44 protein-coding genes and 1 pseudogene (1 of these 45 running past the window's edge) are annotated in these 57,671 nt (G+C 46.6%); 15 read left to right on the forward strand and 30 right to left on the reverse strand.

What is annotated here, in order from left to right:
- The first annotated feature begins 650 nt into the window (after positions 1–650).
- Genes IEY34_RS26940 through IEY34_RS26950 form a run of 3 tightly spaced genes read left to right on the forward strand, consistent with a single transcriptional unit; the run spans position 651 to position 4,653 of the window.
- The gene (locus IEY34_RS26940) at positions 651–1,097 is read left to right on the forward strand and encodes a MarR family winged helix-turn-helix transcriptional regulator (protein WP_189017689.1); all 447 of its coding nucleotides are present in this window, start codon (positions 651–653) and stop codon (positions 1,095–1,097) included.
- A 33-nt stretch (positions 1,098–1,130) separates the two neighbouring features.
- Positions 1,131–2,888 (forward strand): ABC transporter ATP-binding protein, encoded by a 1,758-nt coding sequence (locus IEY34_RS26945; protein WP_189017692.1) that lies wholly within the window; start codon positions 1,131–1,133, stop codon positions 2,886–2,888.
- Positions 2,881–4,653, forward strand: a complete 1,773-nt coding sequence (locus IEY34_RS26950; RefSeq protein WP_189017695.1) for an ABC transporter ATP-binding protein — start codon at positions 2,881–2,883, stop codon at positions 4,651–4,653. Before IEY34_RS26945 ends, IEY34_RS26950 begins: the two co-directional genes overlap by 8 nt.
- 218 nt (positions 4,654–4,871) lie before the next feature.
- On the opposite strand, the gene IEY34_RS26955 is transcribed toward IEY34_RS26950, so the two are convergent.
- From IEY34_RS26955 to IEY34_RS26965, 3 genes are read right to left on the reverse strand one after another with little or no spacing between them, the layout of a single operon-like run.
- Positions 4,872–8,030 (reverse strand): hybrid sensor histidine kinase/response regulator, encoded by a 3,159-nt coding sequence (locus IEY34_RS26955; protein ID WP_229757864.1) that lies wholly within the window; start codon positions 8,028–8,030, stop codon positions 4,872–4,874.
- 39 nt (positions 8,031–8,069) lie between these two features.
- On the reverse strand, positions 8,070–9,728 hold the full coding sequence (locus IEY34_RS26960) for an AraC family transcriptional regulator (RefSeq protein ID WP_189017698.1): 1,659 nt from the start codon (positions 9,726–9,728) through the stop codon (positions 8,070–8,072).
- Positions 9,729–9,736: 8 nt separating this feature from the next.
- On the reverse strand, positions 9,737–10,711 hold the full coding sequence (locus IEY34_RS26965; RefSeq protein ID WP_189017701.1) for an ABC transporter substrate-binding protein: 975 nt from the start codon (positions 10,709–10,711) through the stop codon (positions 9,737–9,739).
- Between the two features lie 332 nt (positions 10,712–11,043).
- Between IEY34_RS26965 and IEY34_RS37930 the strand changes: the two are divergent.
- Positions 11,044–11,273 (forward strand): annotated as a pseudogene (locus IEY34_RS37930) (winged helix-turn-helix transcriptional regulator).
- A 691-nt stretch (positions 11,274–11,964) separates the two neighbouring features.
- Here IEY34_RS37930 and IEY34_RS26975 read toward each other — a convergent pair.
- From IEY34_RS26975 to IEY34_RS26985, 3 genes are all read right to left on the reverse strand, one after another.
- Positions 11,965–12,642 (reverse strand): DUF7002 family protein, encoded by a 678-nt coding sequence (locus IEY34_RS26975; RefSeq protein WP_189017704.1) that lies wholly within the window; start codon positions 12,640–12,642, stop codon positions 11,965–11,967.
- A 29-nt stretch (positions 12,643–12,671) separates the two neighbouring features.
- Positions 12,672–12,800 (reverse strand): zinc-binding dehydrogenase, encoded by a 129-nt coding sequence (locus IEY34_RS37935; RefSeq protein ID WP_189017707.1) that lies wholly within the window; start codon positions 12,798–12,800, stop codon positions 12,672–12,674.
- An 80-nt stretch (positions 12,801–12,880) separates the two neighbouring features.
- Complete coding sequence (locus tag IEY34_RS26985) at positions 12,881–13,141, reverse strand: hypothetical protein (RefSeq protein ID WP_189017710.1); 261 nt, start codon at positions 13,139–13,141, stop codon at positions 12,881–12,883.
- 103 nt (positions 13,142–13,244) lie between these two features.
- Here IEY34_RS26985 and IEY34_RS26990 point away from each other — a divergent pair, with 103 nt between their 5' ends.
- Positions 13,245–13,670: a VOC family protein gene (locus tag IEY34_RS26990; protein WP_189017713.1), complete on the forward strand. Its 426-nt coding sequence runs from the start codon at positions 13,245–13,247 to the stop codon at positions 13,668–13,670.
- Positions 13,671–13,774: 104 nt separating this feature from the next.
- Here the strand turns inward: IEY34_RS26990 and cls are convergent, their stop codons facing one another.
- The 5 genes from cls to glgB form a co-directional block, all read right to left on the reverse strand.
- Positions 13,775–15,229 (reverse strand): cardiolipin synthase, encoded by a 1,455-nt coding sequence (cls, locus tag IEY34_RS26995; protein WP_189017716.1) that lies wholly within the window; start codon positions 15,227–15,229, stop codon positions 13,775–13,777.
- Positions 15,230–15,392: 163 nt separating this feature from the next.
- Positions 15,393–16,838 carry a glycogen synthase GlgA gene (gene glgA, locus IEY34_RS27000; protein ID WP_189017718.1) on the reverse strand — a complete coding sequence of 482 codons (1,446 nt, stop codon included), beginning with the start codon at positions 16,836–16,838 and terminating at the stop codon, positions 15,393–15,395.
- 151 nt (positions 16,839–16,989) lie between these two features.
- Positions 16,990–18,099 (reverse strand): glucose-1-phosphate adenylyltransferase subunit GlgD, encoded by a 1,110-nt coding sequence (gene glgD / locus IEY34_RS27005; protein ID WP_189017721.1) that lies wholly within the window; start codon positions 18,097–18,099, stop codon positions 16,990–16,992.
- A 6-nt stretch (positions 18,100–18,105) separates the two neighbouring features.
- Complete coding sequence (locus IEY34_RS27010; RefSeq protein WP_189017724.1) at positions 18,106–19,254, reverse strand: glucose-1-phosphate adenylyltransferase; 1,149 nt, start codon at positions 19,252–19,254, stop codon at positions 18,106–18,108.
- Positions 19,197–21,206 (reverse strand): 1,4-alpha-glucan branching protein GlgB, encoded by a 2,010-nt coding sequence (gene glgB / locus IEY34_RS27015; RefSeq protein WP_189017727.1) that lies wholly within the window; start codon positions 21,204–21,206, stop codon positions 19,197–19,199. Before glgB ends, IEY34_RS27010 begins: the two co-directional genes overlap by 58 nt.
- A 177-nt stretch (positions 21,207–21,383) precedes the next feature.
- Here glgB and IEY34_RS27020 point away from each other — a divergent pair, with 177 nt between their 5' ends.
- The 3 genes from IEY34_RS27020 to IEY34_RS27030 are packed head-to-tail and all read left to right on the forward strand — an operon-like array spanning position 21,384 to position 24,148.
- On the forward strand, positions 21,384–22,511 hold the full coding sequence (locus tag IEY34_RS27020) for a peptidylprolyl isomerase (protein WP_189017730.1): 1,128 nt from the start codon (positions 21,384–21,386) through the stop codon (positions 22,509–22,511).
- A 55-nt stretch (positions 22,512–22,566) separates the two neighbouring features.
- Positions 22,567–23,433 carry a class I SAM-dependent methyltransferase gene (locus tag IEY34_RS27025; RefSeq protein ID WP_189017733.1) on the forward strand — a complete coding sequence of 289 codons (867 nt, stop codon included), beginning with the start codon at positions 22,567–22,569 and terminating at the stop codon, positions 23,431–23,433.
- 1 nt (position 23,434) lies between these two features.
- Positions 23,435–24,148 carry an RluA family pseudouridine synthase gene (locus tag IEY34_RS27030; RefSeq protein WP_268240185.1) on the forward strand — a complete coding sequence of 238 codons (714 nt, stop codon included), beginning with the start codon at positions 23,435–23,437 and terminating at the stop codon, positions 24,146–24,148.
- A gap of 32 nt (positions 24,149–24,180) precedes the next feature.
- Here IEY34_RS27030 and IEY34_RS27035 read toward each other — a convergent pair whose 3' ends face one another.
- Positions 24,181–24,585, reverse strand: coding sequence for a MarR family winged helix-turn-helix transcriptional regulator (locus IEY34_RS27035; protein WP_189017847.1), 405 nt, complete (start codon positions 24,583–24,585; stop codon positions 24,181–24,183).
- 260 nt (positions 24,586–24,845) lie between these two features.
- On the opposite strand from IEY34_RS27035, the gene IEY34_RS27040 reads away from it, so the two are divergent.
- The gene (locus IEY34_RS27040; protein ID WP_189017738.1) at positions 24,846–25,013 is read left to right on the forward strand and encodes a hypothetical protein; all 168 of its coding nucleotides are present in this window, start codon (positions 24,846–24,848) and stop codon (positions 25,011–25,013) included.
- On the opposite strand, the gene gyrA is transcribed toward IEY34_RS27040, so the two are convergent.
- The 15 genes from gyrA to leuC form a co-directional block, all read right to left on the reverse strand.
- Positions 25,004–27,445: a DNA gyrase subunit A gene (gene gyrA / locus IEY34_RS27045; RefSeq protein WP_189017740.1), complete on the reverse strand. Its 2,442-nt coding sequence runs from the start codon at positions 27,443–27,445 to the stop codon at positions 25,004–25,006. The genes IEY34_RS27040 and gyrA overlap by 10 nt on opposite strands.
- A gap of 24 nt (positions 27,446–27,469) precedes the next feature.
- Entirely contained in the window at positions 27,470–29,437 is a 1,968-nt protein-coding gene (gene parE / locus IEY34_RS27050; protein ID WP_189017743.1) for a DNA topoisomerase IV subunit B, read from the reverse strand.
- A 65-nt stretch (positions 29,438–29,502) separates the two neighbouring features.
- Complete coding sequence (locus IEY34_RS27055; protein WP_189017746.1) at positions 29,503–30,495, reverse strand: ABC transporter permease; 993 nt, start codon at positions 30,493–30,495, stop codon at positions 29,503–29,505.
- A gap of 15 nt (positions 30,496–30,510) precedes the next feature.
- On the reverse strand, positions 30,511–31,476 hold the full coding sequence (locus IEY34_RS27060) for an ABC transporter ATP-binding protein (RefSeq protein WP_189017749.1): 966 nt from the start codon (positions 31,474–31,476) through the stop codon (positions 30,511–30,513).
- Positions 31,477–31,488: 12 nt separating this feature from the next.
- Complete coding sequence (locus IEY34_RS27065) at positions 31,489–32,304, reverse strand: GDSL-type esterase/lipase family protein (protein WP_189017752.1); 816 nt, start codon at positions 32,302–32,304, stop codon at positions 31,489–31,491.
- A 497-nt stretch (positions 32,305–32,801) separates the two neighbouring features.
- Positions 32,802–34,649 carry an ABC transporter ATP-binding protein gene (locus tag IEY34_RS27070; protein ID WP_229757862.1) on the reverse strand — a complete coding sequence of 616 codons (1,848 nt, stop codon included), beginning with the start codon at positions 34,647–34,649 and terminating at the stop codon, positions 32,802–32,804.
- Positions 34,646–36,487, reverse strand: coding sequence for an ABC transporter ATP-binding protein (locus tag IEY34_RS27075; protein ID WP_189017755.1), 1,842 nt, complete (start codon positions 36,485–36,487; stop codon positions 34,646–34,648). Before IEY34_RS27075 ends, IEY34_RS27070 begins: the two co-directional genes overlap by 4 nt.
- A gap of 266 nt (positions 36,488–36,753) precedes the next feature.
- Positions 36,754–40,455 (reverse strand): dynamin family protein, encoded by a 3,702-nt coding sequence (locus IEY34_RS27080; protein ID WP_189017758.1) that lies wholly within the window; start codon positions 40,453–40,455, stop codon positions 36,754–36,756.
- 87 nt (positions 40,456–40,542) lie between these two features.
- Positions 40,543–40,818: an NAD/NADP transhydrogenase alpha subunit gene (locus tag IEY34_RS27085; protein ID WP_189017760.1), complete on the reverse strand. Its 276-nt coding sequence runs from the start codon at positions 40,816–40,818 to the stop codon at positions 40,543–40,545.
- Positions 40,819–40,844: 26 nt separating this feature from the next.
- Positions 40,845–41,516, reverse strand: coding sequence for an endonuclease III (gene nth / locus IEY34_RS27090; RefSeq protein WP_189017763.1), 672 nt, complete (start codon positions 41,514–41,516; stop codon positions 40,845–40,847).
- 195 nt (positions 41,517–41,711) lie between these two features.
- Positions 41,712–44,432 carry an S-layer homology domain-containing protein gene (locus IEY34_RS27095; RefSeq protein WP_189017765.1) on the reverse strand — a complete coding sequence of 907 codons (2,721 nt, stop codon included), beginning with the start codon at positions 44,430–44,432 and terminating at the stop codon, positions 41,712–41,714.
- A 29-nt stretch (positions 44,433–44,461) separates the two neighbouring features.
- Positions 44,462–45,046, reverse strand: a complete 585-nt coding sequence (locus IEY34_RS27100) for a GerMN domain-containing protein (protein ID WP_189017768.1) — start codon at positions 45,044–45,046, stop codon at positions 44,462–44,464.
- Between the two features lie 67 nt (positions 45,047–45,113).
- Positions 45,114–46,571 carry an N-acetylmuramoyl-L-alanine amidase family protein gene (locus IEY34_RS27105; RefSeq protein WP_189017771.1) on the reverse strand — a complete coding sequence of 486 codons (1,458 nt, stop codon included), beginning with the start codon at positions 46,569–46,571 and terminating at the stop codon, positions 45,114–45,116.
- A gap of 298 nt (positions 46,572–46,869) precedes the next feature.
- On the reverse strand, positions 46,870–47,475 hold the full coding sequence (leuD, locus tag IEY34_RS27110) for a 3-isopropylmalate dehydratase small subunit (protein WP_189017774.1): 606 nt from the start codon (positions 47,473–47,475) through the stop codon (positions 46,870–46,872).
- A gap of 27 nt (positions 47,476–47,502) precedes the next feature.
- Positions 47,503–48,924, reverse strand: coding sequence for a 3-isopropylmalate dehydratase large subunit (gene leuC / locus IEY34_RS27115; protein ID WP_189017777.1), 1,422 nt, complete (start codon positions 48,922–48,924; stop codon positions 47,503–47,505).
- A 201-nt stretch (positions 48,925–49,125) separates the two neighbouring features.
- Here leuC and IEY34_RS27120 point away from each other — a divergent pair, with 201 nt between their 5' ends.
- The 5 genes from IEY34_RS27120 to IEY34_RS27140 all read left to right on the forward strand — a co-directional run bounded on the left by IEY34_RS27120 (position 49,126) and on the right by IEY34_RS27140 (position 53,228).
- Positions 49,126–49,272 carry a lmo0937 family membrane protein gene (locus tag IEY34_RS27120; RefSeq protein WP_189017780.1) on the forward strand — a complete coding sequence of 49 codons (147 nt, stop codon included), beginning with the start codon at positions 49,126–49,128 and terminating at the stop codon, positions 49,270–49,272.
- A gap of 203 nt (positions 49,273–49,475) precedes the next feature.
- Positions 49,476–50,369 (forward strand): LysR family transcriptional regulator, encoded by an 894-nt coding sequence (locus IEY34_RS27125; protein ID WP_189017798.1) that lies wholly within the window; start codon positions 49,476–49,478, stop codon positions 50,367–50,369.
- A 20-nt stretch (positions 50,370–50,389) separates the two neighbouring features.
- Positions 50,390–51,358, forward strand: coding sequence for a helix-turn-helix transcriptional regulator (locus IEY34_RS27130; RefSeq protein WP_189017801.1), 969 nt, complete (start codon positions 50,390–50,392; stop codon positions 51,356–51,358).
- 96 nt (positions 51,359–51,454) lie between these two features.
- A complete protein-coding gene (locus tag IEY34_RS27135; protein WP_189017803.1) occupies positions 51,455–52,330 on the forward strand; it encodes an SDR family NAD(P)-dependent oxidoreductase in 876 nt (291 codons plus the stop codon).
- Between the two features lie 406 nt (positions 52,331–52,736).
- Complete coding sequence (locus IEY34_RS27140; protein WP_189017806.1) at positions 52,737–53,228, forward strand: cysteine dioxygenase; 492 nt, start codon at positions 52,737–52,739, stop codon at positions 53,226–53,228.
- Positions 53,229–54,312: 1,084 nt separating this feature from the next.
- Here the strand turns inward: IEY34_RS27140 and IEY34_RS27145 are convergent.
- The 3 genes from IEY34_RS27145 to IEY34_RS27155 form a co-directional block, all read right to left on the reverse strand.
- The gene (locus IEY34_RS27145; protein WP_189017810.1) at positions 54,313–55,695 is read right to left on the reverse strand and encodes a glycine--tRNA ligase; all 1,383 of its coding nucleotides are present in this window, start codon (positions 55,693–55,695) and stop codon (positions 54,313–54,315) included.
- A 360-nt stretch (positions 55,696–56,055) separates the two neighbouring features.
- On the reverse strand, positions 56,056–56,856 hold the full coding sequence (locus IEY34_RS27150) for a carbon-nitrogen family hydrolase (RefSeq protein ID WP_229757863.1): 801 nt from the start codon (positions 56,854–56,856) through the stop codon (positions 56,056–56,058).
- Positions 56,857–56,937: 81 nt separating this feature from the next.
- Positions 56,938–57,462 carry a DUF1572 family protein gene (locus IEY34_RS27155; protein ID WP_189017813.1) on the reverse strand — a complete coding sequence of 175 codons (525 nt, stop codon included), beginning with the start codon at positions 57,460–57,462 and terminating at the stop codon, positions 56,938–56,940.
- Between the two features lie 171 nt (positions 57,463–57,633).
- On the opposite strand from IEY34_RS27155, the gene IEY34_RS27160 reads away from it, so the two are divergent.
- Positions 57,634–57,671, forward strand: the start of a protein-coding gene (locus IEY34_RS27160) for a pyridoxal phosphate-dependent aminotransferase (protein ID WP_189017816.1). 1,165 nt of this gene lie beyond the right edge of the window; 38 of the gene's 1,203 nt are visible here — the first part of the coding sequence; its start codon is at positions 57,634–57,636; the stop codon falls past the right edge of the window.

Below are 57,671 nucleotides of genomic sequence, written 5' to 3' on the forward strand. Positions count from 1 at the left end.
GTAGCCCCCGTCTCACCCGCTACTCCCGTCGCCCCCGTCACTCCCGCTACTCCCGTAGCTCCCGTCGCTCCCGTGGCACCCGTCGCTCCAGTTGCTCCCGTTACTCCCGTAGCTCCCGTCGCACCCGTCGCACCCGTCACTCCCGTTACTCCCGTCACTCCCGTAACTCCCGTTTCACCCGTCGCCCCAGTCGCCCCTGTCGCACCCATTGGCCCTGTTGGCCCAGTCACCCCTGTTTTTTTCGTTATACCATCACAACTTAAACCCCCTGAACAAGAACAATGACTAGTAGAGCAGCCGCACGATAACCTACTATATTTTGAAAAGCTCACAATGACTAGCCCCCCTCATCTAATCTGAATAGCTCCTATTCTCTTCTTGGATATCACTCCATACCTGCTTAAAGTAACTCTATTACTAGTAAATGAAAATTCCGTTCCCATTGCTTGTACGCTAGCCTTTTCTGAAAATTATATTTTTACAACGCTCTTCTCTTCCTCATCATTTCCATTACCATTTATCCAATCAGATTCCACAAAAACAATGCATGATTTCCATTGATACACCACACTTAAATCTTGTATTGACAGCACTCAACAAGCACTCTAATATATTATTTAGCCGACTAACTAAAAAAGGAGTTGCCTATCATGTCCCAACAACCTCAAAATGAACCCTTAACACACATGATGTCCCATTTGCTGAAAATGCACCGCCGAACCATTGATCAAATTATTCATTCCTATGATGTATATCCAGGGCAGCCTCCTCTTCTGCTAAGTTTATCCGTTGAAGACGGCCTAAGCCAAAGCGAGCTCGCTGCACGTATTCACAACAAACCCGCTACCCTAACGGTTATGGTGGATCGAATGGAGAAGACAGGGTTAGTAGAACGTCGACCAGATCCGCATGATCAGCGTGTCACACGCGTTTACTTGACCGATAAGGGACGTGAAGTAACCGTACATGTCAAAGAAGCCATTCAAGCCACGGATGAGCAAACGTTTGCCCATTTTCTGCCTGAAGAGCTGCTGCTATTTCGCCGACTTCTGCTTCAAATGCAGGATAATCTGCGCCTCAAAGATCCGCAAAATTAGTTAGCCGACAAACAAAAGAAAGGAACTCTTTCGATGTGGAAACTAAAATCATTTGTTAAACCTTACTGGCTGATCACCCTGATGGCTCCACTTTTGATGATTATGGAAGTCTGCATGGATCTGACGCAGCCTCGACTGATGGCAGCAATCGTGAATCAAGGAGTTAGCCAAGGAAATTTGGCATTCATATGGTCGACAGGTCTTCAGATGCTTGTCGTCGCCCTTGTTGGACTTGTAGGTGGAGTCGGCTGTACATATTTCACAGTCAAAGCGGCGCAAAACTTCGGCTCCGATCTCCGGCTAAGCATTTTCCAGAAAATCCAAACGTTCTCCTTCCGCCAACTGGATACGTTCTCGACAGGATCATTAATAACCCGCCTAACTGGCGATGTGATGCAAATGCTCAATTTACTGCAAATGCTGCTCCGTCAATTTACGAGGGAATTCTCTTTACTTATTGGCAGTATCCTAATGTGTATCGTCATTTCTCCCAAGCTGTCATCGATTCTGCTCCTTGTTGTTCCTGTTCAATTCGTCATTCTGTTTGTGCTGATGAGGCGTTCTACACCTCTGTTTCGCAAGATGCAGCAGCGCCTGGACAAAGTGAACACAGTGATGCAGGAAAGTACGACAGGTATTCGTGTCATCAAAGCTTTCGTTCGGGCAGCCTTCGAGCGAAGCCGTTTCTCCAAAGCAAACACTGCCTTGTTGGAATCCAGTCTTGGTTCAGCTAGAGCGCTCGCCACAAGCGGTCCTTTAATGACATTAATTTTGAATATCAGCATTGTCGCTGTAATCTGGTTCGGTGCCGGTCAGACGTGGCATGGGGAGATGGCCATAGGTGACTTGGCCGCATTCATCATCTATATCACGCAAGTTTTATTTTCTTTGGTCTCGATCAGCAATACGATTATGGTCATTTCACGTGCTCAAGTCTCGGCAGAGCGGATCTGTGAAGTACTAGAAACAGCACCGGAGATGAATGAACCTGTTCATGAACGAAATAAACTTAACCAGATCTCGGCGTCTGCTTCGCTAGGCTGTGAACTGGAATTTGAACATGTGTCTTTCGCTTACGAGGCTGTGCCGGACCAATTCGTCCTTCAAGACATCTCATTTAAAGCATTGCCTGGTCAAACCATTGGTATTTTGGGAGCGACGGGTTCTGGGAAATCAACACTCGTCAGTTTAATTCCTCGACTCTATGACACAACTAAGGGGCGGATTCTCCTAAATGGCATGGATGTGCATGATATGCCCGTTGAGCAGTTGCGCAGTCATATTGGCATCGTGCTTCAACAGTCGATTTTGTTTAGTGGGACGATTCGGGACAACATTCGATTCGGGAAGCCGAACGCATCTGAGGAGGAAGTTGAAACAGCCGCACAAGCAGCAGAAGCCGATGAATTTATTCGCAAGCTGCCTGAAGGTTATGAGGCAATGCTCGGACAACGCGGCGTCAATCTCTCCGGAGGGCAAAAACAACGTATCGCTATCGCACGAGCTTTGTTGATGCGTTCTCCACTTCTAGTGCTTGATGACAGTACCAGCGCTATTGACCTGGGTACTGAAAGGCGCATTCAGCGATCGCTCGAGCATTTAATGAATGGCAGCACAAGAATCATTATCGCTCAGCGCATCTCGTCGGTCATGCACGCTGATCAAATTCTTATTTTTGATGAAGGACGCATTGCAGCCCAAGGCACACATGACGAGCTCCTGGCATCAAGCCCGATCTACCAAGATATTTATCGTTCCCAACAGAGAAAGGAGACCGCCCTTCATGGCTAATAAACCTGCGCGTAAACCGCGCGCCAAGCATACAGGCGCTACCCTTCTCCGTATGTGGGGATATCTCCGGCATCAACGTGCTGGATTAGTCACCGTTGCTGTTCTCACGATTCTTGGCAGCGGCCTCGCTCTGCTCGGTCCGTATCTAATCGGCGTAGCCATCGACGATTACATACTCCCGAGAAATGCAGACGGACTAGTTCGTCTTTGCTTCCTGCTGCTTGGCAGTTATTTGATGATTGGAGCCGCTTCATGGGTTCAATCTTATATCATGGCTGGCGTATCTCAACGAACGGTTTGGGAGATGCGACAGGATCTTTTTCAACATTTGCACCAACTTCCAGTAAGCTACTTTGATCAGACCTCCCATGGGGAGCTAATGAGCCGTACAACCAATGACGTAGATAACGTCTCGACAACTCTCAGTCAGAATGTCACGCAAATCATTACCAGTATCATTACCATCGCAGGTTCTTTCGTGATGATGCTTGCTTTGAACATCTGGCTAACTCTGATATCCCTGATTACTGTCCCAATCGTCCTATTCACTACTAGGCAAATTACGAAACGCACACAGCGACTGTTCAAAGAGCAGCAGCAGCGGCTTGGTCAGCTCAACGGCTTAATCGAGGAAACCATTTCCGGGCAAAAGGTGGTCAAAACATTCCGCCGCGAAGCCGCTTCGGTTGAACAGCTCCACACGATTAATGAGCAGTTGCGCGTTGCTGGTACAGGTGCGCAGCAGCTTTCCGGCATGATGGGGCCAAGCATGAATATGATCAATCATTTCAGCTTCATCCTCTTGGCTGCGGTCGGTGGTTGGATGGTTCTGCAAGGCTGGACGATGGTCGGCGTTATTATCAGCTTTTTGAACTATTCCAAACAATTCAGCCGTCCGATCAATGATTTGGCGAATCAGTATAATATGATTCAAGCCGGCGTTGCCGGGGCGGAACGCGTATTTGAAGTCATGGATAACCCAACGGAATATGAAGCAGATTCTGGTGCGGCATTGTTAAGCGATGTGAAAGGTGAAGTCATTTTTCAGAACGTTTCGTTTCGCTACACCGATGAAGTGCCCATACTGAAGGAGATTTCCTTCACAGCTCAACCAGGCGATTTGATCGCTCTAGTCGGGCCGACTGGCGCCGGCAAAACGACGATCATCAATTTATTGACGCGCTTCTATGACATCAACACGGGAAGCATTACGATCGATGGCCGCGACATTCGCGACCTCAACAAAGACAGCCTCCGCAGCCGTCTGGGCATTGTGCTGCAGGATGTCTACCTGTTCTCGGATACCGTCCGAGAAAATATCCGTTTCGGCCGGCTCGACGCGACGGACAAAGAAGTCGAGGCCGCCGCGAAACTAGCCAACGCGGACGGGTTCATCGGCAGGCTGCCTAACGGCTATGACACGAAGTTGACCGCTGATGGCGGTAACCTTAGTCAAGGCCAGCGGCAGCTGTTAACGATCGCGCGGGCGATTCTCGCCGATCCCGCGATACTGGTTCTCGACGAAGCGACAAGCGCCGTCGATACGCGCACAGAACTGCACATCCAACAGGCGATGAGCCTGCTAATGAAAGGACGAACGAGCTTCGTCATCGCCCACCGCCTCAGCACAATACGCGAAGCTAGTGCGATTCTGGTCATCCGCGGCGGGGAAATTGTAGAGCGCGGCACCCATGATGAACTATTGGCTCAGCGAGGGCATTACTACGACTTATATGTCAATCAATTCAACCAGAAGACAAGCTAAACTTACAGGGACTTCTTCTGCAACAAGCATGACAAAACGGGCCATCTGGGATTTCCATGGTTGTGCTCGAAGTGGCATAAGTATGGGTTACAAGCATAAGAGGGCTGCCGCAGGGCAACCCTCTTTCGCAATTCAAATATCTGCTATTCCTGCGATTCAACAACTTTGCATACTTTCGAAGATGCTTTCTTTGGCAATCGGGACACGTAAGGGGAAAGTTACTTCAAGACAAGAAAGGAAACGACCGTTCCCAGACCAGGTTGACTATGAATTCGCAGCCCTTGCCCATACATTTGTTTCAAGCGTCGATCGACATTAAGAAGCCCAATGCCCTGTCTGCCATCCAGCTGTCGTTCGAAGATGCGTTGCACCGTTTCTTCATCCATGCCACTCCCGTTATCAGCAACAGTAATCTCTGCACGATCTTGTTGGTTTTTAATCCCAATAGTGATCTTGCCGCCTTTAGATCGGCTCATGATGCCATGCCTGACGGCATTTTCCACCAAGGGTTGGATCGACAAGGGCGGGATTTCAAGATTTAGATCTGCATCGATTTCCCAAACAACCTCTAGTCTGTGTTCGAATCGCTGCTTTTCAATGTATAAATAAGAGCGAACGAATTCAAGCTCACGATCAATCAATACGAGCCGATCAGAATTTTTAAAATCAAAGCTCGACCTCAAATAATTACTGAATTCGTTCAGAAGAAGGTGCATTTTGGACAGATCGATCTCACTAAGTGCAGCAATGGAATTCAACGAATTAAACAAGAAATGCGGCTTAATCTGCGCTTGCAGCCAGGCAGCTTCCATGAGCAGCCTTGCGTTCACAGAACGATTCAAATTAATGAGCGCATTCACTCGCGTCTTCAGTTCCGTTGCGTCCGCTGGTTTCGTCACGTAATCATTTGCCCCTGACTGGAAGCCAGCAGCAATATCTTCCGGTCTATTACGAGCTGTAAGCAGCAGAATCGGCAGCTCCGAAATTGAGAAACGTTCCCGAATTATTCGCGTTAATTCATAACCTGACATATGAGGCATCATGATATCAGTAATCACTAAATCCCAATCTCTAGTTTCCAATTGCGCCAAGGCTTCCTTGCCGCTAGTTACTGCAGCTATTTCGAACGATTCAGAATCGAGGATATGTCCTAGTATTTTTAAATTCAGCGTGTCATCATCTACCACCAATAGGGCAGGTTTTTCTTTGCGAACCGTAGCCACAGATTCAAACACCGGACTAACTGCTGCGCTTGCGGCGGCAGTTTCAGCATAAACCGGCGATTTAAATTCCGCCTTCGTCTGAACAGACAGGCTAGCAAGCGGCAGCGTGAATGTAAACTTTGAACCCTGACCAAGGAATGAAACGGCTTCAAGAGTTCCATCATGCAGTTCAACCAGTTGTCTACAAATACTCAGCCCAAGTCCAATGCCGCCACCTGGAGAAGCCGTTAGACTGGAATCACCCTGCTCGTAAGGCTCAAATATCCGCTGCCTCGTTTCCTCGTCCATCCCAATGCCGGTATCCTCCATGCTGATGTAAGCCTTCATATCCTGGACATATCCAGATATGGTAATGTCGCCATCATTCGTAAATTTGATCGCATTATGCAGAAGATTAAACAAAATTTGGATAAGCCGGTCCTCATCAGCCATAACAGGCGGAAAATTGTCAGCCAGGGTATTGTTCAATTGAATCGGTTTGCCTTCCAACATATAACGCAGCATGTCAATTACACCGGAAACAACTGTTTGCACCTGTAGACTTTTCACATGCAACCGCACATTGTCTTCTTTGAGAAGCGTTAAATCGATCAGATCATTCAGCATAAACGACATACGCCGACCTACGGTAAGAATCAATTCCAGATTTTTGACATTGTTCTCGCTCAGTGAATGTTTATCACTGTCTAGGACAATCTGCGTCATATTCAGCATACCGTGAAGCGGATTGCGCAATTCATGCGAAGTGTTCGCCAAGAAATCATCTTTCTGTTTATCAGCTCTTTGCAGCTCTTTGGACAATTTATCCGTTTGGGCATACGTATATATATACCTTTTAAACCAGTAAGACACGAATGCCAAAAAAGACACAACCAAATCAACAGGATAATAAAATATGTCCACCCATCCAGCATCTTTGACGATTCCCCATATAATATTGTTCGCGAGCGCCGTCGCACCGAGTACTAAAGCAACCGCATCGGTATCGCTCTTCATCGCCGTTCGCAGTGTAATGATGGGGACAATAAAATAGGAGAGTAACACAAAGCCTATAATTCCACCAAATGCTGGTTGGACATATTGAACCGGGGCTAGAAGTGTATAGACTGCAACTATGGCTCCAATGATGGAATACCAGCGAAATAGGGTCACATGCAAGTATTCGGTTAACAGCCTTTTCGTAAATTCAAGCATGAAAACGGCAGCGCCCAAAAACGTTAGTAATTGAATTTTCACAATCCAATCATAATGAAGCGGCAGCCAGACCAGCAACAACATATCGTCAGATACTAATACCCATAGGGCTGAGAAAATAATAGCTCCAGCGAAAAACAACAATACCCGTTGACGCACTCCCATTAAATACAAAATGAAAGCATACACGGCATGGAGCAAAAAGGTCGTACAAACCATCAACTGCAAGATGATAGCCAACCGTGTCTCATAACTTACAGCCTGCTGGGTGCCGAAAGTAATTGAAGAATGGATACCGCCAACATGTGCAGTTTCAAAATTCGAAGCTTGAATGATGATATCGATTTGGGCTCCATCTTCCATAAAAGCAGCAGAGTAAGGTACATTTCGAGCAATATAGTCCGTATCGTTTTGGCCAGGCTGCCCTGATTGTGCCAGCAGTTTCCCGTTCACATACAAGGTAAAAGCTGATGGAATATTCAACAATCGCATGCCATAAGTTTGACCTTCCCGAGGATCCACGAGGACGCGAAGATGATACGTTCCAAATCCATTAGATGATCGACCTTCCACAGACAGTGATTTCTTCCAGTCTCCAGGTACCTGAATGAACGCATCATCGATACCGGATGTGTCAGTATCCCGCTTTGCCTCTTTGATCAGTGCATTCGGATAGAACTCCCATTCTCCATCCAACTTAAGTGCATGTGTCTGCGTCAAGTCCATCCCCCGCAAATCCAGTTGACCTCGGATTGCATCAGGCTGTTGCGGTGGCATAAACACAAAAATCCAGACGATACGAACTGCGATCAGCAAGAACAGGAAAATACCAGTGTTTAGTAATAATTTTCGTTTAATTTGCATAATCGTTTGTATTTCGACAATAACTGCAAATATTCCTTTAGATGACACCAAAAAGAAAGAAGCTAAGCAGAACAAGCCGCTTAGCCCCTTTTTCATTATTACCAACGAATGACTCTGTCCCGGTATCAACATTAGTCACTTTTCGGACAGACTCTTTTTTGGAGTTTGACAAACAGCAGCTATCTGCTGCAAAAAACGCTCATGATTGAAAGCCGTATGCTCGTTCCAAGGTGATTCTAGACCCGTAAAGCCTGTAGTGAGATGCACTTGATTATTCTTCACTGCTTGTAATCCGCTCCACGCTGGCAATTTGGAAATACGCTTCCAGGTGGACTGAGAGATAGCATCCCTTGACACATTCACAATGAGGCGGTCTGCTTCGTAGTCTACCAATTCGCAAGCTTCAATGTCCTTGGTCCATTCTATCTGATCTAACTGATGCCCATAGGCAAGTTCGAGATCATCATACAAGACAGTGCCAGCGCGGCGTCCCCAAATGATCAAGCGCTCATAGTAGACCACGACCAACAGTACCTTATCATCTTGGATAGTTAACTTCAGGGATTCCCTCAAGCTTGCCGCTTTTTCATCATATTGCTTCAGCCATTTGGCAGCATCCTTCGTTCTGTTCACCATTTCTGCGATATGCAGCAGATGCTCGCGCCAGGTTTGATCCCAGGATAAGAAAAGCACAGGCGTTATTTGCCCCAGTCTCTCCTGCTCATCCACTTTGATCCAATCATCAATTCCCAGAATGAGGTCAGGCTTTGACTGCTGCAGCGCTTCACGATTGAACTCGTAGTGATGACTTAACGGTACCGTGACGTCAAACGAATATTTATTTCGATAATAATCGGTCCAATAATGATCCATCGGAGCCGCATAAGGTATAATTTGCAAAGCCAGCAGCTGACCGAAATTGACCCAACTGTAAGCAGCAATTCTCAATGTCCTGTTTTTCAAATAAACGGCTGGCGCGACGCCCATATGCTTCTTGAACAAATTACTAAAGTAAGTTTCATTCTTATATCCGATGCGATATGCAATTTCCCTGAGCGAAAGGTCCGGCTGATCTCTCATCAGTTGCTTCGCTTCATTCAGCCGCAGTTCAGTCACATATTCGATGACACCTTTACCGAATTTCTCTTTAAATAGACGCATGAAATGAAAGCGGCTCAGCCCAGCGGTCGCCGTCAATTGTTCAATCGTGATCTCTTCTGCGAAGTCACGTTCCAGAACCCACTTGGCATATTCAAGCGCCATAGCTGTTTTGTGTTCCTCATTTTTCAGCACAAGTCCCATGAATTCATAGAACCCCGCTTCACTGCTAAATCGATCCGCCAAGCTGCCATTGTGCCAATTCATCCAAATCAATCGACACAAAGGGAGAACGACAGAAGCATTCAAAAGAATAGCTTCGCCCTCCCCCGGAAAAGGATTTATGTGCAGCAGTTTCGTTGACTGCTTGTGTGACGATTGCGCCATCTCAATGGCCCTAAACCGCATGATAATCAGCCCTTGCTCTTCGGCATGCAGCCCCGCTTCAATCAACTGACCCGGCCTGCCAATGAAGACAGCACCGGGACGCAGCGGGAAATAATGGCCATTGACCACGAGACGTCCTTCACTTGTTTCGGATACGATAAACATGAGGGAATCGGATTCGATAAAATCCCGTTCCACAGGCCATTTCATTTGCTTGTCTGTCAAGCGATCAACGGAAATTAATTTGAACCATAGTTTGGAAAATTGATCCTCATAGTCTGTGTGGGCGATGGATTGTTCCTGTATCATAGTCCGAATTACTTCACCAGCGCCTTGAGAACATCATCGATAACCAATTTGTTCGCAATCGCGTTTTGATTGAACCAGTGACCGGAATCCACCTCATACGCATGCCCTTGTTTTACCGCAGGCAGTTGCTGCCATAGCGGGTTGTCCACAGGTGGCTTCGCTCGTCCTTTACCGGACAGCACGAAGATATAGTCCACATCGTCCAGTTGAGCCAACGCTTCCAAGGAATACGTCTCATAATCCCCTTTGAGCAATTTCGGCTGCTTGAAGCCAATACCTTGATACAGCAATTTGCCGCTGTAGAAATTAGCCCCGAACAACTTGAAGCCTTTTTCATTGGCTGATTGGAAGAGTACGGCTGATTTATCACCTACAACTGCACGGATTTTATCCTTCGATTCACTTAATTGTTGATCGTATTTCTTAAGCGCTTGTTCCGCTTCGCTCGTTTTGCCAAGCACTTCACCAAGCTTCGTCAAACTACCGCGCCAATCATTCTCATCATTGGATAACACATAAGTAGGAGCCACTTTGGAAAACTCCTCGTAGGTACCATTTTTCATATAGTTGGGAGAAACTAGTATAATTAAATCGGGATTATGGCTCAAAGCTTGCTCCGGTTTCAATCCACCTGTCATGTCCAGAATGGGTACACCTTTCAAAACATTTTGCAAATATTGCTGCGGTTCACCCGCTGCCGACCATTGCGCTGCTGGTTTCACGCCAATCGCTGTTAATGAATCTTCCAAGAATGGTGCAATAACATTTTTCGGCTGCGCTGGAATTTTCACTTCATGCCCCATTGCATCCTTCAGTGTACGTTCTTTCGGTGTAACAGCCGCAGTCGCTTGCGCAGTTGGCTGCGCGGAAGCAGTAGCTGTTCCCCCTTGTTTGGTATCGTTTCCGGCTCCACAGCCAGCAAGAATGACCGTTGTTAACATACACACGGTGGTTAGACCTACCCATTTGCTTGATCGTTTCATTTCTATTTCCCCTTAGATGATACTGATAATCATTATCGATATTAGGAGTATATAGGAAACAACTCTTTTTGTGAATACTTAATAATGCTGACTTTTCTTGCAATCACAGCACAATCGTGCAAGAATCCTGCTTTCGTCCCTCAAAACTGGATACAAATATTCCTGAAAAAAGAACCTTTATCCAAGTAATGCAAAGCTTCTAGCGCTTCATCGAAATCGCTCCTTCTCTGGAGGGTATAGACATACATTCCGATATCTCGCTATCGATTTGCGGATACAGCAAAGTGCTTGAGATCATCTCGAATAAATGGACGGCCTTAGTCATCTATGCGATGGAAGATGGCCCCATCCGTTATGGTGATATGAATAGACGAATTGATAGAATTTCCATGAAAATGCTAACACAGACGCTCCGCCGATTGTTGATTACTGCCTAACACCATTAGGCGAATCGTTGCTTCAGCCTTTGAGACAGTTGAAGGAATGGACAACGATGCATTATTCCCAAGTTGAAGCAGCGAGATCGACTTACGATCAGAATGTTCACAATGAAAATGAATAAACAAGAAGAACCTAGCTGCGTCTAGGTCACGAAGTCAATCCACCTTGAGGCAAACCCCAAGCCCTCCTTATGAACTCAATAGCCTTTATTCGGCCAAAATCGCTCATTCTGAAAATCTAACGAATTCCAGATGTGCTATTTCTAGCAAACGACCACCTTTTCCCCCTAAAATCTGCTCAGTAGCGCCAACTCAGTTCATTAAATCTCCTAAGTAGCCATTTTCTCGTCTATAAGCATCGTACAGTTCATTAGATGCCCTTTGAGACCGAAACCGCGTAGCAAAGGAGGCTGCGAGGGACGCCAAAAAGGGGCAAGCTTCGCTCACCCCAAACCCAAAAACATATGCTTAAGAAAAACGGTTTTGCCGCCCCTTTAATTAGTGGCAAAACCTATTGAGGGAACTGTGGGACGCTATTTCGGCAAATAGCAGGGATGCGAGGGTCATAGCGGAACTACAGGGTCTTATTTCCACGAAAAGCGCTGAATTTCCCTTGAAAAAGCAAAATAGTGTACTCTAGTTCCCTCACCCTAACAATAATGCCACTTTTTGCTAAAATAGCGTACTGTAGTTCCCTCCCTCTCCGCGCGAGGCAGCTGGAGCAACTCTGCGTTCACTTAAAAACATATAAATTCTATGTTAAAAAAAGCACAACACGACCTTTACCTTAAAGGTGCGATGTTATGCTTTTTTTTACAAACTTGCCAAGGGCATTGTCTGAGCGACCCAATGTGAGGGTACATCCCTCGTATCATCCAAATAAAGGGTACGCATATAGTGGGACACGTCGTTGACATGATCTTTAATTAATACTTCTTTGATATCAGAAGGCTTGGTTGGAACTAAGTTATTGTCTATCGTTTGGAATTGGCCAAGCGGCAGAAACATCGCTGGACTTTTCCTATATGTGCAGCTTTTTGGAAATCGCGGCGAGCTTCCGGAATCATACTTGGACAGCATAACTCTTGCGAAGTATGCGGTTAACAACGAAGAAGCATCAAATTCGAGGACCGCAAAGCCTTGCTCAGGTTCTCTTCTGGCATACGTCTCCACCATTTTCCGGCAATCCTTAGCCGTAGGCCAGAAGAAGACATGTTGATCTAAACATGCACGGAATTGTTCCAATGTGCTGGCAGGATCTATCATCGCTTCGGAAATCCTTAAATGGGCATTGACTGTCACTTGATAATTTTGATAGCGGACTTGCTTTGCCGTTGTTCTCCGTTCCCCTGCAAACTCAGGATATAAAGCATAACTGGACAATAACTTATCCAAATGAGCAATAGCTGGCAAATTGGTCGTTCTCGTGAAGTGAAATAGCGATTTCCTGCTGTTAGCTTTCGTAATTGCCGATATGATCGTGCTTGACACGGTTTCACTCCTACTAGTCTTTTTCGTTGTTATTCTTCGATATGAAGGACGATTCTTCCTCTTCCATGTCCCGTTTCACTGCGTTCATGGGCTTGACGCACTTCGCGCAGCGTAAATGCTGGCCCTATCGTTGTCTGTACAACCCCCTCGTCAATCAAACCGTGTCCAAAACGAGATTCATCTCATCTGCCTTTTCTTCAAATCGTGCCGTACTATAATCGAATACTTCATCAGCGCCCTAAGATCGTACAAATTCAATATTGCCTGATCGGGCTGTTCCTATTACATAGGTACCACGCCATTTGGCGATTTGGATCGCTAACTGCCCTACGCCTCCTGCGTCGCTATGAATGAGCACACGCTCTCCTTGCCTGTACATTTCCATCCTCAAAGATTGCTCGCCAAGCTGCAGTGGCTCCTCCAGATATAGCGGCTGCTTCGAACGCGGTCGCTTCGGGATCAAAGTGGTCGCCATGATGATGAGTAATGAGGACTGCATCCACAGGGCCAAACTCGTATGCTTCAATAATTGGATTTAGAACTATAAAATGTTACAATTTATAAGGTAAAACGACTACCCAACAAGCGGAGGAGTGAATTGAATGTCTTTAGATGCCTATTTAAATTTTAACGGAAATTGTCGTGAAGTTGTTGAGTTTTATGCAGAGGTGTTCGGTTTAGAAAAACCCCACATTATCTCCTTTGGGGACGGGCCGCAGAATCCTGATTACCCGATACCCGAGGAAGCCAAAAATTTGGTCATGCATGCGCGACTTTCGATCAGCGGCAGCACACTGATGTTTTCGGATACATTCCCAGGCATGCCTTATATTGTTGGCAACAATATCAGTCTTTCGCTCGTAAGCCCAAATTTAGTTGAAGTCCAATCTGCCTTTCACAAGCTGAAAGAAGGCGGCAACATACGTATGGAGTTGCAAGAAACCTCTTGGAGCAAGTGCTACGGAAACCTGGAAGATAAATTCGGCATCCAATGGCAATTCAACCTCGATAGCGGCGAAACTTACTAAGCATGCTTAAATTAAAACGAGCCCTAGAAGCGATTCTAGAGGCTCGTTTTTTTAATCACAGTCGCAAACTTGGGGAAGCGCGTCACTCCCCAACATCCCTCACGCTACAAAATAGGCGATATCAATTTCGAAACAGATTCCAGAAAACGTATACGCAGAGAACGCTTGTCATATTCCTCAAGCGTCAACTCCATGCATCCCTCCATGTCCTTCCAGAACGTGTTCTCCAGCTTTTTGGCTGTCTCTGCATGATACATCAGAGCATTCGTTTCGAAGTTCAGCCTCAGACTGCGAATATCAAAATTAGCTGTCCCAACCGAAGCTACTTTGCCATCAACAATAATCGTTTTGGCATGCAAAAAACCTTGATCGTATAGATAGCATTTCACTCCTGCACGGAGCAGCTCACCTACGTAATATAACGAAGCCCAATGCACAAACAGATGGTCGGCCTTTTCTGGAATCATAATTCGCACATCGATGCCAGACAGTGCGGCGATCCTAAGCGCATTGAGCATACTCTCTTCCGGTATGAAATAAGGCGTTTGGAGAAGAATTCGGCTCTTCGCCATATGAATCATTTTCAGAAACGTATAAACAAAATGAGGCCAAGCTTCGTTCGGCCCGCTCGCGACGATTTGCATGGGAACATTGGACGTCTCTTCGGAAATTTTGGGTTCAGGGAAATAATGAGATTCCACTTCAATCATGGTCGAAGAAGCCAAATTCCAATCCAGGATAAATCTAGACTGCAAGGCTCGCACCACACTGCCCGTTAGACGCAGATGCGTATCTCTCCAATAGCCAAATTTCGGATCCAGCCCCAGATATTCATTCCCGATATTAAAACCGCCCATATATCCGATCTGACCGTCAATAATGACAAGTTTTCGATGATTCCGATAATTCACTCGGTAGTTCAAATAAGGAATACGTGATGGGAAAAAAGCAGCCTTCTGCCCGCCAGCTTTCAAGAAATCACGAAAAAAGGCATCTTTTAGCGATCTCGAACCAATATCATCGTACAGAAATTTGACCGAGACGCCCTGCTCCGCTTTCTTGGTCAGCGCCTGCATAATCTTTTGACCCAACGAATCATTCTTAACGATGTAATATTGCATGTGAATATGGGATTCAGCAGCCTCAATTTTCATAAGCAAATCACTGAATTTAGCTACACCATCCGTGAAAATATGCACGCCGTTATCTTGCGTCAAGAAGGCATCATTCGTGGCTACATTCAAATAAATCAAATCTCGATATTCGCTTACCATGGGGTCAATATACGGCAGAGTCCCATCCATCAGCTGTTCTCGCTGCTCCGAGATGACGGTCTGCACTCTTTCCAACATGAGGCGGTTCCACTTATACAGCTTTCTACGGCTTAAGTTTTGTCCAAAAACCACATAGAGAATGAATCCGAGAATCGGAATGAACAGCAGCACCATTAACCATGACCATGTTGCAGCTACATTGCGGCGTTCCAGGAAAACGACGGTTACGGCCAAAATAATATTAATAACGAATAAGAAAGTAAGTGCGTGTGATATCCAGTCCATAACTCAACTCCACATCTAGATTGTCCGAATACGACCATTATACCTCAAATAGGACAAATACGAAAAACCCCTTACACACAGGAAGGTGAATAAGGGGTTTCAGCAGCTTTATGCTATTTTTTTAATCAGGCACAGTTTCCTTAAATAGAAGACTCCGCCCACTTTAATGACTTCGTCGGAATTTCACCACATCGCGATACAGCGAGATATATTGTTGGGCCGATTTTTTCCAGCTGAAATCGCCTTTTTTCATATTTTGCTGAATTTTCAACCAAGAATCCCGGTCATTCTTATAGAAAAAGACAGCGCGGCGTATCGTATGCAGCATATCGTGCGCATTGTAATGGCTGAATGAGAAGCCCGTTCCCTCGCCCGTGAACTCATTAAACGGCTGTACGGTATCTTTGAGTCCGCCAGTCTCTCTCACGACAGGTACAGAGCGATACCTCAAAGCAATTAACTGACCTATCCCGCACGGCTCGAATTGAGACGGCATCAGGAACATATCCGAGGCCGCATAGATTTGATGCGCCAAAGCTTCATCGAAATTGATCAGGGCTGACACCTTGCCCGGATGCTTCTGGGCTGCGTCACGGAACATTTGCTCATAACCCGCTTCTCCGGTGCCCAGAACAACTAGTTGAATGTCCAGCGCTAAGATCTCGGAAAGAACATGCTGGATGAGATCCAATCCTTTCTGCTGCACGAGCCGCGTCACTAAAGCGATCATCGGAACTTCGCCACTCACTGGCAAGCCCAAGCGCTCCTGAAGGGCTAATTTATTCATCTGCTTCTTAGGTAAGGAATCCCGGTAATTCATAACCAGATGAGGATCTGTCATCGGGTCGAAAATATCATAATCGATTCCGTTCACGATACCTGTCAGTTGATCATGGCGGTGACGCAGCAAGCTGTCCAAATACTCCCCATAATAAGGTGTTTGGATTTCCTCCGCATACGTCTGGCTCACCGTAGTCAAGCGGTCTGAATACAGCAGCCCGCCTTTGAGGAAACTGGCCCCACCATGCAGTTCAAGCGCTGTTCCCGAGAAATGATCGTCAGACAAACCGAATAAATCTTTCAAGAGCGACTGATCGAACACACCTTGATATTTCAAGTTATGTACGGTCATAATCGTTTTGATCTGGCTAAAAAATGACAAGTGCTGATAATGGGCTTTCAGCAAAACGGGAATCATGCCGGTTTGCCAATCATGGCAATGAATCACATCCGGCTGGAAATCCAGCAGCGGCAAGGCCTCGATCACACCACGGCAGAAAAATCCGAAACGTTCCGCTTCATCCCCGTATCCATAAATGCCAGGCCGTTTGTAATAAAATTCATTGTCCAAGAAGTAAAACGTGACGCCGTCATGCTCAAGCACATCAATGCCGATATATTGCTTGCGCCAACCCACATAGATATCAAACCTAACGACGTTGGTCATCGCTTCCCGATATTTGGCTGGGATGTCGCCATACTTAGGCAGAATGACTCTGACATCCATCCCCTGTTGCGTCAGTTCCTTAGGCAAGGACCCAATGACATCGGCCAAACCTCCGGTCTTAATAAACGGCACAGCTTCTGATGCAGCAAACAATATGTTCAATCTTCCCACTCCTCCAATGGATATTTGAAAAGCCACCCGGATAACGAAGCTATTCAGTTAATTGGTCAGTGGCGAGGCTTGACCAACGCGCCACCTGCGCATCGCTCAAGCCCCTTAGCTGTTTGAAAGCTATCTTTTCAAATCGTAAATTTTAGATCACTTTCGTTTTCGCTGCGATGAACGGGGCTTTATTATCGCCTGTTAACACGCGGCCGCGGCTGATGAAAACATCCTTATCCAGAATCGCATTCTCGATAATGACATTCTCCTCAATCTCACAGTTCTGAAGAATGATGCTGTTCTTCACATAGGCGCCCTTGCGGATTTTCACACCACGGAACAAGATGCTGTTCTCGACTTTACCTTCGATGATGCAGCCGTTGGCGATTAGCGTATTTTTGGCCGCTGCCGAATCCGAGTACTTGGCCGGCGGCTCATCTTTGACTTTGGTATAGATCAAATTTTTCTGGAAGAACAACTCGCGCCAAATCGCAGGGTTCAGAAGCTGCATGCTGTGCTTATAGTAGCCTTGAATCGAATTCACGATCCCGACATGACCTTCAAATTTGTAGCCAAATACGCTAAGCTTATCAATGTTTTTCATGATCCCATCTCGAACCAGATGATCGTATCCTTGCGCTAGACAGGATTCCACCATATCGAGAAGCAGCGCTTTGCTCATCACGTACATTTCCATCGAAATATTGTTCGTCCGCAGTCGTCCCGTGTGATCTTCCATCAAGGTTATTTGCCCATTGTCCTTCACAGCCAGGCGACGAAACTTGCCTTGAATCTCTTCATCCGTCTGTTTATATATAACCGTAATATCGGCTTGTGAATCTTCGTGGTAGCGTACAACATCTCGCAGATCGAGATTGCAAACCATATGGCTGCGCGAAATAATGACCAGTTCTTCTTTGCCGCGATAGAAATAGTCGCGATGGGAGTAGAATTGGTACAAATCACCGCGGGATATGCCCGTTGGCTCATCCATCACGGAGGGCAGCACGAACAATCCGCCGCGCTTTCTGTCCAAGTCCCATTCTTTGCCCGATCCCAAGTGATCCATTAAGGAACGATATTTGTGCTGAGTGAATACCGCCACATTATCAATGCCTGAATTCACCATATTCGAAAGTGTAAAATCGATTAGCCGATAGCGACCGCCGAAAGGCACTGAAGCCGGGCAGCGGAAATAAGTCAGTTCCTCCAAATCATCCGGTTCATTCACCAAATTAATGACACCCATCACTTGTTTCATCTGACATCATCCCTTCTGAATGGCATTCGCTGGAACCCGTTCATTGCCACCAATGAGTATTATTTCCCCGTTGCCATCCACGACAGCACCATCTTCAACGACCGTATTTTCACCGATAATCGCTTTGTTGATTGTTACATTGTTGCCGATTTTGGCATTAGGCATAATAACGGAATCGCGGATTTGACTGCCTTCGCCAACTTGAACACCGAAAAACAAAACGGAATGATCGACATCTCCAAAAATCGCACAACCTTCGTTTACAAGCGATCGTTTAATGTTCGCTGTTGGGGCTACATACTGAGCCGGTTGGTACGGATTCTGTGAATAGACACGCCAGTCTTTATCATTCAAGTTCAGTTCGTTCTTATCATCCAACAAATCCATATTTGCTTCCCAGAGGCTGTCAATCGTACCGACATCTTTCCAGTAGCCTTGGAACGGATAAGCGAACATCCGGGCCTCATCCTTGAGCATCATAGGAATAATATCTTTGCCAAAATCTTTGCTGGAGTTCGGATTCGCTTCATCTTCCAACAAATAAGCTTTCAATACGCTCCAATTAAAAATATAAATACCCATCGAAGCCAAGTTGCTGTTCGCTTCTTTTGGTTTTTCTGCAAATTCAGTAATCTCTTGCTTATCATTGACACTCATAATGCCGAAACGGCTCGTTTCTTCCCACTTCACTTCAATTACAGCAATGGATGCATCCGCTTGTTTTTCTTTGTGATAAGAAAGCATGAGATCATAGTCCATTTTATAGATGTGATCACCTGAAATGACCAGTACATATTCGGGATCATACTGCTCGATAAATCCAATATTTCGGTAAATGGCGTTCGCTGTCCCTTTGTACCAATCGCCGCCTTTTTGCTCCATGAACGGAGGCAATACGGTGACACCGCCATACTTGCGATCCAAATCCCATGAACTGCCGATACCGATATACGTGTTGAGTACGAGTGGCTGATACTGGGTCAAGACACCGACGGTGTCGATTCCTGAATTCGTGCAATTGCTAAGGGTGAAATCAATAATCCGATACTTTCCGCCAAAATGAACGGCTGGCTTGGCCAAATTGTTCGTCAGAACGCCTAATCTTCGTCCTTCTCCTCCAGCGAGGAGCATGGCAACACACTCTTTACTGCGCATATCTGATTTCCCCCTTCAACTTCGTCAATCACAGTTTGGAATTCACTACTACATTTTATATAAACAGCCGCAAGCGGCGGAATACACAGGGATAAACTATAGCTCAGATCATGCCATGGACGGGGTTCACTCGTAATCGGCAGTTTATTTCCTTGTCCAGAGCCGCCATATTCAGGCGCGTCACTGTTGAAAATAACGTCATAGACACCATGCTTGGGTACGCCAATCCGGTAATCAGGATGAACGACAGGTGTAAAATTACAGATCAGTATGACATCATCTTCAGGTGATTTCCCTTTGCGCATAAAGGTCACTACACTTTGACTCTCATCGTGCGGATTGATCCACTGGAATCCTTCCTGCGAATGATCCAGTTCCCAGAGCGCGGGTTCGCTCAAATAAAACTGATTGAGCGATTTCACATAATGATGCATTTGTTGATGCTTCTCATAATCCTCCAGGAGGAACCAGTCCACTTCCTCGAGATCCTTCCATTCGTCGAATTGACCGAATTCACTGCCCATGAACAGCAGCTTCTTACCAGGATGCCCCGACATATACCCGTAGAGGACACGAAGATTTGCGAATTTCTGCCAGTAATCACCAGGCATTTTATGTAAGAGTGAACGTTTGCCATGTACGACTTCATCATGTGAAAAAGGGAGTACGTAATTTTCACTAAACGTGTACATGAACGAAAACGTAATTAACTTATGATGATATTTGCGGTTGATGGGATCCAGCTTCATATAGCGAAGCATATCGTTCATCCAACCCATGTTCCATTTATAGTTGAAACCAAGTCCGCCATCATGAACAGGCGCCGTTACCAGCGGCCAATCGGTTGAATCTTCCGCCATCATCAGCGCATCGGGGAAGTAAGAGAATACGACCTGATTCAATTTACGCAGGAAAGCGACCGCTTCCGGATTATCATCCCCGCCCCACTGATTGATCAGCGGCTTCTCATTCCATCTTCCGAAATTCAAATGCAGCATGGAGGCAACGGCATCAACTCTTATCCCATCAATATGATACACATCCATCCAAAATACGGCATTGGAGATGAGGAAGCTCTGAACCTCTGGTCTGCCGAAATCGAACGTCAGCGTTCCCCACTCCAGCTTCTCGGCTTTGCGTGGATCTTCATATTCGTAAAGCGGCTTGCCGTCAAATTGGCGAAGTCCATGGCTGTCTTTGCAGAAGTGACCGGGTACCCAGTCCATGATGACGCCGATTCCCTTGGCGTGACAGCGATCAACGAATCGCATGAACGCTTGGGGAGAACCGTGACGGCTCGTAACGGAATAATAACCCGTTGCTTGATAGCCCCAAGAACGATCAAATGGATGCTCCGCCAGCGGCATCAGCTCAATATGGGTGTAGCCCATCTCTGCCGCATAATCCACGAGTTCGTCTGCCAGTTGATCATAGGTATATAATTCTTCAACGTTATGCCGATCTTTTTTGCGCCAAGTTCCCAGATGAACTTCGTAGATCGAAAGCGGCTTATTATAGGCCGGCACTTCCTTCTTCTGCGCTTGCCAATTCTGATCATGCCACGCATAGCCATCCAAATCCACAACACGCGATGCTGTAGCTGGACGCAGTTCCGAACAAAACGCATAGGGGTCCGCTTTTAATATGATTTGACCCGTCTGACTTTGAATTTCGTATTTATAGTAATCACCTTCACTTGCTTCCGGTACGAAGACCATCCAAACGCCAAGTGAACTTACTTTCTCCATGGGATGTATCCCCGACAGCCACTGATTGAAATCGCCAAGCACATGAACTTGTTTGGCATTCGGTGCCCATACGGTAAAGCGTACTCCTGCATGGCCTTCTAACTTGCTCACATGTGCCCCTAGGATGCGATAGCTTTGGTAAAGGGAACCTTCATGAAGCAGAAATAAGTCTTCTGAGCTGGGTATACCAACATTTGCCCCCATGTTAACCTCCCTGAATCAAACGTTTTGGTTCCAATCTCTGTGCAGTAAGAAAATACTTACTCTACAAATACAACAAGCAGGTAAAGAATTCCTTCAATTCCCTCAGATTAAAAAAAGGAAAATACGCAGCCGCGGGTGAATTAGTAGAACGACACTCAATCGAAAGGTGGAAATAAAATGATGAAAGATAAAGTAAAAGGACTTATCGTTGGTTTGACAATCGGTTCCCTCATTAGCGGGACTGTCGCCTTCGCCGCAAGCAGCCAAATTGAAGTGGCTTTCCGCAGCCTGAAGTACATGTTTGATGGTGTTGAGAAAACGCCTGTGGACGGCAAATCTTTCGTGTATGAAGGCACTACCTATGTACCCCTTCGCTTCGTAAGTGAAGCACTTGGCAAAAAAGTCGAATGGGACGAAGCAAACGAAACGATCTGGGTAGGCAACAATCCGAATCACATCATTGCTACATATAAAGGCGGCAACGTCACCAAAGCTGACTTTGATACCTTTTTTGCACTGCAAGCGCTTTTTAATAGCAACCACAGCACGGCCAAGGATGATCCCGAATATCAAAAAAGCATCGTAACTCAATTAATCCAAAATCGCATCCTGTACAGCAGATCTTCCGAGGCTGATCAAAGTGCGGCCAAAGATGGTGCTGCGAAGCAAGTCAGTGCTTGGAAATCACAATTCGGTGACGCGAAATTTCAGGAAGATTTGAAAAAGGTCAATGTCACGGAAACTCAGCTCCAATACTTCTTGGTTGGCAACCTTACTGCGCAAAATGTGATCAAATCCAGCATCACAGATGCACAATTAAAAGCCAAATATGAGGATTCCCTCAAAGTCGATAAAAATGCATTCACGATCGCTTCTGTCCGCCATATCCTGATTGGTCTCAACGCAGGAACGGATACCAGCAAGACGCGCACCAAAGAAGAAGCGCTTAAAATTGCCAAAGACGTCCAGCAAAAACTTAAAAACGGGGAAGACTTCGCGAAGCTGGCCAAAGAATATTCCGATGATCCAGGTTCCAAAGAAACAGGCGGCTTGTACGCGGACGCTGATGTGAATCAATGGGTGCCTGAATTCAAGAAAGCCACGATCGAGCAGCCGGTTGGCACCGTTGGCGAACCTGTGGCATCGCAATTCGGCTACCATTTGATTAAAGTGGACAGCAGATCCGTGAAATCTTTTGACGCCGTCAAAGAGCAATTGAGAACCGCACTCGAGCAAGAACAATTCCAACAATTGTCCGACAAAGAAATGAAAGACTTGATTGAAAATATCGATTTAAGTCAATAAATGGTGTACAATGGATGTTTGTTAAAGTATACAAGTTGAAGGATGGATTACAGCAATGTTTTATGCAAAAGATTGGGTAGATTATGAGCTTCTCGATACGGGCGGCGGCGAAAAGCTGGAGCGTTGGGGATCCATCGTTCTGAGAAGACCGGACCCCCAAATTATATGGCCGTTAGAAAAAGAAACCTCGCAATGGCGTGAAGCGGATGCCCATTATCACCGCAGTTCCAGTGGCGGCGGACAATGGCAGCAAAACACCGAACTTCCTGAGCGTTGGACAATTACTTACGACCAGAAGCTGTCGTTCTATATTAAGCCAACCAGCTTCAAGCACACTGGCTTATTTCCAGAACAAGCCGTCAACTGGAAATGGATGATCGACAAGATCCAGAATGCTGGACGTCCGATCAAAGTATTGAATCTGTTTGCTTACACTGGCGGTGCTTCGCTTGCCTGCGCTTATGCCGGGGCTGAGGTTTGTCATGTGGATGCCTCCAAAGGCGTCGTGCAATGGGCCAAAGAGAATTTGCATCTTAGCGAGTTGGGCAGCCGCCCCGTTCGTTTCATCACGGATGACGTGTTCAAATTTGTCCAAAGAGAGCAGCGTCGCGGCAGCAAATACGATGCGATTATCATGGATCCGCCTTCTTACGGACGCGGTCCTAATGGTGAGACTTGGAAACTGGAAGATGATCTCTTCCCTTTCATCCAAACGTGCAAGACGATTCTGACGGACGATCCGTTATTCCTGTTAATCAACTCGTATACAACAGGCATTTCGTCAACCGTACTTGAAAATATCTTGTCCATGGCGATGAAAGCCAAGCATGGCGGCACGATCTCCAGCGGAGAAATCGGCTTGCCGATTACGAATTCCGGATTAAAGCTTCCGTGCGGCATTCTGGGACGCTGGGAGGCGTAACGTGAGCCGATCGAAGGATGTCTCGGGAGCATCTCAAATCCCGATTTTGTTCGAAGACAACCACATTCTTGTGGTTGAGAAGCCCGTCAACATGCCCACGCAGGAAGATGAATCGCGTGATCTGGATCTGTTGACTGCGCTGAAAGACGATATCAAGCAGCGTTACAACAAGCCTGGGAACGTCTACCTCGGGCTTGTACACCGTCTTGATCGTCCGGTTGGCGGCGTGATGGTCTTCGCCAAAACGTCAAAAGCCGCGTCACGGTTATCGGACGCGGTCAGAACAAGACAGCTCGACAAGACGTACGTCGCTGTCGTGCACGGTAAGCCGCCGCAGCCGTCCGCTACGCTGCGACACTGGCTTTGGAAGGACACACGCACGAATACCGTTAGCGTGGTCAGAGAAGGCCAGCAGGACGCCAAGGAGGCTGTGCTGGACTATAAGCTGCTCGGCAGCCAAGACGGGTTCAGCTTGATCCAGATCAAGCTTCACACCGGGCGGCCGCATCAAATCCGCGTGCAGCTGGCTGCCATTGGCTGCACGCTCTATGGCGACCAGCGCTACGGGAGCGCGGTCAACAAGCCCGGCCAGCAGCTCGCGCTGTGGGCGACGGCGCTTTCCTTCGAGCATCCAACGCTCAAGGAGCTGATGCACTTCCGGTCGCTGCCGCCTGTGCAGCGGCCTTGGAGTGAATTTACCATCCCGGAATTGTAAATTGGTAAATTCCTCTCAGGGAAGGATCGCTATTAGTTGGCAACCTTCCCTAACAAATAAATAAGCAATTTCTGATTATGGGCGGAAACGCGGCTCAGGTACGAATCCAACAATTGTTCTCGGATTAACGTGCCTCGCTCGCATTCCGTCTTTCCTTTTGTCGTGACATTGACCCATACGATTCTGCGGTCTTTCTCATCCCGCTCCCTCGCAATCAACTCACCTTTTTCCATCCGGTCTAATAATGTTGTGACAGCCGCAGGCGTGGTGGATAAATATTCGTTTAAATCCGAAGGCTTCATCCGCTCGTGCGCCATAAGCAGTTCCAGGACATTCAGCTGCCCTTCTGTAATGGTAGGGGCTAAACCTACCTCCATTTGATTCTTTAATTCCTTGGATAATTTTAGCCATAGCTTTCCGAATTCATCGGAATACATCCTCATCAACTCGCTTCCAACATCTCCTAATGCCAGTATAGCACGCCTTTTCGCTCGTTTAAAGGTTAATGCCATTAATATTTTCAGACAAAAGCTGCGCCTAAGTAGGACATGCTGCGACTTCAAAGGACATGTTGTCGAGCCCTTGGTAACCTTGTCTTTTCTTGCGCTGCGGCCTCCTGCCTTTCGACTTCTTTTAACAACCTGCTGGGCATTGACATATAGTAATAAGCGGGAAACAGAACAAAGGAGTGATTAGGATGGAAACTTGGAAAATGGAGCTAGGCCAAAAAGCCATGGCAGCCGGCATACTGAAAGACCCACAGTGGCTGGATCGATTGGACGAACCGATGCCTCTGTGGGTCCTATTGGAAATTGCTTTTCAACTTATCGAGAAACTTGATCCGCCAACCGTCAGTTATGATTGAGGAAAACGCAGGACTTCAATAATCGATTCCGTTTTGGTTACCGGAATCATTTGTTTTCCTTGCGACTTGCGATCTTCCAGAGGAGCTGTTTCCGTGGAGAAACGCAGCTTCTCGCCATTGCTCATAATCGCTGTAATCAGATAATCCATTTTGACGATAAACGTCCGGATTAAGGCAGCACCGTTAGGTCTAACACGCTTGCCTTCCTTAAATTCGAAGGTCAGAATACCTTTCCCTCCGCGTCCTTGAATCGGATAGTCGACAACAAGGGAGCGCTTCGCATACCCGAGGTCCGAGATCACGAGTACTTCCCCTTCATCCCCATAGATCCACTCGGCAGCGACGATTTCGTCGTCGTCCTTGAGCTGGATGCCGCGCACACCCGCGGCTGCACGGCCCATCGGGTTCACTTCCTCCTCGCGGAAACGGATGCTCATGCCTTGCTTCGTGACCAACAAAATTTCTTTGGTGTTGTCACTTAGATGCACATGCAGCACTTCGTCATTCTCACCGATCTTACAAGCTACGATACCGTTAGAACGGTTCGTCATGTATTCTTTCAGCTCGGTTCGCTTCACTTGACCTTTGCGCGTCACGAACACGAGTGACTTCGTCGGATCATCCAAGCCTTTGACCGGAATCACATTCACAATCCGATCCTCTTTGGCTATCGGTATGACATTCACGATCGCTGTGCCGTTTTCCTTCCACTTGTACTCTGGCACTTGATGGACAGGCAATAAGTAATACTGCCCTTTCTTCGTGAAGATCAGCAAATTCTCAATCGTATTCACATCCAGCAAGAAACGGAGATAATCTCGTTCTTTGAGTCCCGTGTTCTCCAATTCCCCGCCTGAACGCGTGAATGACAGCTTGCTCGTCCGCTTCAAGTAGCCTTCGTTGGACAGCGTAACCAAGACGTCTTCGGAATTAACCAGAACTTCCAGATTCACCTTCAGTTCCTCGACTTCCCCCTGAATTTCGGAGCGGCGATCAATCCCATACTTCTTGCGAACTTCGCCCATTTCGTCTTTGATAACGCCCATTAATTTCTTCAAGCTGCCCAGAATGCCGCGCAAATAAGCAATCGTCTTCTCGACATCCTTCAACTCTTTTTCCAGCGTTGTTATTTCCAAATTCGTTAAACGATATAATTGCAAAACCAGAATCGCGTCCGCTTGGCGCTCCGAGAACCCGAACTTGTCGACGAGATTATTTTGAGCATCCTGTCTGTTCTTGGAGGCTTTAATGGTGGCAATCACTTCGTCCAAGATATTAAGTGCTTTCACTAGCCCTTCCAGCACATGCGCACGGTCTTCCGCTTTCTCAAGCTCATATTGTGAGCGGAAGGTTACAACTTCCTTCTGATGCGCAATATAGGCTTCTAGAATCTCACGGAAACCTAATTGTCGCGGCGCTTTATTCACAATCGCAACCATATTGAAGTTATAGGTCACTTGCAAATCTGTTTTCTTCAGCAAATAAGCTAGAATTCCTTGCGCATCGGCTTCTTTCTTCAACTCAATAACAATTCGCAGTCCATTGCGACCGCTTTCGTCACGGACTTCTGCGATGCCTTCGATTTTCTTCTCAAGTCGAATGTTCTCCATCGCCGTAACAAGACGTGATTTGACCACTTGATAAGGAATCTCTGTAATGACAAGCTGTTGTCTGCCGCCGCGCATATCTTCAATCGCCGTCTTGGAGCGAATATGAATGCGGCCCTTGCCCGTGCGGTAAGCTTCACGTATGCCTTCTTCGCCCATGATAATGCCCGAAGTCGGGAAGTCAGGTCCCTTCACGATCTCCATCAACTCTTCAACCGTAATCTCCGGTTTATCAATCATGGCTGTGCATGCATCGATAATTTCACGCAGATTATGCGGTGGAATTTCGGTAGCAAAACCAGCAGAGATGCCGCTCACACCGTTAACCAGCAAATTCGGATAACGTGCCGGGAGTACGACAGGCTCCTTCGTGGAGTTATCAAAATTATCTTTGAACATTACCGTGCGTTTCTCAATATCACGCAGCAGTTCCATCGCAATTTCCGAGAGACGAGCCTCCGTATAACGCATGGCTGCCGGCGGATCGTCATCGAGGGAACCCCAGTTGCCATGCCCGTCGACAAGTGTATGCCCCATTTTCCAGGGCTGAGCCATACGCACCATGCCGTCATAAATAGACGCATCGCCGTGCGGATGGTAGTTCCCCATCACATCACCGACCGTTTTGGCCGATTTGCGGTACGGTTTATCCGGGGTATTCCCCGAATCATACATCGCATATAGAACGCGTCGTTGTACAGGTTTCAAGCCGTCCCTTACATCCGGGATCGCACGATCCTGGATAATATATTTGGAATAACGCCCGAAGCGATCGCCAACGATCTCCTCCAGAAAGGCTGGTAAAAATTCTTCTAACATGCTCAACTTTCAGTCACCACTCTTTTTGGTCTACTCTACATATTCGGTAAAATCGACATTCTCGATAATCCAACGCTTACGCGGGTCTACTTTATCACCCATCAAAGTTGTTACACGACGCTCAGCTTTCGCTGCATCCTCAATCTGAACTTGCAGGAGTGTCCGGCTCTCCGGATTCATCGTAGTTTCCCACAGCTGATCGGGATTCATCTCGCCGAGTCCCTTGTAACGCTGTAATTCCGTATTCTTGCCTAATTCTTTGACAACTACTTGCAATTGTTCATCGGTCCATGCATATCGATGTCCGCCATTCTTGCCTTTTCGGGTCACTTTGAATAAAGGAGGCTGGGCGATATATACTTTCCCGGCATCAATCATAGGCTTCATATAACGGTAAAAGAACGTCAACAGCAGCACTTGAATGTGTGCGCCGTCGGTGTCTGCATCCGTCATAATAATAATCTTGCCGTAATTCATCTCATCTAATTCAAACTCAGAGCCGACTCCAGCGCCAATGGCCGAAATAATAGCCTTGTACTCTTCATTTTTCATGATGTCGAGCAGCTTGGCTTTCTCCGGATTCATCGGTTTTCCTTTGAGCGGCAGAATCGCTTGATGCTTGGAATCACGTCCTTGCTTCGCAGATCCGCCGGCAGAATCGCCTTCCACGACAAACAATTCATTGCGCTGCAAATCTTTGGACTGAGCTGGCGTCAGCTTGCCGTTCAGGTTCGAGCTTTCACTCTTGCCTTTCTTGCCGCTGCGTATTTCTTCGCGGGCTTTGCGGGCTGCTTCCCGCGCCTTGGACGCTTGTACCGCTTTGCGCAGCATCATTTGGGCGATCTGGGGATTTTCCTCCAGAAACACCGTCATTTTGTCCGTCACAATCGCATCCACAACACTTCGTGCAATAGCGCTTCCAAGCTGATCCTTGGTCTGGCCAACGAATTCGACATCGCCCATCTTGATATTGATAACAACCATCATGCCTTCACGAAGATCGGTACCATCCAAGTTCTTCTCTTTTTCTTTGAGAATTCCTGCTTTACGGGCATATTCATTCATGACACGCGTATAAGCCGTCTTGAATCCTGTCTCATGCGTACCGCCGCCGCGGGTCGGGATCGCATTCACGAAAGAGGCAATCGTTTCGGTATACCCATCGTTGTACTGCAAGGCCACTTCGACTTCAATGTCATCTTTCTCGGACGCAAAATGGATGACAGGGTGCAGCACCGTTTTCTCTTCATTCAAAAACTCAACGAATTGGCTTGCTCCGCCTTCATACTGGAAAGAATCCAGCTTGTCAGTCCGTTCGTCCTTCAGATTGACCAAAAGACCTGAATTCAAGAAAGCGATCTCTTGCAACCGTTCAGCCAGCGTATCGTAACTGATCGTTGTTCCGCCTTGGAAGACCCGCTTGTCAGGCTTGAACGTTACTTTGGTTCCCGTACGATTCGTATTCCCGATTACGTCAAGGCCTGTTACTGCCTCCCCGACATGCTCGATTCCCTTATCATCAACCCAGTATTCAAAGCGCATTTTATGCACCTTGCTATCCCGGTAGATTTCCACCTCAAGCCACTCCGACAACGCATTGGTAACGGAAGCACCTACGCCATGCAACCCACCTGATTTCTTGTAACCGGAACCGCCAAATTTACCTCCGGCATGTAGAATGGTGTAGACAACCTGCGGTGTAGGAACACCTGTCTTATGCATACCTGTAGGAATTCCACGACCGTTATCCTGCACCGTAATGGACTGATCTTTATGTATCGTGACTGAAATTTTGGAGCAATGCTTGGCCAAATGCTCATCGACGGCATTGTCCACGATCTCCCATATCAAATGATGTAAGCCGGAAGCACTGGTACTGCCGATATACATCCCCGGTCTTTTGCGAACCGCGACAAGACCTTCGAGAACCTGTATATCATCCACATCATAATCCGATGTTGGGGCTTTTCCATTCGCAAATTCTAGCTGCTCAGTCATTGAAGCCCTCCTTTTTTATATATAGGGAGCTTTGAAGCCATTCAAAGACTCTCCTCTTTTATCCATTAATTCAAAACATCTTTGCGCGAGAAAACGGTAAATGAAACAATCAGCGAGACCAGTGCCCATACACTCAATACACTGAGCGAGAACGTCAAATCCATACCTTTGATAGGCGGAAAGCCTCCGGTCAAATACTTGGTTAAGTCCAAATTAACCATAAACAAATATTTCGCGGTTTCCCAGGAAGACACCATGTTCGAAAGGATTGTGCCTGAAATTAGCACGGCTAGCATGACCCCCATACCAGCGGCTGTAGAACGGATTAACACCGAAAGCATCAATGACATCAAGGCGACCACAACGGCGGAGAACCAGACAAGCCCGAACTCCATCAGAAGGAAGAACCATTGATCTACCGCACGAACCAGACTAAAGTCCACATCTGATCCTGTTAGCTGAATTCCGGTAAATACAGGCATCGTCCAGCCATTATAGCCAAAGACAACCCCCGAAATTAAGTAACTGAGCACGCCCGTGGACAGGACGGTTAGCGAAGTAAAGAAGACGACTGTAATTAATTTACTCAATAGGATTTTCCATCGCCGGACGGGTCTTGTCAACAATAATTTAATAGTCCCCGTAGAATGCTCCGACGATACGATGTCTGCGGAAATCACCATGATGATCAATGGAATGAATAATCCGACAGCATTTTTCACAAATTCACGGGTAAATGTCACCGCATTCGGTGAACTTGGATCGACATTTTTATCTAAATAATAGTTAGCTACCTGAATCTGAACACGCAGCTGCTGCTTCCACTCATCCGGTGTTCTTGCTGAGCCTAAACGCTTCTCCCAGTCCGCAATCTTCTGGCGTTGGTCCGCTTTCCAATCGGTCGTCCCGAATTGTTTCTGTGTATTTTGAGCCACACGCATCTGGGCATATGTGAACATAGGGATTAGCGCAAGCAGGATAAGTAAGATGACATAAAAGCGTTTTTTCTTAATCATTTTTATACATTCATTTTTGACAAGATCCACCAAAATACGCAATTCTCTCACCTTCCCCTATTGAATGGTTTCACCTTCGGTTAGGCTCAAGAACAAATCTTCCAGCGTAGGATTTTTGATTTCTACAGCAAAGAGGCTAATTCCTGCTTCCATCAATTGCCGACTTAGCGCGGGAACATGTTCTTGGTCCATCTGAGTTACGATTGGTTTGCCCAATGTTCGTGCATGTGCGGAAGCTTCCTGTTCCACTTGCTCAACCGCATGTACGAGCGGTGACGCAAGTAGAAGCCCCTCAGCTTGTTCAGCCGGAGACACAGTCCAGATCACTTTACCGCCTTGTGCAATCAAATCCTGAACAGCGCCGACTTGAATCACCTCGCCATGGCTAATAATCGCCACCCGGTCACACATTTGCTGAATTTCACTAAGCAGATGGCTGGACACAAACAAACTCAACCCATCTGCGGCCAGCCGCTGAATGAATTCCCTCATTTCCTTAATGCCTTGAGGATCCAGACCATTCGTAGGCTCGTCCAATATCAATAAGCTGGGGCGCCCGAGCAGTGCCTGGGCAATCCCCAAGCGCTGACGCATACCCAGTGAGTAAGTGCGTACTTTATCATGAATCCGTTGATCCATCGAGACAATCTCGACAACCTCCTGGATTCGCTGCTGATCCACATCCGGCAGCATTCTGGCGAAATGCTCTAAATTCTCCCAACCGGTTAGATACGAATATAACTCTGGATTCTCAACAATACAACCCACTTGACGCATTGCTTGATCGTGCTGCTTATGCACGTCAAACCCGCAGATCTGGATCGACCCCTCTGTCGGACGAATTAAATCGACCAACATTCGAATCGTGGTCGTTTTGCCTGATCCATTCGGGCCTAAGAAACCAAAAATCTCACCCGCATACACATCGAAAGATATTCCTTTGATAATCTCTTTGTTTTTGATCTTTTTCTTCACATTCTTGACCGACAAAACCGTTGTTGGTGCTGCACCTGATCCGTTCATCTACATCGCCCCCTATTTCAAAATTTGTACGATTCGATCAGCAATTCGTTCATATCCGTCACCATTGGGATGAAAATGATCGGCCGATGACAAATATTTGATCAAATTTTGTTCAAATAAATCATAGGTAGGGACAATCACCATTTGTGGATACTGATTCGTCAATTCGAATACACGGTTATTCCAGCGCTGTACGATTAATGAACCTTCTTTTTTCGGATCCAAATCAAGGAAAGGATGATATAAACCGACATAGAGCACGGTAGCTTTAGGATTCGCTTGGTTAATCGCCTTTAGAATCTTGTCCATCTGGAGTAAGGCAGGCCCCAAACGTTTCTCAGCCGCTTCAGGATTAAATTCAGTCTGATTTTCACCGCTAAAAAGACCTTCCCCACCGGCAAAAATATCATTCCCGCCGATCGTCAGCAAAATAATATCCGCTTGAGCGAGTGCATCTTGCGTCTTTTTGAGCATAAGATCCTGCAACAACTGATCGCTCTTATAGCCTGGAATCGCTAAATTATTAAGCACAAATACCGGTTTGCCTGTTTCTTTCTCCAGCTTCTCGCGAACACGGCCTACATACCCTTTGCCAGTATTATCGCCGGTTCCAGCTGTTAGAGAATCACCGAGTGCAACAATTTGCAATTTGCTTCGACTTTCAATCATCGTTTCTTTTTTGGGAGCTGCTGTAACAATGTTAAGATCCCCGGATGCTTTCGGGAACCATATCTGATTCGCCGCATATGCAAAACCTACAGCGAAAACAATCGTGGAAATGGATGCGGTTAGGCCAATTGCCCCCCAGATGTAACGAGTTGATCTCAATGAAGTCCCCTCCTGCGAATAAATGGCATAATTCACTCTAAGAGTATAGCTTCTTGCCTCATTTTGCAAACGTTACAATTCAGATCCGTTCAAAAAGAGATCGTTCGTTCGCGCTTATCGTATTATAAACCTAGCCTGCGGCTAGGTTCTTGGACATTTGGGCGAGGGGATGAATAGGCACGCGCATCTAGCGGATCCTAGTACCCTTTGGGCTTTGCAATGACAGTGAGCGTCGTGTGAAAAGGAACTCTGATCCGCTAACTGGCGGGAAATGGGGTAAACGTAGCATGAAAGGGAACTGAGAGCCGCTATGTAAGCGGAATCTGCTGTTTCCAACCGGGAAATGGTGCAATAGCGGATCGTAGTTCCCTCTGGCGTGGAATATAGCGGTTTTCAGAATTATAGCGCACTGTAGTTCCCTCAAGCTCGCGATCATGACACATTTTGCTAAAAAAAGCCGATTAACCGCCATAGCAGCTAATCGACTTCCGCTTGCTTCACACCGCATCTTGCAGGAATTTATACTGAGCTTGAATGAGGCCATAATAAATCTTCTGCTCTTTCATCAACTCATCATGGTTGCCGATTTCCATCATTCGGCCATGATCGAGCACGACGATTTTGTCCGCATTGCGAATCGTAGATAAGCGATGGGCCACGATGAACGACGTTCGACCTGCCAGCAGCGTCTTGAGCGCCTCTTGAATTTTCAACTCTGTATCCGTATCAATACTTGCCGTCGCTTCATCGAGAATCAACACACGCGGATTGGCAAGCAGCGCTCTGGCGAATGAAATCAATTGCCGCTGCCCCATGGACAGCACATTACCGCGCTCCTGAACTTCCGTATCATAGCCATTCGGCAGCGCTGCAATGAAATCATGGGCATGCACAGCCTTCGCTACATCCTCAATCTCACGGTCTGTTGCGTCCAAACGTCCGAAACGAATATTTTCCTTTATCGTACCCGAGAAAATAAAGGTGTCTTGCAGCACAACACCGATTTGCGAGCGCAAACTTTGAATCGTTACCTCGCGAATATCCTGACCATCAATCAGGACTCTTCCTTTATTCGGATCATAGAAGCGGCACAAGAGGTTCATAATGGTACTTTTGCCTGACCCCGTATGACCGACGAGCGCAATGGACTGACCAGCCTGTACGTCCAGTTGAATGCCATTCAACGCTGGGCGGCCAGGTTCGTATTCAAAAACCAAATCCTCGAATTTCACATGACCTTGAATGCTTGGCAAAGCTTTGGCATTGTCGATCTCAGCCACACTAGGCTGTTCATCCATAAATTCAAAAATACGTTCCGCGGATGCCATTGCGATAAGCAGCTGCGAATACATTTGCCCCAAACGTGTGATAGGCTCCCAGAAATAGCCGATATATGTAGCAAAGGCAACTAACAAGCCTACAGATATTTCTTCGGTTTGAATGAGATGAGCGCCTAGCCAGAACAGTATGCAATAGCCGATCGCCCCAGTAATCTCAATCATCGGTCCGAACGATTGGTTGAGCATGGAAGCGCGGTTCCATGACAACCGATTGACCATGTTCATTTTGGTAAAGAAATGAATGTTCGCTTTCTCTTGACTATAAGCTTGGGTCACCCGAATCCCTTGAATACACTCATTCAAATGCGCATTTAAGCGAGATTGCTTCATGGTAACGTCCTGCCAGGCATGACGAATCTTTTTGCGCAGCTTAGTAGAAATAAAGAACATAATCGGTACTGTCACGATGATGGCAGCGCCTAGCTTGAAGTTATAAGTCAATAAGATAATAATAATACCGCACAGTTGAACAACATCGATCAATAAGTTAACGACACCGTTCGTAAACAAATCCTGCAAAGAATTCACATAGTTCGTAACCCGTACAAGTACCGATCCAGCAGGCCTTGTATCAAAAAATCGGAACGAAAGCTTCTGAATATGGCTGAATAAATCATGACGCAGATCGTATATGACCCGTTGTCCAATCATATTCGTATACTTGATACGAAACGTATTGGCAATCCATTGAATGAGATAAACAGCAAACATGATACCAACGATGATGAGTAGTAAATGGGTATCTTTCGGGATGATAGCTTTATCAATCGCTTCACGAATAAGCAAAGGAACAGTCAGTTTCGTGATCGCGCCAACCAGCATCATCACAATGATAATCGGCAGCATTTGCTTGCGGTAAGGCTTCATGTAGCTAAATAAACGTTTCAATTGACCCCAATCAAAAGGTTTGTCAATTAATTCATCATCCTGATAGACGAAGCGTTGGCCATCTTGCGACTGTTCCTGATTGTCAGAAGCATCGGCTTGCTTAGCATGCGTACTCAATGTGCTAACCTTCTTTCTTGCGCAATGACTTGATTGTGAGCCTCTGTCACTGACTCTGTGTCTATTTCCTTAGCGGCAGCAGCTTGCTCGTCACCGATAGCTTTGGGAGGTTGATCTGCGTACTGAATTTGATACGTTTGGCGGTAAAGACCTTCCTGCTGGAGCAGATCAAGATGTTTGCCCCTTTGCACAATGCGGCCTTTATCCAATACAATAATTTCATCCGCATGTTTCAAAGAAGAAATCCGGTGGGCAATAATGAAGGTTGTACGCCCTTTCATAACTTCACCGAATCCAGCTTGAATTTCATGTTCGGTTTCCATATCAACAGCACTCGTTGCATCATCCAGAACGAGAATTTTCGGATCTTTGAGCAGGGCTCTGGCGATGGCAATCCGCTGCTTCTGACCGCCTGACAAGCCCAAACCACGCTCGCCGACAACAGTATCATAGCCTTCTGGAAGTTCCATAATGAAATCATGAGCTTTGGATAATTTGGCCGCCCGAATGATCTCTTCCATCGACACTTCTTTGCGTCCATAGGCGATATTGTTGCGAATTGTCGAAGAAAATAAGAACGTTTCTTGAAATACCGTTGCGATTTGATTGCGATAGGATTCTAGTTGCAACGAACGAATATCCTTACCATCTAGTTGAACCTGACCCTCTTTGACGTTATACGCTCTCATGAGCAAGGAAATCACTGTCGTTTTGCCTGACCCCGTACTCCCCAGCAGACCGATAACCGATCCTGGAGGCGCGTCTACGGTAAAATCATAAAGCGCAGGCTGTTTCTCGGGATAAGCGAAAGTCACATGATCAAAGCGCACATGTCCTTGAACCTCTTCCTTTTTCAAAGCCAAGGCATCTTGTTGATCTTTCACATGCATGTACTGATGCAGGATTTCCAGAATCTTCTCGCCGGAAGCTTTCGTTTGGGTAAAGTTATTGATATGAAAACCCAATCCCCACATAGGTCCAATGATGTACCAGATTAAGCTGAAGCAAGCTACCAATTCGCCTAGTGTGATCGTGTCCTGAATGACCATATATCCGCCTGCGCCAAGCAAGATGACGACACTCAGATTCGCTAGGATTTCCATAATCGGAAAATATTTGGCCCATATCCCGGAAGTTTCGATGTTCATCGTTTTGTAATCTTCATTTCGCGCTGAGAATTTCGTTACCTCATGCGACTCGCGGGCAAATGACTTGACGGTCCGCACGCCTGTGATATTTTCTTGAACCGCTGTCGTCATTGTACTCAGCGATTGTCGAACCATCCGGAAAGCCGGGTGAATTTTACCTTCGAAGCGAATGGCGGTAAATGCCAGAAAAGGCATCGTAATCATCGTTAGAAGCGCTAGTTTCCAGTTGATCGAGAACATCATGCCCATCCCGAAAACAAGCATTAAAACAACGTTCAATAGCTGTGCAAAACCAAAACCGATAAATTGTCGAATGCCTTCCAAATCCGCTGTCATCCGCGACATCAAATCGCCGGTTCTAGCCTGATCATAATACTGAAAAGATAAGTACTGAAGTTTGTTGTAGAGCGCATTCCGTAAGTGATAGGCAACACGATTACCTAATCTTCCCCCACACAACCCATGTAGAAATTGAAAAATCCCTTTCATTGAAACAACCAGCACGACCACTAAGGCTAACTTGGGAACGAGCTCGAATTGTTTCTTGGCAATCACGTCGTCGATTAAATACCTGAGTAAATTCGGATACACGAGACCAAGCGCAGTTGCCGTTGCTAAACATAAAATTGCTCCGAAAAATAACTTTCTTTCTGGCCAGAAATACGGCTTCAGTTGCCTGAACACATCCACGTCGGGTGTCCCCTCCTCAGAAGGATAATTTGGAAAAGCTAGGTAAGCGTTTTAATACTTAATGAATCTTAACACCATCACTAGGAGCGAGCAATCAGAGGAAAACAGGATATATACGCTTAATAGACCATAACTTCACAAAATCTTGCAGGAATCCCCCCTATTCTTTAAAATCATCCCGATAACCGCCAATGTAAACCCTTACATGACGATACAAAAAAAAGGGTTGGCCAAGTTCCTGAGAACAGAGCCAACCTTTAGATTTTTCAAGATACAAAGCCTTTTAATTGATGCTGTTTGGATATAAGTTCGTCTAAATCGATCTTCATTTCAAGCGCATCGCGCATTCCCTCCGCATGCTCTTGCCACTGTCCAAGCATCCGCGTCTTCTGCTCAAGCAGCCAGTTGTCCAATTGATTGGCATAAGCCTCTTCAAGTTCCAACGTTCGGAGCTCCATAAAGTGTGCGACAGGCGCTTGAACGCGATTTTCCAAATCGGCACGCAGTTTGCTCTTGCCATCGCCCTCGAAGAATTGCTTGGGATTTTTGAAATGACTTTGCAGCAGCTTGAGTGTAATCTCCGGGACTTCCAGCTTCGCTGATATTTCAGGTGTAACGAATGCTGTTGATTCATACACGCCGCTTTCGTAACCATCCATGACTTGACGAAGCTGCTCCTCCCAGCGTTTGACTCGATTGCCGCTGATCGCATTCATGCGATTCTCAACCCGAAGCGTCGTTGCCAATACTTCTTGCGACAAGTCGTACCCAATCATGCGCAGCAATTCATTCCACGCGGACTGAAGGGCTTGCTTGGGATCTCTGACCTCATCACGGAACGTAGAAGGGTTAAAGGCATAATTGTAAAGCTCGCCAAATCGGTATGTCGTCCGCTGCTTCACATAGTATAAAAGCTCCTGGATTTCTTTTTTCAGTTCTTTGATGTCGGCATCAAACCATGTTTGGGCAACGAGATCAGCCCCGGTTTGCTCATCCTTCTGCAGCTGAGTCAACTGCATTTTCCGTTGTTCCTCGCCGGATTGGGCGCGTTCCAACCATTGCTGCATGGTAGCAATAGCACGATTCAGCTCCAAATTGGCGGAATGAATCGCCACTTCGCTAAGCTCGTTGAATGTGAACTTGACAAATTCTTGTTCAAAAGGTTGAATCCCTGATTGGACAACCAGTTCTTCATTCCCTTTTATTTTCCCTTCGGCCGCCAAGTAACTGGAGATCGGGTAGATCCGCGGATTTCGGATGCCATGCTGGACTAAATTCGTTTCCACGTGCTTAATTACGCCATCGAGTTCCTCCGTGCTTGCCGCCAGATCGGCCGCATTCACAATGAAGAACATTTTATCCATTTCAAAGCTATCTTTCACACGTCCAAGCTGTAAAAGGAATTCACGGTCCGCTTGTGAAAACGCGTGATTGTAATAGGTCACGAACAATATGGCATCGGCGTTCTTAATATAATTAAAAGCTACCCCTGTATGTCGAGCATTGATAGAGTCTGCCCCCGGCGTATCCACGAAGATGATTCCTTGATCGGTTAACGGATTGGAGTAATATAATTCGATAAATTCAACAAAACAGGATTTGGATTCATCCGCAACATAGCCTGGAAAATCTTCTTTGGTAATCCGCAACTCTTGGCCTAACTGATTATGCGCAAGTGACCAGCCTTTCTCTACCGCCTTCAAAAAGGAGTAATGCGGCTTCCCTTTGGCTGTAACGTCCGTTGGCGATAGGGCGCTTATTCGTTTCAATGCGGATGTCATATCTGCGGCTGGCACGCCGAGTATGTCAAGTGAATAGAGCACATCCTGCTCAATAGCGTCCGCTTTCTTCATCTTCACCTTGGCTGTGCCATGCGGCCAACCTTCTTGCGGCGGCATGATCTTATTGATCGCCGCCGTCGTTGGGTTCGGCGAGACCGGCAGCACTCTTTCGCCAATTAAAGCATTGGCGAAAGAAGATTTGCCGGCACTGAAGGCGCCGAACAGCGCAATCGTGAACGTCCGCTGCCGCAGACGTTCGGATTTCTCGCGCATGGCGCGCGCGATCGACCGCATCGACGGCAACCCGTCGATGAGCGTGGAGGCCGCCTGCAAGTCGGCGGCCTTGCGCTCCATGCGCCTGCCGTGTTCACCCGAGGTGAACGCGGTAGGCGCGGACGCGGCTGCCTCCACAGGGGCAGCCTTGACGCCTGCGGCCGCCGAAGCCGTGGCGGCGGCCTGCAGGATCTTATCCAGGGAGGTCGCGGCCAGCGCCCCGCTCAGCGGGGCGGCGGCCGTCTCCTCCAGGGGGGTGAACTGCTGCGCGTCCGGCAGCGCCGGCGCAGTCGGTCTAGGCCAGCTGGCCATGCGCAGCAGCTGGGCTTCTGCCGCCGCCTCGGATTCCTCGAGGCGCTGCAGTTCCCTGTAGGCGCTTAGGCGAATGCCAAGCGCCTCAAGCTCTGCCGCGAGCGAAGCTGCGGCTGGCACGGAGTGCTCGCGCACAGCAGCCGCGAGCAGATCAATCACCGCAAACGCCTGTTTGCGGTACTGCTGCTTCATATCAGCAGCAATCTGCTTCATGTAATTCAACGTATATTCGCCGCCAAAGGTAGCGCCGGCATTCACTTGTGCGCCGAGCCATTCCGTCGTCACAACAACCTGTAAAGCTTCGATCTGCGCGATTAGCGCTGGATCGTATTGCCCCTGGCTTTGCGCTGCCTTCTTCAAAGCATCGCGCAGATGCCAGTCGAGCTGCGCTTCCACCTGTTCAGCCAAGTCCGCCTGAAACGCCGTTAGCCGTTTCTCGGTCTCCGCAGCCGTCTGTGCGGCCCGCGAGAAGAAACCTACCTTGAACCCCGGCTTGCGGCTCTCCAAATAGGCGTGAGCCTGATCCCGAGTCAAGGCCGGCGTAATGTTGGCATTCTCAATGATCATGCCAACCTCCTTGCGCAGGCTCGCCGTCAATGCTTCCGGCAAGCCTTGCAGTACCTTCAGCTCCTCCTGCTTGGCAGCAGCTGTTGTCTGAACCTCCTGCACGTCGCCTTCCTGGCTGATCCTCTCCATGAGCTCCGCTTTCTGCGGCTCATGCTCCTCAGCCAACCACTTGCCGTGCTCAGCAGCCAGATAGCGCGCGGAGGCGTCGATGCTGAAGCTGCGCAGCGCATCACCGCGCTCAATCAAACGGCTGAGGAGCCATTGCAGCTTCGCATACTCATTATGCGGATGGCTCGGCTCCTTCATCGTAACGAACAGCAGGCCGTCCGGTTCAATGCCCCAGCTAAGAAAGGCTTGCTTCGTACCTTCTTGATACTGTGTGAAAGGCAGCTCCCATTCCTTGTGCTTATCAATCATATTGACAATAAGATAGAGCGGTTTGCCCCACTCCTTCATTTTCTTCGTGAAGGCAAGGTTGACTTCAGACTGCACATGATTGTAATCCATCACATAGAAAACAACGTCTGCCAAATGCAAAGCCGACTCCGTCGACTGGTGATGCGCATCATCCGTTGAATCAATTCCCGGCGTATCCAACAAAGCTGTATGCTCGCCTAAAAATGAGATCGGATACGTAATTTCTACAGTTTCAATATCTGTGCCGTTCACGCAATAGGCATCCAATTCATCCAAAGCGATGGTTGTTTGTTTTTCTTGCTGGGCAGCGCCCTCGCCTCTTACCCGGTGACTTACGTGTGCTCCAGGTGCCCCATTGCGAATACTTACGATATTGGCGCTGGTTGGAATGGGACTTGAAGGCAGTAAAGTATGCCCGCAAAGTTGGTTAATCAGGGTTGATTTCCCCGCTGAGAAATGGCCACAGAACGCAATATTCATTCGATCAGTGTGCAATTTATCGAGTAATTGTCCTAACTTATTCGCATTATCGTGATCCCCGGTCGTTTGCAAAACGACCTGCATCTTCTTCATCGCATCCGGCATAACCGAGATGCTTGTATCTATCGCTTGCGTCATTCGTACATTCCGCTCCTTATTCAACATTTCAGCCTATTGCGACCCCTTAACGTACAGAAAAAAATCTCCCAGAGGGAGATTTTTCATTTAGGAGATAACGGCTTTTTCTTTTTCCGGCAAGAAAATTTCAAAAACGTCACGGTGCTGCAAGATCGTGATATCGGAATCTTTGACCTTCATAACGACGACTTCAGTTTTTGTTTTCATTTTGTCTATGTAGTTCTGAGGAACCTCACCAGATTCACTGACAGTAACACCTTCTATGACTTTTTCTTCGTTATCAGCTAATGGTGTATTAATCACTTGCTCAAAAATATCAGAGAACAATTCGAAGCTATTCGTGTATACGGCGATGCATTTCATTTCAAATCCCATCCTTTGTCTGCATATCATTTGTTTGTAATAGTTTTCCTAATTGCGCCTGGTTTCATACGCTTCTTCCCTTCACGGCATATATCCAATAGCGGACATACCGTGCACATCGGGTTTTGTGCTTTGCAGTGATAACGGCCAAAGAAGATCAAACGATGATGCGTCAGTGTCCATTCTTCCTTGGGCACCTTCTTCATCAGCTTCTTCTCAACTTCAAGCACCGAATCATCCCAACCTACCAGGCCTAATCGTTTGGCCACTCGTTCGACATGCGTATCAACGGCAATCGCAGGAACACCAAATGCGTTCGATACCACGACATTCGCCGTTTTACGGCCTACACCAGGGAGCTCGACCAATTGCTCGTGCTTCTGGGGAATTTCTCCATCAAACTTGTCCAGTAACAGCTGACACAATTTCTGAATATGGCTTGCCTTATTTCGAAATAGTCCAATCCGACGAATATCCTGCTCAAGCTCCCCCAAGGGAACTGCCAAATAATCTTCAGGCGTCTTATATTTCTGAAATAAATCCAATGTCACCTTGTTGACGGTTTCATCGGTACATTGCGCTGACAACAAAACAGCAATCGTGAGTTCGAACGGATTACTATGGCGCAGCTCGCAATGTGCATCCGGAAAAAGTTCAGCTATGGTGTCCAAAATATGCCTTACGATTTTCTGCGTCATGTCTTTACTTCCTTAGGGACGTAATATTCTCCAGTTTATCGAATTGTGCGGGTAGAATCAATGCTTGAAAGCGTCAAAATGCGAACATTTTCTAAAAAAATGCCATATTTATTTTTAAAATGAATAAAAAACCGCCTGCAGCAGGAGAAAAGCTCCTAACTTACAGACGGATGAGCTTGCTGTTTTGTTCAAAACCTATTTTTCAATCTCAACAAGTTTGTTATCCAGGACGTAGATTGTAACAATATCACCGCTCACAAAAGAGGTTGGCGCCACAAGCTCAGTCCCTTTATGATAATAAGCTCGCGGGAAAATATTATAAGCTGTTTTGTCACTCGATGTTGTCGTTTTGAAAATAAATTGGTTGACGATATTGTTGTAGTTGTCCACTTCGCGTTTGGAAGCCACGGCAACTTGAATGAGCACTTTATCGCTCGCATCTTTCATCACTTGAACACGATCCCCCACTTTGATGGAAGAGAAACTCCAATCCAAGCCGCCATTCAATTTAACCCCATAGTTGCTGCCTGCATTAATAACTTGATTTTTGCCTGAGAAGTCCTGAATCGTTAAACTTGTGCTCGCTGCATTCACGGCTGTGACTTTACCGCGAATCGGAGAAATGATTTCTGCTTTCACTACGACAAGCCCTTTAAACGTCAGTTTCACATAGTCATCAATGGCAAAATCGGACAACGTTCCAACGGTTTGATCCGCTTTGACAATCGGCACACCATCTAAAGAAATGGCATAAGTCGTATTGGCTTCATCCGTGACCGTCAATTGTTTGCTATTCACATTAATGAGTGCAGTTTTATATAGTGCTGTCTTGCTTGTAACAATTTTCGTTACAATCCCTTGATCGAAGCTGAGAAGCAAACTAACATTATCCCCCACTTTTAAATCAGAAAGCGTGCTGTTCGGCTTATTAGCAAGCTCTACTTGCGGCGCATACGTCAGTTTGAACGTTAGGTTTTGACCGCTATCTGTTTTCAAAGTGATGTCATTCGTTTGCAAATTCAATTGCGTTAATGACCCGTCCAACTGCGTGGACATTTTAATTTGTGTTACAGTATTTTTGGAAACCAACAAATCCACATATTTCCCAGCTGTGAATGTTCCGCCAAAGCTTGTGAATGGAAGTGATGTTCCCGCATAGGAAATTGATACTGTATCCGTTAATTTATAAGCATGTGGATTCCCCGTATTATCAATGACTGTCAATAATTTGGATGTGCTATTGTAACTGTCAATCTTGGCAAAGTAGAGATTATCAATCGAACGATTCGTTACTGTTATTAAGGTGACTTTGTTATTCAACACATCAAGTTTAAGTTGATCTCCAGAAGCAATATCATAAATGCTAGCCGTTGCTAAACCATTGATTTGAACTCGAACATTATCTGCAAGTAAATATGCAGCTAATGCGGAGCCAGTCGCCTTAGTAATGGTAAGGAAGGTCTTGTCATCGCTTAAACCCTTAAGTGTTCCCTCCACGCTTACGCCAACATCCGCTTGCTTTTTAACAACGACTTTCACGACTTCGTTGTTCTTCACCGTATAATCAACGGTATCTCCTACATGCAGGGAATTGATATCCACCAGTGTGTTATCCGCCAAAGTGGCAATCAGGCTGCTTGAGAAACTATATGTTTCCGCTTGTCCCGAAGCTGTTTCCAAAATGGTAACTTGCAAGGCATCTTTGTTCAATGTTTGAATAGCGCCTGTTGACGTTTTGTTTACAGGAACTTGTTTGACAATAATGGATGTATATTTATCTGTCTTCACAATCTTGCTTTTTCGCAATTGAATCTTGCTGCCTGCCACAACATCCCCTAAACTGAGACCGCGCCCTTGCGCGTCAGTTACGCTTACATCGGATGCCAAATCATAACTCTCATAGTCATCCAACGTTGCTTTCATTGTTGACAAGTTTAATTTGAGCAAGCTGCCTTCTTTAATATCCAACTGCAACTCATCGCTCAGAATCTCAACGTAATAGGCCGTGCCGTTAACTTGAACGATGGACACTTCGTACGTTTCTTCCAGTGTCTTGGCTGCAATTGCCGTATCGTTCTTGTTGCCATAGAATACTGCGTTAGAGGACAGTTTATATGTACTCGTATTGCCATCTTTATCCATAAGACCAATACTGCCGCTTGTTAAAGAAGTCAAATAGCCTTTTTTGACACGTGAAGGCAAATTCACTAATTCCTTTTGCGAACGGCTCAAAAATGCCGCCATTTGCGCGCGTGTCACAGCCCCTTTGGGTTGAAAAGTGCCATCTTCAAACCCGTCAACGATCTTGAGCGCGACGGCTGCATTGACATATCCAAGCGTAGTACTGCTGATCGTGCTGTTATCTTTGAACGCCGTTGTTGTCGATGATAAACTCTGCGCCAAGGAAGCTTTGCCAATCGCACGGATGACGACTTCTGCAACCCATTCTCTCGTTGCTTTTCTTTGACCCCATTTGTCTTTGGACTTCTCGCTGGCGCTTCTTTCTTTCTCTGCCTCATTGGAAATGAGTCCCTTTTGAAGGGCGATAGCTACATAATTACGAGCATAATTATCTACAAGCATGAAATCAGGGAAAACTGTTGACGTTGTCATGGCATCGACTTCGCTTTGCAGACCCATCATCCGAGTGGCCATAATCAATACATCCTGCTGTGTAACGGAATTCTCGGCACGGTAAGCACCGTCTTCAAATCCATCAATAATGCCTTCCAGAGCCAGTTTGGATATATGACGAATACCCCAATAATCCGAACTCACATCAGGAAATGAAGTTTTAACAGTCGTTGCACCCGTTTGTGTTGTCTGTGTAGGTTCTGCCGCCAATGCCGGTGTTCCCGCCAAGCTTGTTACGATCAACGAACTTACAATTGCACTAGCCAATTTCTTATTTTTCATCGTTGTTATGAACTCCTCTGCATCGCCATTTAGTTAGCTCTTTTAATCGGGTATGGAAGCTCCAGATGTCCCATCAAGCTGTCTACTTGTTTGCTATCTTTCAGCACATAGACAGACTTCACTTCAGGAAATTGAAAAACGGTTTTTTTGAGGGCTTGCAAAAATAAATCCTCACCTGGTGCGCCAAGCTGCGTTTTGGGACCGAATTTCATATCCAGTTTTAGTTCACCTTTGGCTTTGTCAAATGCAACACTGGTGAATTTCAAATCATCGAACAAAGGAACCGCTTTGGGATCGTCAGACTTCTTGAGCGCATTCAATGCTGATTCATACACATCTGCATCCAGCTTGTAGCTAATCGTCACTTCTTTCTCAATCAGCTTCATTTCGTCTTGATCACTATAAAAGGCTTTGACCTTTTTTTGCTTCAAAGGATCAGGTGTTGGTGTAGGCATGGGTGTTGCACTTGATGTCACCGGTGTCGAGATGGGTGCCGTTGTAGGTTGCGGTGTTGCTGCTCCTGTGAGCTGAGGTTTCTGACCACAAGCACTTAAAGTCAACGTGATGGCACTTACAAGCAAAACCCCATGTAATAGGCGACTTGTTTTCGTCATCTCTCTCACTCCTTACGTTTTGCCTAACAAAATGAACATTGGAAGCATGACGGACAGCTTCCTTCTCTTATTTGAGGCCTAAATATTGCTTAATAGCTGCCGCGATTGAAGCTGCTACCTTGTCTTGAAAAGCTTCCTTGTACATCGCTGTTTCGTCATTCTTGTTGGATAAGTAGCCAACCTCAACGAGCACAGCCGGCATCGTCGTTTTGGTAATTACACGAAAATCGGCTTGACGCACTTTACGATCTGGAAATCCTGTCGCAGCAACCACTTTCTCATGAACGACATTGGCAAAATCTATGCTTTCCGGTCTGTTATAGTACGTTTCAGTTCCTGATACGGTTGCTTTGGCACTGTTCCCATGAATGGATAAGAACAGATCCACCATGTTGTCATTGGCAAAAGAAACACGATCATCCAGCGGAATGAAGGTGTCATCAGCTCTTGTCATCATGACGACCAAACGCTTGTCTTGAGCCAGCAGTTTCTCTACCTTCTTCGCTGTAGCAAGTGTAAATTCCTTCTCGTGCTTCCCGGTAATGGATAAAGCACCTGGATCTTGGTCACCGTGACCAGCATCAATTACCACAGTCAATTGGTGCTCCACAATGGAAGCTGACCACTGATTGGGGAGCTTCGACACTTGCGTCTTATAGTCCGCAGAGCCTTTTAAATCAAGGATAATTCGCACCGTAGCGGGATTATCCGCGAAGTTGGAGAAGCGAATTTTCTGCACAAGCGCGTGCTTGGATGGCAGCTCGCCTGCGTTGTTAACTAGCAATTTTTGGAGTGACTCATCCAGCTTCGTATTGGGGAAATCAAAGACAATTCGGTTCGGATTAGCAAGCTTCATTATGGTTGGGGCAAGCGTGCCATCCTTGGCGTTTACGATCAATTCTTTATCAGTAAGTGCGATAGACGTAAGCAAATGTACATTCGGATCAGGCGTCGTCGGTCCCGTGCCTGTTCCTGGGTTTGGATTTGTCCCCGTGCCTGGCTTAGTCGGTTTCGGCGTTGTTACTCCGCCATTCTCAGGCTTATCGACGTTATCGACTGGTCCTGTAACCGGCTTGGAATCGCCATCCTCTGCCTTGAACATATGAACGGATGAAGTCGCAGCATCCCATTTAAATTCTATACCCATTCTTTTGCCGATGAAACTTAACGGAAGCATGGTATTGTTATTTTCAATGACTGGGGATACTTCCATCTGTTCTTTTGCGCCGTTAATAACAGCCGTTTTGCTATCGATCACCAATTGGATATTTACGTCATCCTTGACAATCGTTACTTTGCGAGCGGCTTCATTCCATGTTACTTTGGCACCGATTTCTTGAACAATAATACGCACGGGAACGATTGTATTCCCACTGACGATATGGGGCGCAACCTCTGTAGAAGTCAATCTTTTCTCATTCATAAACAGCTTGATAACCGCAGGCGATTCTGCGCCAAGCGCGTAAGATGGAAGCAGCAGCATACAGACTAACAAAATCAAACAAAATGCAGGAAATTTCATCATTCACCTCTATGTAATGTCGGAATTGTGGATTCTCAAGTGAAACTCGCAATCTATTATTTAAATTCAGCGGCAATAGGTCAATATTATGAATAAAAATCACTCTCCCGACAGCACAACCCCCGTTCCTTCGACAATCTAGTAATCTATTAGACGTAACAAACTGCCAAAAGTTGCAAAATAAAACGAAAAAAACGAACTGCTGAAACGACACAGCAGTTCGTTTTCCAAGTGAACATCCGCATTAAAACGCAAAAAGCGCAATCCATGGAAATCCACGAATTGCGCTTGATCTCACATCTTATTTGTAGGCCAAACGTTTTTGGTGCGCTTGCTCATAAGCTGTAATTTTTGTTTCGTGCTGCAATGTCAATCCGATATCATCCAAGCCTTGCAGCAAGAACTGACGACGGTGCTCATCGATATCGAAGTTAATGACCAAGCCGTAATCGTCAGTCAATTGGTTGCTTTCAAGATCGACACTCAGCTTGTAACCTTCATATTTCGCTGTGCGGGCAAACAAATCATCCACTTGCTCTTCCGACAGTTTAATTGGCAAAATGCTGTTTTTGAAACAGTTATTGTAGAAAATATCCGCATAGGATGGCGCGATGATGACGCGGAATCCGAAATCTTGAATCGCCCAGGGCGCATGCTCACGGGAAGATCCGCAGCCGAAGTTCGCTCTGGAGAGCAAGACCGATGCTCCTTGGAAGCGATCTTGGTTTAACGGGAAGCTCTCAATCACATTCCCCGCTTCATCCCATCTCCATTCGAAGAAAAGGAATTGTCCGAAGCCGGAGCGTTCGATTCTTTTGAGAAATTGCTTAGGAATAATAGCATCTGTATCTACATTTACACGATCCACGGGACCGACTAGGCCTGTATGTTGTTTCAAAGCTTCCATGTTTTCATTCTCCTTAATCAACCAAAATTAAGCTTGTTGGTATTCTTTAATTTCCCAATCACGAACATCGTAGAAATGACCTTTGATCGCTGCTGCAACCGCCATAGCTGGTGAAACCAGATGCGTGCGTCCGCCGCGGCCTTGACGGCCTTCGAAGTTACGGTTGGACGTAGATGCACAGCGTTGACCTGGTTGCAGAACGTCTGGGTTCATAGCCAGACACATGCTGCAGCCTGCATCGCGCCATTCGAAGCCGGCATTAGAGAAAATTTTGTCCAAGCCTTCTTTTTCGGCTTGAATTTTGACGCGGCCTGAACCTGGAACGACGATTGCCGTTACACTAGGATCAACGGTGTAACCTTGTGCAATTTTGGCAGCTGCACGAAGATCTTCAATACGTCCATTGGTACAGGAACCGATGAAAACATAGTCTACTTTCAGGTCCGTCATAGGCGTACCTGGGGTTAAATCCATATATTCAAGCGCTTTTTCAGCCGCTTTGCGTTCATTTTCAGTTTCGAAGCTTTGTGGATCTGGAACAAGTGCGTCCACGCCAGTACCCATACTCGGGCTAGTTCCCCAGGTTACTTGCGGGATCAACGTATCTGCGTCATATTCCAACACCCAATCATACACAGCGCCTTCGTCAGTAACTAGCGTAGCCCATTCTGCTACCGCTGCATCGAAATCAGCACCTTGCGGCACGTATTCACGACCACGCAGGTAGTTGAAAGTCGTTGCGTCAGGAGCAATTAGACCTGCTCTCGCTCCACCTTCAATGGACATGTTACAAACGGTCATACGCTCTTCCATGGAAAGACCACGGATCGCTTCGCCTGTGTACTCAATCACATAGCCAGTTGCAAAATCTGTGCCATATTTAGCAATAACGCCCAAGATAAGATCTTTTGCTGTAACGCCTGGTTTCAAGTTGCCAGTAATGCGCACTTCCAAAGATTTAGCTCTGGATTGTTGCAGTGTTTGCGTTGCAAGCACGTGTTCAACTTCACTTGTTCCGATACCGAAAGCAAGCGCACCGAACGCACCGTGAGTGGAAGTATGACTATCGCCGCAAACGATCGTTTTACCTGGGTGTGTAAGGCCAAGCTCTGGACCCATAACGTGCACGACACCTTGGTCGATGCTGTCTAGGTCGAACAGTGTAACGCCGAAATCACGGCAGTTTTGGGAAAGTGTATCAATTTGTTGCTTGGAAATCGGATCTGTGATGTTGAAGCGATCCTTCGTTGGTACGTTATGATCCATTGTTGCAAAAGTCAGATCAGGTCTGCGAACTTTACGACCCGATAAGCGAAGTCCTTCGAACGCTTGTGGAGAAGTTACTTCGTGCACCAGTTGCAAGTCAATATAGATAACGCTAGGTTTGCCTTCTTCCTGGTTAATTACGTGATTATCCCAGATTTTCTCAAACATTGTCTTTTTACTCATATCCAGTCACCTCTTGTCATTATCCGCTCTTATTGTTCTTGTCTTACCCTCATAACGTAGTTTAGCACGGAACTCGTCATTGCTCCAAGATATAATAACTATAAGCTTGATAGATTCTACCTATGAGTGTTTCAAATCCAAATGAGATGGTTAGTTTGTTGTATAAGCAATTATACCAGAATGAAAAGGGAGTGTATGTGTATGTTATGGACAATCTTCGTCATTATATTAGTTATGTGGGCTTTGGGTATGGGTTTTGGCATTGGAGGCAGCTTGATTCATTTGCTGCTTGTCGTGGCTTTAATCTCGTTAATCTTCAATTTGGTTACAGGTCGCAGAAGCAGTTAGAAACGGCATATTTCCTCGAGGCTGTCCACAAGGTTAAAACCTGGTGGGCAGCTTTTTCTATTTCAGGCTGGATTTCTTCTATTCGCAGATCGTTGATCACTTATTTCAGCGGTTCCCTATATCTGATATAGTTAGGGTACAGTTTATAGGTAGAACCAATAAACATGACCCATGCAATAACTTTTCAGGAGATGAACTTCCATATGGAACTACGCCAACTACAATACGCCATTCAAATTGCCATCGAACGCAATTTCTCAAGAGCCGCGGAAAAGCTGCATATTGCCCAGCCCTCCCTCAGCCAGCAATTATCCAAGCTGGAGAAGGAGATTGGCGTATTGCTCTTTCAACGCAGCACGAATTCTGTGGAGCTTACGCACGCGGGTTCCCTCTTTGTCGAAAAATCACAAAAAATTCTCGACATGGTAGAACAGCTCAAAAAAGAGATGGAGGACATCTCGCAGATGAAAAAAGGGCGACTTGTCGTCGGCAGCATGCCGATTACCGGATCGACCATTCTGCCCTTTGTTGTCCCTGTTTTTCAAGCGGCTTACCCGGACATCGAAATTTCTTTAGTTGAAGAAACTTCTTCGAATCTTGAAACGCTGACGATGAGCGGACAAACGGATATCTCGCTGCTTTCTTTGCCGCTGCGCGAAGATTCGCTCGTCTACGAGACCATATTGGAAGAAGAAATTGTCCTCGCCGTCCCCCCACAGCATCCGTTGGCGACAAGCAAGGAACCTGTCCGAATTGAACAATTGGAACGCGACTCCTTCATTGCGCTGAAAAAAGGTCAAGGGTTCCGAAAACTCACCTTGGAATTGTGCCAAAAAGCCGGCATCATTCCCAATATCGTCTTCGAATCCAGCAACATGGAGACGGTTCAATCGCTTGTCGCAGCCGGGATGGGCATTGCTTTCGTTCCTTATTTAATTTCCAAAAGAAGCTTCAGCGAGCTGTCTCCTATCCATCTTCCGCTTGAGGGCAGGCCGACCAGAACGTTGGTAATTGCTTATCGCAAGGGCAGATATCTGTCCAAAGCTGCGGAAGCCTTCGTAGCCACAATGAAAGAAGTTATGAATTCAACCGTATAGCACTGGAGGTCATCACGAAGATGAACAAAACGCAGCGGCTAATTCAATTGATGATGGCTGTTAATGAGCGCATGCAATTCACGACGAAGGAAATGGCCGATGAATTCGGTGTTTCCGAGCGCACCATGCACCGCTATTTGCAAGAGCTAAGCGAACTCGGGATGCCGCTTTACACCGAATTCGGCCCGCATGGCGGTTTTCGCTTGCTGAAAAAGCGAATGCTCCCGCCGATTCTATTTTCTGAACAAGAAGCCGTCGCCATGTTCTTCGCCTTTCAATCGCTTCAGTTTTATGGGGCGCTGCCTTTTTCAGCGGAATCTGTGACCGCTCTGAATAAGTTCTATCACTACCTGCCTTCGGATACGAAAGCCCGAATTAATGCCTTGAAAGACCGCGTCTCGTTCTGGACGCCCAGCCGAACGCAAAGTTCACCCTACTTAGAGCAGCTGCTTGACGCAGCGATTGCCGAGCAGCCTCTACTCATAACCTATACTTCCAAGGATGGCGATAAACAGAGAGTCTTGCAGCCTATCGGCATCTACTCATCCAATGGCTTCTGGTATTTCCCCTCTTATTGTTTCCAAAAAGAAGCCATTCTCCTGTTTCGAGCTGACCGGATTCGAGACTTGGAACAAGCCGGAGCTGAGTATTTACCCAAAGACTTTCAGCATTACACACTCGGAGACTGGCTGAAAACTGGACATGAGGCAAATAAAGAAGCTGCCACACTTCCCTTGAAGGTCAGATTTAGTCCTGAGGGCGTAAGAGCCTATGAGCGAAGCAATGGCCCTGATGAACATTTGGAACGCAGGAAAGATGGCAGCGGTTATTTGGCGACCCAGATTCACCCAAGTAATTTGGGGTACTTTTCCAACTATTATTTAAGTTTAGGCAAAGAGGCTGTCGTGGAAGAACCTCCAGCAATGGTCCAGTGGATACGTGAGCAAATTCAGGCGATGCAGATCGCATACGGTACGGTCTCACAATGACTTTGAAGACTATGACAAGAATTGTCTGGGATTCGCTATACGCTTATGAAGAAGCTTAGAAGAACACAAACTAAGCTTACATAAGGAGGCAACCCCATGACTCAAATCAGCAACTTGCACGGTAAAATAGCTTTGGTAACAGGCTCTAGTCGAGGAGGAGGGCGCGGGATTGCGCTAGCTCTCGGTGAAGCAGGAGCAACAGTCTATGTGACAGGCCGCAGCACCAGAGCACAGTCCACAAGATCAGATGTCCCCGGAACCATCGAAGGCACAGCCGACGAAGTTACAAAGCGAGGTGGTCAAGGTATTGCGGTACGTTGTGACCATACGCTGGATGAGGATGTTAAAGCGCTGTACGAGCAAATTAAACGCGAGCAAGGCGCACTCGATATCGTCGTCAATAACGCATGGGGCGGGTATGAGGATTATGATGGCGTGGACTTTCTGGCCCCTTTTTGGGAACAACCCATGGTACGGTGGGACAGAATGTTCGGCGCTGGATTGCGCGCCCAGATGGTTTCCAGCCGATATGCCATGTCAACCCTATTGCTTGAGCAAAAAACAGGACTGTTGATCAATACAGGCGTGTACCCGGATATTGGCGGCGATTATCCTGTGAATGTGTTCTATGATACGGTCAAACGTGCAGTCGCCAACATGTCCCGCACCATGTCTTTGAATCTCAAAGCCAATGGCTTGGACATTACCGCACTTGCTTTGGCCCCGGGCTGGATGAGAACGGAAGCCGTACTTCACCATTACGGGCTCCAACCCGATGACCTTGACTTCCTGAAGGTTGAAGCTCTGCAAGCTACAGAATCTATTGAATATATCGGACGCGCTGTGGTCGCGTTAGCTTCTGACCCGCATGTTCATCTGAAAGCCGGGCAGCTGCTTGAGGCCGGTACTTTAGCGGAAGAATACGGCTTTACGGATATCGACGGCAGACGCGTCCCTCCATTTCGCGCGTAAGTCGCTATGATTTGATGAATAACTTTTGAAAAAAATTGGGCGGTTGGATTCGGCAGTTGTGAAAAGCTGCGATTTTCCACTCGCCTTTTTCTTTGATCATAAGATTGGTATTGATGGAATCTCTGTTTCTGGGAGCCTTCTTCTGCCAACGAAGCTTGATTGCCCCCAAAACGCCAATGATTGCTCGTTTGTCATCTTCCTGTATCGGTATTGTCACGCACTCTTGATCAAGAATCGCCCTAGAGGCTGATTAAAACTCATTCTGTAGGCTGAACATATTCGCCAAGCAAAGCTTGTACATATATCACTGTCACATCAAATGCCTCTTGCATAGGTTATATAAAAGTTTCTTATCGTTTGACTAATTTTTCGTGATAAAGAAACAAATGCCTAGGAGGCGGAAACCATGTCCTTATTACAAGCAATTGAACAGACATTCTGTAAATTGCAGGATCCTTCGCTAGAAGAACTGCAAGCGGCCCTGCATGACATCGAGGGCACGTTAGGAGAAGTGCCAGCTTACGCAACAGAACCTCAGCAACTCGCATATGGCCGCAATGTGATCTATAGCGCTACCAACTTAGAGGTGATTGTCATTCACATCCCTGCGTTCGAAGCTACCGCCATTCACAACCATGGCCCCGCGATCGGCGCCGCTTGCTTAATTCGTGGTTCCTTGCTTAACACGAAGTACCATTTGGATACCGAAGGTTACCCCATTAGTCATGCGGAAGATCGCATTCTGGCAGGCGAGTATTTCACAGCCCCGAAGGAGCAAATTCATCAATTAAGCAATCCGGGTCAGGAACCCGCTGTCTCTCTTCATGTATATTGTCCGCCTCTGCGTCAAGTAGAACGGTATTTGCCCTACAGCGAGATCCTCGACTACGTCATTTAATAAGAAAAGTCGCTTTGTCGCTCTGAGAGATGAGCATCTTCATAACGGTTTTCAGCAATCTAGCGGATCCTAGTTCCCTTTGGGCTTTGAAATGACAGAGATCGTCGTGTGAAAAGGAACTATGATCCGCTAAATGGCGGGAACTGGGGTAAACGTAGCCTGAAAGGGAACTGAGTTCCGCTATGTAAGCGGAATCTGCTGATTTCAACCAGATAATGGTGAAATAGCGGATCGTAGTTCCCTCTGGCGTGGAATATGGCGGTTTTCGGAATTATAGCGCACTGTAGTTCCCTCTGGATCCTTATCATGACACTTTCTATTATTCTAAATAAGGGGCCAGCTTCACTCACCCCAAAACATATAAATTCTTATATTCTAAGAAAGACCTAGCCGCGGCTAGGTCTTTCTGTCAATGAACCTTGGGGAAAACCAAGCCCCCCCTAACGAATTCAATACCCTTTATTCGGCCAAAATCGCTCATTCTGAAAATCTAATGAATTCCAGTTGCTCTATTCCCCACAAATGATCATCATTCTGCCAATAAAGTGCCGGGTAGCGCCAACTCCGTTCATTAAATCTCCAAAGTAGCCATTTTCCGGTCTATAAGCATCATACAGTTCATTAGATGCCCTTTGAGACCGAAACCACCGTAGCAAAAAAAAGCTGCGGTGGACGCCAATATGTAAGACCTAGCCTGCGGCTAGGTCTCCCAGTCCATGTACCTTGAGGCAAGCCCAAGCCCCTAACGAACTCAATACCCTTTATTCGGCCAAAATCGCTCCTTCTGAAAATCTAATGAATTCCAGTTGCTCTATTTCAAGCAAATGATCATCATTCTGCCAATAAAGTGCCGGGTAGCGCCAACTCCGTTCATTAAATCTCCAAAGTAGTCATTTTCCGGTCTATAAGCATCATACAGTTCATTAGATGCCCTTAAGCCCCAAAACCTCCAAAGTAAAGAAGTCCGTGGTGGACGCAAGTAAATATGAGGTGAGCATCACTTACCCCAAACCCAAACATATAAATTCGGTTAAGAAAAACCCCCTGACATCACGCAATCAGCGTCATGTCAGGGGGTTTACTATTAGAACTGAAGGGAAGCCTCGATGTAGGCTTTCAACTCAGAAATCGGAAGACGCTTTTGTTCCATCGTGTCACGATCGCGAACTGTCACTTGACCATCCGTCTCAGACTCGAAGTCATACGTAATACAGAATGGCGTACCGATCTCATCGTGACGACGATATCTTTTGCCAATGGAGCCTGTATCATCGTAATCAACCATAAAATGCTTCGCCAGATCCGCGAATACCGCTTGCGCACCTTCACCCAACTTCTTGGAAAGTGGGAAGATAGCGGCTTTGATCGGCGCAAGCGCCGGGTGGAAGTGAAGAACGGTACGGCTGTCGTCGCCTTCCAGCTTCTGCTCTTCGAAAGCATCAATCAAAAGTGCCAAGGTTACACGGTCAGCACCAAGCGATGGCTCGATGCAATAAGGAACATAACGCTCATTGGTTTCTTGATCGATATAATTGAAATCCTCACCGGAGTGCTCCATGTGCTGTTTCAAGTCGAAGTCCGTACGGTCTGCGATGCCCCATAGCTCGCCCCAACCGAAGGGGAATTTATATTCAATATCCGTTGTCGCATTACTGTAATGGGACAATTCATCATCGTTATGATCACGCAGACGAAGATTGTCCGGCTTAGCGCCTAATGACAATAACCAATTGTGGCAGAAGCTTCTCCAGTACTCGAACCATTTCATGTCTTCTCCGGGTTTGCAGAAGAACTCAAGCTCCATTTGTTCGAATTCACGCGTACGGAACGTAAAGTTCCCCGGTGTGATTTCGTTGCGGAAACTTTTACCGATTTGGCCGATACCGAATGGCAGCTTTTTGCGCATCGTGCGCTGCACGTTTTTGAAGTTTACGAAGATTCCTTGTGCTGTCTCAGGACGCAGGTAAACAACGTTGGAGCTGGCTTCTGTTACGCCTTGGAACGTTTTGAACATCAGGTTGAACTGGCGAATGTCCGTGAAATCTTTACTGCCGCAGTCCGGACAAACGATGTTGTTCTCCACGATCAATTTCATCATATCGTCAAAGGTCATGCCGTCTACGATAATTTCGATATCTTTCTCCGCCAATTTGTTCTCAATCAATTTATCCGCGCGGTGACGGGCTTTACAGCTTTTGCAATCGATCATCGGGTCATTGAAATTGCCTACGTGTCCTGATGCTACCCAAGCTTGCGGATTCATCAGAATCGCGGCATCAAGACCAACGTTATACGGAGACTCTTGAACAAATTTTTTCCACCAAGCACGCTTGATGTTGTTCTTCAGCTCAACGCCCAGTGGACCGTAATCCCACGTATTGGCCAAACCGCCATAAATCTCGGAACCTGGGAATACAAAACCTCTGTGCTTCGCTAAAGCTACGACTTGATCCATTGTAACACTCATTGCTCATTCGCTCCTTCATCTTCTCGTAAAATGACTCTAACAACCGTTTGGCGTTGAGCAAACAACAAAAAAGCTCAACATCCAAAGGCATCAAAGAATGCCTAGGGACGAGAGCCTTACGCACCCGCGGTTCCACCCTAGTTGATACAGCCATATTAGCCCGTATCCCCTTTATCGTATTGGCTCCGGACAGCCTTTTCCTTGAGTTTCTTAGTCTGGGCTCTCACCGTCCCCAGCTCGCTGAACAAGAAGTTATTCAAGTACTATTCATCCTTCACAGCCACAATTGATCATTCAATTGGCTTTAGTTTACAGAAAAACCGACAAAAAATCAAACGGTAAACGGTAATTTTTCATTTATTAATACAAATGCGGACGGCGATCTTCAAAAACAGGAATTTTGGCGCGAACGCGGACAACTTCCGTTAAATCAATCGTAGCGTGCAAAACAGCTTCGCTTTCGTCGCCTTCCACGATAACTTCTCCCCATGGATCAATCACCATGGAATGCCCGAAGAAATCCGTCGTCCCGCTAGTGCCAACACGGTTGCAGGAAACCACGTACATCTGATTCTCAATAGCCCTTGCCATCAGCAGGGTACGCCAGTGATGCAAACGTGGATGCGGCCATTCCGCAGGAACGAATAAAATACGTGCGCCTTCGAGCGCCAATTTGCGGGCAAGCTCAGGAAAGCGAATGTCATAGCAGATCATCGCCCCTGCCGGCACGCCTTCAAGTTCAAAACGGCCGAGCTGGTCACCGCTGTGCAGGAATTTTTCTTCGTCCATCAGACGGAACAGATGGATTTTGGAATACTCTGCAATCTCCGCGCCTTCCCGGTCAAACGCATAAATCGTGTTGAGTACGCGATCTTCTCTTTTATCGGCAATGGACCCACCAATCAGATTTACATGATGCGTCTTCGCGAAATCGCTCAAAAACGCTTTGGTGCGCTCCCCGTTGGCATCTGCTAACTGCTGAATCTCCGTCAGCGCATAGCCCGTATTCCACATCTCTGGGAAAACGATGACGTCGGGCTTGGTCTCATTGTGTACGGCTTGTTCAAGAAGCTGTTCCAAGCGTCTAAAGTTCGTGTCGGGCTCACCGATAGTAATATCCATTTGAATCAGTGCAATATGCAGGAATTGTGATTCTGACATGCGTTGAAAACTCCTTTCATTGGCAGAAAACATCTATCTCTTCATAGTAGTCGAAAATGGTGCCGAACTCAATGCCGAGTGTTAAGGTTTGAATTGTTTGGACTGTCCACGTGCAATGCTTAGCGTTTGCCACTGCCCGCTGGCCCAATGTTTACTAAGTAAAACGATCTGTCCCACATGATAACCATAATGGGAGACTTGCCTTTGAATCGCTTGAAGAACGGTATGCCCTTCACCGCGAATTTGCACGATGCCAAGAACATCCTCTACTTCCAATGTGTTAAGTGCGCTGAATAACACCGACCATCCCTCTTCCCAAAGAGACAACAGCGTTTCCCGCGATTGCCCTTGTCCCTCAAATTCACTGTCGCGTTCCCGCGTTGCTTTTTCACCATCAGTCGTCAAGAAATCCGTCCAGCGTGAAAGCATATTTCCATGCATATGTTTAATCAGCACCTCAAGGGAGTTCGACTCTTCATCTAAAGTAAGATAGAAATGAGCATCTTCTGCTTGAGTTAATGCTTTGTCAGCCAATTTTTTCATACTTGCAAAAGCGCGGATGGATTCTTGCAAGAATACCATAGCCACTTGATCTTGCTCCGCCATTGCCTTCATCACCTTTCCGTTCAATCTAAACTAACCATCGTCTAAACTAACCATAGTGGAAGAAACACCCTAAGTAAAATCGTTTTTTTTCATCACTATGAAAAAAAGATTAATCATGTTACATTAAGGATATTAATCAAAATCCCGACCTACGGAGTGTGAATTAAACCCGTGACAAATTTATCTACGCAAACAAGTGCCTTTTCCAT

The organism is Paenibacillus marchantiophytorum (assembly GCF_014640555.1).
In the GTDB taxonomy this organism is placed as follows: Bacteria; Bacillota; Bacilli; order Paenibacillales; family NBRC-103111; genus Paenibacillus_E; species Paenibacillus_E marchantiophytorum.

Bases quoted from the DNA above. Each gene is read 5' to 3' on its own strand.
- IEY34_RS27040 (WP_189017738.1), top strand. From the start codon at position 24,846: ATGGAAACTTGGAAAATGGAGCTAGGCCAAAAAGCCATGGCAGCCGGC.
- IEY34_RS26950 (WP_189017695.1), top strand. From the start codon at position 2,881: ATGGCTAATAAACCTGCGCGTAAACCGCGCGCCAAGCATACAGGCGCT.
- cls (WP_189017716.1), bottom strand. From the start codon at position 15,229: ATGGACTGGATATCACACGCACTTACTTTCTTATTCGTTATTAATATT.
- IEY34_RS27135 (WP_189017803.1), top strand. From the start codon at position 51,455: ATGACTCAAATCAGCAACTTGCACGGTAAAATAGCTTTGGTAACAGGC.
- IEY34_RS26985 (WP_189017710.1), bottom strand. From the start codon at position 13,141: ATGCAGTCCTCATTACTCATCATCATGGCGACCACTTTGATCCCGAAG.
- IEY34_RS27020 (WP_189017730.1), top strand. From the start codon at position 21,384: ATGATGAAAGATAAAGTAAAAGGACTTATCGTTGGTTTGACAATCGGT.
- IEY34_RS27155 (WP_189017813.1), bottom strand. From the start codon at position 57,462: ATGGCGGAGCAAGATCAAGTGGCTATGGTATTCTTGCAAGAATCCATC.
- IEY34_RS27145 (WP_189017810.1), bottom strand. From the start codon at position 55,695: ATGAGTGTTACAATGGATCAAGTCGTAGCTTTAGCGAAGCACAGAGGT.
- IEY34_RS27125 (WP_189017798.1), top strand. From the start codon at position 49,476: ATGGAACTACGCCAACTACAATACGCCATTCAAATTGCCATCGAACGC.
- parE (WP_189017743.1), bottom strand. From the start codon at position 29,437: ATGACTGAGCAGCTAGAATTTGCGAATGGAAAAGCCCCAACATCGGAT.
- IEY34_RS27060 (WP_189017749.1), bottom strand. From the start codon at position 31,476: ATGAACGGATCAGGTGCAGCACCAACAACGGTTTTGTCGGTCAAGAAT.
- IEY34_RS26945 (WP_189017692.1), top strand. From the start codon at position 1,131: ATGTGGAAACTAAAATCATTTGTTAAACCTTACTGGCTGATCACCCTG.
- IEY34_RS27105 (WP_189017771.1), bottom strand. From the start codon at position 46,571: ATGATGAAATTTCCTGCATTTTGTTTGATTTTGTTAGTCTGTATGCTG.
- IEY34_RS27010 (WP_189017724.1), bottom strand. From the start codon at position 19,254: ATGCGCAGTAAAGAGTGTGTTGCCATGCTCCTCGCTGGAGGAGAAGGA.
- IEY34_RS27120 (WP_189017780.1), top strand. From the start codon at position 49,126: ATGTTATGGACAATCTTCGTCATTATATTAGTTATGTGGGCTTTGGGT.
- IEY34_RS26955 (WP_229757864.1), bottom strand. From the start codon at position 8,030: ATGAAAAAGGGGCTAAGCGGCTTGTTCTGCTTAGCTTCTTTCTTTTTG.
- IEY34_RS27100 (WP_189017768.1), bottom strand. From the start codon at position 45,046: ATGACGAAAACAAGTCGCCTATTACATGGGGTTTTGCTTGTAAGTGCC.
- IEY34_RS27035 (WP_189017847.1), bottom strand. From the start codon at position 24,585: ATGTATTCCGATGAATTCGGAAAGCTATGGCTAAAATTATCCAAGGAA.
- IEY34_RS26965 (WP_189017701.1), bottom strand. From the start codon at position 10,711: ATGAAACGATCAAGCAAATGGGTAGGTCTAACCACCGTGTGTATGTTA.
- IEY34_RS27095 (WP_189017765.1), bottom strand. From the start codon at position 44,432: ATGAAAAATAAGAAATTGGCTAGTGCAATTGTAAGTTCGTTGATCGTA.
- glgB (WP_189017727.1), bottom strand. From the start codon at position 21,206: ATGGGGGCAAATGTTGGTATACCCAGCTCAGAAGACTTATTTCTGCTT.
- IEY34_RS27130 (WP_189017801.1), top strand. From the start codon at position 50,390: ATGAACAAAACGCAGCGGCTAATTCAATTGATGATGGCTGTTAATGAG.
- IEY34_RS27080 (WP_189017758.1), bottom strand. From the start codon at position 40,455: ATGACGCAAGCGATAGATACAAGCATCTCGGTTATGCCGGATGCGATG.
- IEY34_RS27085 (WP_189017760.1), bottom strand. From the start codon at position 40,818: ATGAAATGCATCGCCGTATACACGAATAGCTTCGAATTGTTCTCTGAT.
- nth (WP_189017763.1), bottom strand. From the start codon at position 41,516: ATGACGCAGAAAATCGTAAGGCATATTTTGGACACCATAGCTGAACTT.
- glgD (WP_189017721.1), bottom strand. From the start codon at position 18,099: ATGAAACAAGTGATGGGTGTCATTAATTTGGTGAATGAACCGGATGAT.
- leuC (WP_189017777.1), bottom strand. From the start codon at position 48,924: ATGAGTAAAAAGACAATGTTTGAGAAAATCTGGGATAATCACGTAATT.
- IEY34_RS26940 (WP_189017689.1), top strand. From the start codon at position 651: ATGTCCCAACAACCTCAAAATGAACCCTTAACACACATGATGTCCCAT.
- IEY34_RS26990 (WP_189017713.1), top strand. From the start codon at position 13,245: ATGTCTTTAGATGCCTATTTAAATTTTAACGGAAATTGTCGTGAAGTT.
- IEY34_RS27140 (WP_189017806.1), top strand. From the start codon at position 52,737: ATGTCCTTATTACAAGCAATTGAACAGACATTCTGTAAATTGCAGGAT.
- IEY34_RS27150 (WP_229757863.1), bottom strand. From the start codon at position 56,856: ATGTCAGAATCACAATTCCTGCATATTGCACTGATTCAAATGGATATT.
- IEY34_RS27025 (WP_189017733.1), top strand. From the start codon at position 22,567: ATGTTTTATGCAAAAGATTGGGTAGATTATGAGCTTCTCGATACGGGC.
- leuD (WP_189017774.1), bottom strand. From the start codon at position 47,475: ATGGAAGCTTTGAAACAACATACAGGCCTAGTCGGTCCCGTGGATCGT.
- IEY34_RS26960 (WP_189017698.1), bottom strand. From the start codon at position 9,728: ATGATACAGGAACAATCCATCGCCCACACAGACTATGAGGATCAATTT.